The following is a 55912-nucleotide window of genomic DNA, read 5'->3' as shown; positions in this document are numbered from 1 at the left end:
GAGCCGCATGAAGCATCATTTAAATCGAATGGGCATCAGCACGATCGGCGGGCTCGCGGCTTTTCCGCTCGATCTTTTAAAAAAGAAATGGGGCATTAACGGCCACGTGCTGTGGATGACGGCAAACGGAATCGACTATTCCCCTGTGTCAACTTCGTCTCTGGACGGGCAAAAGGCGATAGGCCATGGAATGACTCTCCCGAGAGACTACGAACACTTTGACAAAGAAATCAAGGTCGTATTGCTTGAGCTGAGTGAAGAAGTGTGCAGGCGAAGCCGAAACGCCGGGGTCATGGGGCAGACGGTGTCAGTGAGCTGCCGGGGTGCTGATTTTGATTGGCCGACGGGCTTCAACCGGCAAGTGAAGCTGGCAGAGCCGACTAATTCTACGCAGGATGTATATGAGGCTGTACGCCGGCTGTTTCTTACATTTTGGGACGGGAAACCTGTCCGCCGTCTCGGTGTCAATCTGTCTCAGCTCTCATCTGATGACATATGGCAGCTCAATTTATTTCAGGATTATGCAAAGAAAATGAGCCTAGGCTATGTGATGGACGGCATTAAAAATCGATTCGGCGACACAGCAATCATCAGGGCGGCGTCACTGACAGCGGCAGGCCAGGCATTTGAACGTGCGGCTAAAATAGGGGGGCATTATAAATGAACGATCATTTAAAAAGGGGCAACCTGCTGTGGGAAGGGAGCAGGATGTTTCTGCCGGAACATAAGCAAAGCCTGCTGGAGAGAAAGCGACTTAAACAGAAGCTGCAAAAGCCGATCCTTGACCCCGATAAGCTGGAAGAGATGAATCAAACGCTTTGCGCCGCGATGGAGTTCGCTCAGGATATCACTGTCAGCTGCTTTCAGGACGGTGAGATTGTCCGCTGCACCGGGAAGATCTGCCGGTATGAAGAGTTTGAAAAAGCAGTATGGATAAAAGGAGACGAGGATCAGCTTTATAAGCTGAGACTTGATCAAGTGCTTGATATTGTGCTGTAAAGTCTCTCCTCCTGCTTGGGGGAGAAATAGGCTAAAATGATGAAACATTGTTCCCTCGGCAGTCTGGAAACGTATGATAAAGGAAAGAAGGCATTTACAATTCCAGCCAGGCAAAATATAATTTTTATATTGTGAGAAAAAGAGCTGACATTCGTTTTGCCAGACGGAGGGAGATCAAATCGTAATGGATATTCGAACAATCACGTCTTCAGATTATGAAATGGTAACGTCTGTACTGAATGAATGGTGGGGCGGCAGACAGCTGAAAGAAAAATTGCCGAGACTATTTTTTGAGCATTTTCAGGACACAAGCTTTATTACATCCGAACATAACAGCATGACGGGATTTTTAATCGGATTTCAATCGCAATCGGATTCTGAAACGGCGTACATTCATTTTTCCGGTGTGCATCCAGATTTCAGAAAAATGCAAATTGGGAAACAATTGTATGATGTATTTATCGAAACAGTAAAACAAAGAGGCTGCACCCGGGTAAAGTGCGTCACTTCACCTGTGAATAAGGTATCAATCGCATATCACACAAAATTGGGGTTTGATATTGAAAAGGGCACCAAGACGGTAAATGGCATCTCAGTGTTTGCAAACTATGATGGCCCAGGCCAAGACAGGGTACTGTTTGTCAAAAACATATGAGGGGGAAATATGATGAATTTTTTATCAAAAACACCTGAGCCTCCTTACTATGCAGTCATTTTTTCTTCTGTCAAAAGCGAAAATGACACAGGATATGGAGAAACAGCGGAGCGGATGGTATCGCTTGCGGCGGATCAGCCTGGATTTTTAGGCGTGGAAAGCGTACGTGAAGCGGATGGAAGGGGCATCACAGTTTCCTATTGGGACAGTATGGACGCAATTAACCATTGGAGGCATCACACTGAACATCAAGCAGCAAAAGAAAAAGGAAAAAGCGTTTGGTACGAGTCGTATGCAGTCCGCGTCGCAAAAGTCGACAGACAGCGGCTGTTTCAGGAGAACACGAATGATTGAATTTCTCCAGCATAAGGAAGATACGATAGCGCGTGAGATTTTAGCCGTACAGATCCCCGCCTACATAAAGGAAACAGAGATTATCGGTTTTGACGGTATTCCCGCTTTACAAGAGAAGGTGAAGGATATTCAAGCATCCCATGAACGGTTTGCGGGATATCGGAAAAACGGCAAGCTGATCGGTGTCATTTCATATGAGAAAAACATGCATCATCTCACCATTTGCAGGCTTGTTGTGCATCCTGACGGTTTCAGAAAAGGAATTGGACGAGCACTTCTGCAATTTGTCATTGATTATAATGAAGACACTGAGAAAATCGAAGTAGTCACAGCCGAGAACAATACCCCGGCCGTGTCACTCTATACACAGGCTGGATTCCAAAAGGCAGAAACCGTCAAAGCAGCGCAGGGTCTATTGCTGTCGGTCTTTCATTTGTATCCGAAAAGAAAAGTTGAGGTCATTCTCTACAACGAAAAATGGGCAGAATGTTTCGATGAAGAAAAAGAACGGCTGAAACTTGTGTTCGGGCCGGAGATTATCGCTGTTCATCACATCGGAAGCACATCAATACCGAACATGGCAGCGAAGCCAATCATTGATATGTTAATTGAAGTCAGAAGCATTGAAGCCGTGAGCCAATTTGATGAACAAATGAAGGCTAACGGCTATACACCAAAAGGTGAGAACGGCATAGCGGGCAGGCGTTATTTCCAAAAGGGCGGAAATAAACGCACTCATCATGTCCATATGTACGAACAGGGAAACCCTGCTATTGAAAGGCATCTGTTATTCAGAGATTATCTCAGAGCTCATCCAAACATAGCGAAAGAATACGCCGTTCTCAAAAAACGGCTGGCGGCCCAGCATCCTGACAGCATCAATCAGTACATACAAGGGAAAGATGAGTGGATCAAGACTGCAGAAGAAAATGCGAAGCGGTGGAAAAAAGGCAGAAACAATGCGAATGGCAGTGTTGTATGCTACAATAGCGAAAATGATGAAAACGGGGGTTTCACCTTATGAACATACATGTGACAGATGTAGCAAAACAGGCACTGCAGCAGGCGTTTGACGCCAACCCGGGGAAAAAAGCCCAGCTTCGTTACGATGCAGAAGGATGCGGCTGCGCGGTAAGCGGTGTCCCGACAATCTGGCTGGCAGAAGAATTAACGGGACAGTGCGAGCAGCTGGAAACGAACGGCATTCCGCTGTATATCCAATCGTCACAAAAAGTGTTTTTTGACGATCAAATGACGATCGATTACAATGAAAAAGCCAAAACATTGGCGCTGAAAAGCCCGGCTGAAATGCTCAGCCCCAGAATGAGCATATTAGTAAAGTAGGAGACGCGAAACGTGGAACAAAAGCTGAAGGCAATGAAGAACACAGCACAAAATAAAACGTGGGTATCCTTCCTGAATCAAAACCATCCCTATACCTTGCTTCACTGGTCAATTGGAGGAGCAGAGTCCATCAAGAAAGATGTCTGGCTATTGCAGGATGAAATGACCTTCGAGACGCAGGAGTTTACAACGATAGATCTTGCGATTGAATGGATCAGAGAAAATATGGATGGCATTACCGACGTTCTGTAACATAAAAAAGCGAAAGAGCCGAAGAGGCCTTTCGCTTTTTTATTCTGTTGAATCATTCATGTTGTCTAAAAACTCCTGCACTGTTTTTCGGTACGTATCCCGATTTTTGGTATATGACATGGCGTGTTCACCGTTCTCGGCAATGTACAGCGCTTTCGGCCCGCGTTTCTTTTCATAAAGCCGCTTGGTTGAAGAAACAGGAATGTAGTCATCATCCTTACTGTGAATAAAGAGGACCGGCTTTTCGATTTTATCAATGACAGCAAGCGGAGATACTTCACGTGCGCGATAGCCGCCTCTCAGCTTCAAAAAGAAGTCGGCGATAGGAAGCAGGGGCCAAGACGGGAGCCTGTATTCCGCTCTCAGCCGGTAGGCAAGCTGTTCATCAAAACATGCGAACGGACAATCGGCAATATAAAAATCAGCGCCATCGCTGCAGTGTGCACCAGCATAAAGCAGGGCGGTCACAGCTCCCATCGACTCACCGTGAATTCCGATCAATCCGCGATGATTTGTTTTGTTTTTGAGCCAGCTGACAACCTTATTGAGATCATCCTTTTCGTAAAACCCGTAGCTGGTCGTCTTTCCGCCGCTTTGGCCATGCCGGCGATGGTCATAAATGAGCACATTCCAGCCGAGACCAAGAAATAAATGCATATACTTAAGAGAATTCAGCACATTCATGGTTACCCCGTGGCAGATGATGATGGTATTTGGTGTGTCATGCGGTGCGACATGGTATCCTTTTATGTCGTACCCGTAAGCGGATGGTATCACAAAAGCGGTTTTCTCCATTTGTTCAAATGATTCAAACACATCATGTCCGTCGTCTGTCTCTCTTTTGATAATGTCTTCATCCGTTTTTTTCTTGATGTATAGAATCATATTCGAAAAAACAATTCCGATTGCGATGACAGCTGTTACGAGAGCGCCAATGGCCAAAAAGATTTTCTTCAACAAGTCACAGCACCTTTCAACTAAATATAGGTAATTCGTGTTTAAAATCATTATACCTAAACACTGCTTCGCTGAGAAAGTAATCAGAAGAGAGTCTGCTTGTTCAGTGTATATGCTCCGTGATAAACTGTCTTCAAAACAAAACATGGGGGAAGTCTGAATGAAAAAACAAAAATCCGCTGACAAACACCAGCTAAAAGACGGCCTTCAATCCGATATCAAAGCAAAGCTTATGGAGATGAAGAGCCAATTGAAGGAAGAGGATGAAAAGAGGCAGGAAAGAGAAAAAGCAGAACAGATCAGAAAGAAAAAAGAGATCGAAAAAAATAAGAGCTTTGAAGAACTCCTAAATGAAAGCCAAATGGATTGGCATCAATATAAATAAACCAGCACCCGTACAGGTGCTGGTTTTTCTGCTATGAGCGATGAGCTTTGTAAATGTCTTGTTTCGTATGAGATTGGAGCGCTTTGATTTCCTCTTCGGTTAAACGCCGTGCATTTGCTGCCTGAATATTTTCCCGTAACTGCTCAATCTTACTGGCGCCTGTAATCACTGAAGCGACAGCCGGCTGTGCTAGCAGATACTGCAGCGACTTTTCTGTCATGGAAAGATCGGGAGCCACTTCCTCCATTGCCTTGCGGGCATTTGTCAGTTCCTCGAATGAATAGGACAAGTACCCGTTTTGTTTCATACTGTCTGAAGCTTGATCAAGCGGTTTTTCAGTTAAGAGCCCTTTGGCAACAGGACCTCTGGCGACTACGCTGATTTGATGTTCCTCTAAAAGCGGGAGCCATTCCTCAGGGCGTCTGTCAAACAGGCTGAATTGCATCATAATGCTGACGATGTTTGATTTTTTTACATATTCTTTCATCACATTCGGGCGGATGGAAGAAATGCCGTAGTAGCGGATGACACCTTCTTGTTTTAATTCCTCAAACGCTTCAATCGTTTCATCAATGTTGTCCTCTATCGTGCCGCCGTGAAGCTGATAAAGGTCGATATAATCTGTTTTCAGCCGTGTAAGGCTCTTTTTTACCGCCTCTTTTATGTAAGCTTTTGAAGGGTCCCAATACCAGCCCTCGCTTCCGTCATCCCAACGGTTTCCCGCTTTTGTTGCCAGAATAATATCCTGGCGTCTGTTTTGGATCGCATCACCGACAATTTCTTCATTGCGTCCTCGGTCATACAAATCCGCTGTGTCCAAATAGTTGATGCCAAGCTCGATCGCTTCATCCAAAATGGACAATGCTTTGTTTTTTTCAGTTCCAAGAGACATACAGCCGAGTCCGACTTCACTAATGTCTAAATCAGATGTACCCAATTTGCGCTTTTTCATGTGCACACTCCTTTTTTAGGCTTTGTATTGACCGTAATATAAAGGAGCTAAAGTTTCAACTTTTATGGCTTTGAGATCCAATCTTTCACATATTGAAATGTGCGTCCATACTCTTTTAACTTCGCCCGAATTTCCCATGCTTTTCCGACTAAGACAACACCTTTTGGCATGCGGTGCACTTTCACGAAGAAGCCCCCTTTTGCTCTAGTATGATAAAATGTATGGGGCATCATATAGAGACAGAACGGGAGATGAAGAAATGAAATCATTAGAAGAAAAAACAATTGCCAAAGAACAGATCTTTTCGGGTAAAGTCATTGATCTTTATGTCGAGGATGTAGAGCTGCCAAACGGCAGAGCCAGTAAACGTGAAATTGTGAAACACCCTGGAGCTGTAGCGGTACTAGCCGTTACAGATGAAGGGAAAATCATCATGGTCAAACAATTCCGTAAGCCGCTTGAGCGGACGATCGTTGAAATTCCGGCCGGTAAGCTTGAAAAAGGTGAGGAGCCGGAGTATACGGCACTTCGGGAACTTGAAGAGGAAACCGGTTATACAGCAAAAAGACTGACAAAAATAACTGCGTTTTATACATCACCCGGATTTGCAGATGAAATTGTTCACGTTTTTCTTGCTGAGGAGCTTTCTGTGCTTGAAGAAAAACGGGAGCTTGATGAGGACGAGTTTGTTGAAGTGATGGAGGTGACGCTTGAAGATGCGCTAAAGCTGGTTGAATCGCGTGAAGTATACGATGCTAAAACAGCCTACGCGATTCAGTATCTTCAGCTGAAAGAAGCGCTCCAAGCACAAAAATGAAAAAGATTTACGCGGATTTGCACATTCATATCGGCCGGACCTTTACAGGAAGGGCTGTCAAAATAACAGGCGCCAAAACATTAACGCTGGACAGAATTTTGGTTGAAGCCAGTGAACATAAAGGAATTGAACTCCTCGGCATTATCGACTGTCATTCTCCGGAAGTCATTCTAGAGCTTGAGGAAGGCATTTCATCTGGAAAATATCGCGAGCTTGACGGGGGAGGAATCCGTTATCGCAGCACGACTCTTTTATTGGGGAGTGAGCTGGAGATTTATGATGAAGCCTGCAGCGGACCGATCCATGTGCTCGTATTTATGCCGACGCTGGCTGATATGAAACAGTTTTCAAACTGGCTGTCAGCCCGGCTGAAAAATATTCATTTAAGCTCGCAGCGGATTTATGAAACGGGCTTAAACCTGCAAAAAAAAGTGCAGGGAATGGGCGGCCTGTTTATCCCCGCCCATATCTTTACGCCGCATAAAAGCTTATATGGAAAAGGGGTTAAATCAAGCTTAACTGAGGTTTTTGATCCATCTATGATAGACGCGGTGGAGCTTGGATTAAGCTGTGATACAGACATGGCATCACACGTTTCTGAATTGAATCCGTATCCTTTTTTAACAAATTCTGATGCGCATTCGTTGGGGAAAATCGGCAGAGAATATAATGAACTATATGTGCAGTCAGCTGATTTTACTGAATTTGCTCTTGCATTAAAGGGACAAGATGACAGGAAAATTATCGCAAATTACGGCTTGGACCCGTTATTGGGGAAATATTATCAGACGGCTTGCGAAGCGTGCGGAGAGCCTGCTGTGAGCGGGGAAACAGCGTGCGCGAATTGCGGAAATGCCAGATTTACCAAGGGAGTCAGCGAAAGATTGCATGAATTGAGTGATCAGTTTGGAGTTCGCGTCCCGCGTCCGCGATATGTACATCAGATCCCGCTGCAATTTGTTCCGGGTGTAGGCCCGAAAACGCTGGACAAACTAAAAAAAGCCTTCGGAACAGAAATGGCTGTTCTTCACGAGGCTGCAGAAGAAGATTTGGCTCGCGTTGTCCCGCCGAAAACCGCGGCGCTTATCGTAAAAGCGAGATCCGGAAAACTGGAATTGAAAGCCGGAGGAGGAGGAACCTACGGTAAAATTAAACCGTGAGCTAATGATTAACTCAGTTCCTCCTGTACTTTTCTTTTTGTGCGTATAAAGGTAATCAGCTGGATGATTTCATCTTCACTCAGCGGCTGGCCATCAACAGAAATGGTAAAGTCAAGGCTGCTCCACGTGGCCAATTCTATGGCCTGAGGAGCAGTCTGCTTTTGTTTCTCGCGGCCTAAAAGTTCATCGCAGGTTGTGTCAAAGAGGTCAGCCAGCATGGCAAGCGCTTCAAGTGAAGGCCGTCGGTAGCCTGACTCGTAGCCGGCATATGTGCTTTTTGCGATACCGAGAAGGTCAGCTGTATATTGAAGCGACCAATTTTTCTTTTTTCTCAATTCAGTTAAACGATCTAGATTCATGAACTTCCGCTCCTTTTTCACCTTGAGCTGATTATATCATATAGGTATTAGGAAGTGTACGCGAATTGAATAATAATGTCTTGCGTATTTTATTTTCCGTGTCTATAATTGCATTAAAAGTATGCGAAAAGCGAATACCTTCTCGCAACCCATCTTTAGATACAGTGAAGAGGTGCATGGTATGAAAAAATTATTGATGTTGACAACTGGGGGAACGATTGCTTCAGTTGAAGGGGAAAATGGGCTGGCTTCCGGAGTCAAGGCTGATGAATTATTAAGTTACGTATCAAAACTTGATAACGATTACACAATGGAAACTCAGTCGCTTATGAATATAGACAGCACCAATATGCAGCCTGAATACTGGGTGGAAATAGCGGAAGCCGTTAAGGAAAATTATGATGCCTATGACGGGTTTGTTATTACTCACGGTACAGATACAATGGCCTATACATCTGCCGCACTATCGTATATGCTGCAGCATGCCAAAAAGCCGATTGTCATCACCGGCTCGCAGATTCCGATCACGTTCCAAAAAACCGATGCTAAAAAAAATATTACAGATGCCATTCGATTTGCCTGTGAAGGCGTGGGCGGCGTTTATGTTGTATTTGACGGCAGAGTCATTCAGGGAACGCGTGCGATCAAATTAAGAACGAAAAGCTACGACGCATTTGAAAGCATCAATTACCCATATATCGCTTTTATCAATGAAGACGGGATCGAATACAACAAACAAGTAACGGAACCTGAGAACGACACCTTCACAGTTGACACTTCACTATGCACAGATGTATGTCTGCTGAAGCTGCATCCAGGCTTAAAGCCCGAAATGTTTGATGCCCTTAAAAGCTTGTATAAAGGGATTGTCATTGAGAGTTATGGCAGCGGAGGGGTGCCGTTTGAAGGCAGGGACATTTTGTCAAAAGTAAATGAGCTGATCGAAAGCGGCATTGTCGTCGTCATTACGACTCAATGTCTTGAAGAAGGCGAAGACATGAGCATTTACGAAGTTGGCCGCAGAGTCAACCAAGACTTAATTATCCGATCAAGAAATATGAACACAGAAGCAATTGTGCCAAAATTGATGTGGGCGCTAGGTCAGTCTTCGGATCTTCCTGTCGTCAAGAGAATTATGGAAACGCCGATAGCTGATGACGTTGTCCTGTAAAATGTAAAAACGATAACCAGCAAAGAGAAAGAAGGTTAAAGATTATGTTAAACGGCCAAAAAGAATATCGCGTGGAAAAAGACTTCCTTGGGGAAAAACAAATTGAGGCAGATGTTTATTACGGAATTCAGACGCTCCGTGCTTCTGAAAATTTCCCGATCACAGGATACAAAATCCATGAGGAAATGATTAACGCACTGGCGATTGTGAAAAAAGCCGCGGCTCTTGCCAACATGGACGTGAAACGGCTGTATGAAGGAATTGGCCAAGCTATCGTACAAGCCGCTGACGAGATTCTGGAAGGCAAGTGGCACGATCAGTTTATCGTCGATCCGATTCAGGGCGGTGCCGGAACTTCTATGAACATGAACGCGAATGAGGTTATCGGAAACCGGGCGCTTGAAATCATGGGACATAAAAAGGGAGATTATATCCATTTAAGTCCAAACACACATGTGAACATGTCACAGTCTACGAACGACGTGTTCCCGACTGCTATTCATATTTCAACATTGAAGCTCTTAGAAAAACTGCTGAAAACAATGGAAGATATGTATAGTGTGTTTAAGCAAAAAGCACAGGAGTTTGACTCTGTTATTAAAATGGGCCGGACACACCTTCAAGATGCGGTTCCGATCCGTCTTGGCCAGGAATTCGAAGCTTACAGCCGTGTTCTCGAGCGTGATATCAAACGAATCAAGCAATCGCGCCAGCACCTGTATGAAGTCAACATGGGCGCAACTGCTGTTGGTACAGGGCTGAACGCTGATCCTGAATATATCAAACAGGTAGTAAAGCACCTTGCTGATATTAGCGGGCTTCCTCTTGTCGGCGCTGATCATCTTGTTGATGCGACACAAAATACAGATGCCTATACAGAGGTATCAGCTTCATTAAAAGTCTGCATGATGAACATGTCGAAGATCGCAAACGACCTGCGCTTAATGGCGTCGGGACCGCGCGCCGGACTTGCGGAAATTTCTCTGCCTGCACGTCAGCCGGGTTCATCTATTATGCCGGGGAAAGTCAATCCGGTTATGGCGGAGCTGATCAACCAAATTGCGTTCCAGGTTATCGGAAACGACAATACAATCTGCCTTGCTTCAGAAGCCGGCCAGCTTGAGTTGAACGTCATGGAGCCTGTGCTTGTCTTTAATTTGCTTCAATCCATCAGCATCATGAACAACGGCTTCCGTTCGTTCACTGATCATTGCTTAAAAGGCATCGAAGCCAATGAAAAGCGGTTGAAGCAATATGTAGAAAAAAGCGCTGGAGTGATCACTGCAGTCAATCCGCATCTTGGGTATGAAGCGGCAGCTAGAATTGCCAGGGAAGCAATTATGACAGGGCAATCTGTCCGGGATCTTTGTCTGCAGCATGATGTGCTGACTGAAGAAGAATTGGATATTATTTTAAACCCATATGAGATGACCAAACCAGGTATCGCAGGGAAAGAACTATTAGAAAAATAAAATTTGTGCAAAATGCAGCTTATTCATCTCCGAATAGTCGGATGAATAAGCTGTTTACAACATAGGGATGAGGAAGTATAGTATACGTGTTGCACTATATATTGAAAGCGTTTTAGCTTTTACATGAAGGGGGACTTCTTTTGAAGGATGTAAGATTGCCAACACTATTTGAAATTATTATTGTACTAGGAGTATTTTTAGCACTTGTTCTATCGTTTACAGTCTTTCTCGACTTGCCGATACAGCTGGCGCTTTTTGTTTCATGGTTTATTGCAATGCTTTTAGGTATAAGACTCGGTTATTCTTATAAAGATTTGCAAAATGCGATTGTACATGGGATATCAAATGGCCTTGAAGCCGTACTGATTCTCGTTTCAGTTGGTGCGCTCATCGGAACATGGATTGCCGGAGGCGTTGTGCCGACTTTGATTTATTACGGACTGGAATTTATTCACCCAAGTATCTTTTTACTGGCAACGTTAATTATTTGTTCCATTATGTCTGTGGCAACAGGAACGTCATGGGGAACAGTCGGAACTGCCGGCATTGCCATGATCGCAATTGGAGAGGGTTTAGGCATTCCGCTTCCTCTTGTAGCGGGAGCTATTCTTTCAGGTGCTTATTTCGGGGACAAGCTGTCTCCGCTGTCTGACAGTACAGTTCTAGCTTCTTCACTATCAAAAGTCGATGTATTGGCTCACGTGAGAGCAATGCTTTATTTATCAATACCTGCTTATGTCATTACAGCTATACTCTTTACAGTTGTTGGATTTATGTACGGCGGGAAAAATATCGATCTTGATAAAGTTGAATTCTTAAAATCATCTTTGCAAAACACGTTTGACATTCATATTTGGATGCTGATCCCGGCAGTTGTCGTCATAGTCTTATTGGCGATGAAAAAGCCATCTATGCCGGTTATCGTAATTGGCGCTTTACTCGGTGCAATCTGGGCTGTCGTTTTCCAAGGAATGGATATTGCCCATGCGATTGCAACTGCGTACAACGGCTTCTCTATTAAAACTGATGTTGAATTTTTGAACGGCTTGTTAAACCGCGGTGGAATTGTCGGTATGCTTGATTCTCTTGTCGTCATTATCTTTGGCCTTGGTTTTGGCGGTCTGCTTGAGAAACTCGGCGTGTTAAAAGTCATTGTTTCAACGTTTGAAAAGAAATTAACTTCAGCCGGCAATGTCACATTATCTACGCTGATCGTAGCGTTTTTAGCAAACATCTTCGGCTGTGCGATGTATGTATCCCTTATTTTGACTCCGAAAATTATGGAAGACAGCTATGATCGCTTACATCTGGACAGAAGAGTGTTATCACGTAACTCAGAGGTCGGGGGAACATTGACTTCGGGGATGGTTCCTTGGTCTGATAATGGGATTTACATGGCTGGTATTTTAGGTGTTTCTACCTTCTCTTATCTGCCGTTTATGTGGCTCAGTTTTGTAGCAATAGGTCTTGCAATTATCTATGGTTATACAGGAAAATTTATATGGTATACGAAAAACAATACAGTTAAAGCCGAAAAACTAGGCTAATAGGGGAGGATCACTGAATGATAGCGAAACACATGATTCGGACACTGATGATCGAAACGCCTTCGGTTCCCGGAAATCTTGGAAGGGTGGCTACGGCAATCGGCCTTCTGGGCGGAGATATTGGTGAAGTGGAGACGGTAAAAGTCGGACCCAATTACACAATGCGGAATATTACCGTTCAAGTGGAGAATGAAGAACAGCTTCAGGAAGTGATCGCGGCTGTACAGGCACTCGGAGAAGGGATCAGGCTTCACACCGTATCTGATGAAGTCCTGTCCGCACATGAAGGCGGAAAAATTCAAATGAAAAGCAAAATGCCGATCCGTTCACTGGCAGAGCTGGGACGTGTCTATACACCAGGTGTTGCAGACGTGTGCCGACTGATCGAAAAAGAACCTGAAAAAGCTTCTATTTATACAACGATCAGCAATTCTGTTGCAATTGTAACAGATGGAACCGCAATTTTAGGCCTTGGAAATATCGGCTCTGTGGCTGGCATGCCTGTCATGGAAGGAAAGGCTGCTTTGTTTGATCAGCTGGCGGGTATTAGCGGCATTCCGATACTGCTTGATACGAGTGATCCTGAAGTAATCATCAAAACAGTAAAACATATTTCTCCGGGCTTTAGCGGCATCCTTCTTGAGGATATCGGTTCGCCGCATTGTTTTGAAATCGAGGATCGCCTAAAAGAGGAGCTGAACATTCCTGTTATGCACGATGACCAGCATGGTACAGCTGTAGTGACGCTGGCAGCTGCCATTTCGGCATGCAGGAGTGCGGGGGTTGACCTGAAGGAAGCGAAAGTGGGGCAAATCGGCCTTGGCGCAGCAGGCGTGGCCATCTGCCGGATGTTCATGGCTTATGGTGTGAATGCTGTGTACGGAACAGACAAATCAGAGTCAGCAATGAACCGTCTCGAACAATACGGCGGACAGGCAGTTTCCAGTATTGAGGAGCTCATGGAAACATGTGATATTGTCATTGCTACAACGGGCGTTCCGGGTTTAATAAAACCGGCATTTGTACGTTCTGGCCAAGTGATTTTGGCTTTATCGAATCCGAAGCCGGAAATTGAGCCGGAGGCCGCACTGCAGGCTGGCGCCGCATATGCAGCTGACGGGCGTTCTGTTAATAATGTACTCGGTTTTCCGGGGATTTTTAGAGGAGCGCTTAACGCAAAAAGCACGGAGATTAATCATGATATGCTTGTCGCAGCAGCAGAGGCCATCGCAGCTTGCACTAAACAAGGTGATGTGGTCCCTCAGCCGCTTGATTCAAAAGTCCATCATGCGGTAGCAGCAGCTGTCGAGCATGCAGCTCTTACAGCAGTGAAATAAATGTAGCTAAACAGCACCTGTCATAGCAGGTGCTGTTTTTTTCTTATCAGTGTTCAATTTTGTTATCATTACTATGAAAATAAAAAAGGGAGTGATCACATGGCAAAAAGCCAAGCGAAAAAGAAGCGGGAGCATCGATTGAGAAACGGCGGACGTGACGTCTTATTATCAAGAGGCAGCACACCATCTTTTAGCGCACATGAAAGAATGACCAAAAGCAAAAAAGAGATTTTGAATAAACGGAAGCATAAGAATCCTTATGATCATACAGCAGTTGATGATAAGGATTTTTTTGTGCCCCAAAAAGCCGCCTAGCATTCGTCTCTATCGTTTCTTTTTGAAAAAGGGCATGTTTTTCTGTTTCTTTCATACAATCTATTAAATCAAATCACTAGAGCGGGCGGGAGGAAACGGTATGCGAAAAATCTCTTATAAGGACATGTTTCTCAGGCATGTCAAAGATCATCTCTCTCTTTATATATTTGTGTCAGTGCTATTTTTCATGGGTGTCATCTTTGGGGCGATTATTGTCAACAGTATGACCATCAGCCAGAAAGAAGATTTATACTACTACTTAAGTCAATTTTTTGGACAGCTTTCGGATGGAAAACAGGCAAGTTCAGCTGATATGTTTGGGCAAAGTATCTTTCATAATGCAAAGTATTTAGGCCTGATGTGGATACTGGGAATTTCCGTCATTGGGATGCCGATTATTTTTATTATGATCTTTCTGAAAGGGATCGTCGTCGGCTTTACTGTCGGGTTCCTAGTCAATCAGATGGGAGTAAGCGGGTTTTTCCTATCATTTGTCTCCGTTTTGCCGCAAAATGTGCTGCTGATTCCGGCTTATCTCATTATGGGCACATGTGCAATTGCGTTTTCTTTAAAGTTAATCAGACAGCTGTTCGTGAAACGAAGCCTGCATGACGCGCCAATTCAATGGTTCGGGCGGTATGCCTTTGTGCTGCTGGTCATTCTGTTTTTAGCGCTGATCTCATCTCTCTTTGAAGCATACTTATCTCCTGTTTTAATGGAAAAGCTTACATCTAGACTTTTTTAAAATTATTATTAAAAGAAAACCGTTTTATTTATCAGTTTATAATAATTATAGTTGGAACTCTGCGCGTATTTTGTTATAATGAGTCATGGAATGCGGCGTAGGAGGGAAAGACATGGAAAACCGTATTGATCGAATTAAGAAACAACTGCACTCATCCAGCTATAAACTTACGCCACAGCGTGAAGCGACAGTAAGAGTGCTGCTTGAAAACGAAGAAGACCATTTAAGCGCAGAAGATGTATACCTCCTCGTAAAAGAGAAATCTCCTGAGATCGGTCTCGCTACAGTATACCGTACGCTTGAATTATTAACTGAATTAAAAGTCGTAGATAAAATTAACTTTGGAGACGGTGTGTCCCGTTACGACCTTCGGAAAGAGGGCGCAGCTCACTTTCATCACCACTTGGTGTGCATGGAGTGCGGAGCCGTTGATGAAATTGAAGAAGATTTGCTTGAAGACGTGGAAGAAATCATTGAACGTGATTGGAAATTTAAGATTAAAGATCATAGATTGACGTTTCACGGCATTTGCCACCGCTGTAACGGAAAAGAAACTGAATAGACGGTGCCGAGCGCGAACCTTTTCTCATGGGGAAAGGGTTTTTTGCTGTTTCTATGTATAAAACCTTTCTGATTTGGCATATGGTTTATATAACTGGAACCATAGGAAAGGATCGATTAGGACATGGGAAGATTCCTGAAAACAGCTGTCGATGCATTGAAAGTTTTCATCCTGTTTACCGGTTTTACCGCTTTGTTCTATTATGCTATGATATGGGTGAATCAAGAGTATGAAAACTATCATCGGTATGATAAACCGGAAGGCTCCGCTGTAAAAGTTGTTGAAATGGATCAGGATGAAAAAGGCGGATGGTTCGACCGGTTGATCTTTTTTTACCAAAACGGGGAGTAGATCAAGAGTGAAAGATCAAATAAAGGATTTCATCCACTACGTCATGGTAGAGAGAGGGCTCTCTCAAAATACGATCGTATCCTATGAACGTGACTTGAAAAGCTATTCTCTCTACTTAACAGAAACCCTTCATGTTACGGATTGGAATCACGTTAACCGCATACATATTATCCAATACTTAAAGCATTTGAAGGACTCGGGGAAATCCGGCAAGACATCGGCGCGGCATTTGGCATCCATTCGCTCTTTTCATCAATTTCTGCTCAGGGAAAAAGCAACGGATAAGGACCCTTCCGTTCATATCGAAACACAAAAGACGGAACGGGCGCTTCCAAAGGTGCTTGCACTCAATGAAGTCGAGCGATTATTGGACACGCCTAAGCTGACGAGCCCATTCGGCTATCGGGATAAAGCAATGCTGGAGCTGCTTTATGCGACAGGCATACGAGTCAGTGAAATGATTGAGTTGAAAACGGCAGATGTTCATTTATCTATGGGGTTTATCCGATGCTTCGGCAAAGGAAGAAAAGAACGGATTGTGCCAATTGGTGAAGCCGCCGCTTCCGCCATTGAGGAATATATGACAAAAGCCAGGGGAAAACTGTTAAAGAACAATGTATCTGACGCCCTCTTTTTAAATCATCACGGCAAACAGATCAGCCGCCAGGGATTTTGGAAGAACCTGAAAAAAATCGCGTTGGAAGCCGGCATTAAGAAAGAGCTGACTCCGCATACGCTCAGGCATTCCTTTGCGACGCATCTGCTTGAGAACGGGGCAGATTTAAGAGCGGTGCAGGAAATGCTCGGTCATGCGGATATATCCACGACGCAAATTTATACGCATGTGACGAAAACAAGGCTGAAGGATGTGTACAAGCAGTTTCATCCGCGAGCATAGCCGCAGGTGGCTGCGGCTTTTTTGTTTAGATCGACAGAAAATATTGAAGTTTCTCATTATTTTCAAATACATTGTCAACGGGAATGAAAACGGTTTATACTTGAGTTGTCAGACCTCTTAGCGATACAATAGACGTATAGAAAAAAAGGAGGCTTTCAAGATGCCTGCATACAAATATAATCGTGTGTTTTTAATTGTGATGGACTCAGTCGGAATCGGCGAAGCGCCGGATGCTGCTGACTTTAATGACGAAGGCGCTAATACGCTCGGTCATATTGCCGAGCATATGAACGGATTACATATGCCGAATATGGCAAAGCTCGGCCTTGGTCTTATCGAAGATATCAAAGGTGTAGAAAAAACAGAACATCCGCTTGCGTATTATGGAAAAATGCAAGAAGCGTCAAACGGCAAAGATACGATGACCGGCCATTGGGAGATTATGGGTTTATACATCGATAAACCGTTTAAAGTGTTCCCGGAAGGCTTTCCTGATGAATTGCTTCAAGAGCTGGAAAAGAGATCTGGCCGCAAAATTATTGGAAACAAGCCGGCTTCCGGCACAGCGATTTTGGATGAGCTTGGCCAGGAGCACATGGAGACAGGGGCTTTAATTGTTTACACGTCTGCTGACTCTGTTCTTCAAATTGCCGCTCACGAAGAGGTTGTGCCGCTTGAGGAGCTGTATCGCATTTGCGAAACGGCGAGAGAGCTGACGCTTGATCCGAAATATATGGTTGGCCGCATTATTGCACGGCCGTTCGTCGGAGAGCCGGGTCAATTCAAACGGACGCCAAACCGCCATGATTATGCGCTGAAGCCGTTTGACCGTACTGTCATGAATGAATTGAAAGACAGCGGCTTAGATGTGATTTCAATCGGTAAAATCTCTGATATTTACGACGGAGAAGGCATTACTTCTTCACGCAGAACGGTTTCTAATATGGACGGAATGGACAAGGTGATCGATACGCTGGGAGAAGACTTTACGGGTCTGAGCTTTGCGAACCTTGTTGATTTTGACGCGTTATTCGGACACCGCCGTGACCCTGAAGGCTACGGACGCGCGCTTGAAGAATTTGATGCGCGGCTTCCGGAAGTGTTTGAAAAAATGAGAGAAGACGATCTGTTAATTATTACAGCCGACCACGGCAATGATCCGATTCATCATGGGACTGACCATACACGCGAGTATGTGCCGATTCTCGCCTACAGCAAAAAACATAAGAAAGCGCAAATGCTGCCGCTTGCTGATACATTTGCTGATATCGGCGCAACGATCGCTGATAATTTCCAAACGAATAAACCGAAATACGGGAAAAGCTTTTTATCTTTATTACAATAGGGGGACTGTTTCTTGAAGGACAGAATTGAACGAGCAGCCGCTTTTATTAAACAAAACCTGCCGGAATCTCCGAAGATCGGCCTTATTTTAGGCTCAGGTCTTGGCATTTTGGCGGACGAAATCGAAAATCCGGTCAAGCTGAAATATGAAGACATACCTGAATTCCCGGTATCTACTGTTGAAGGGCATGCCGGACAGCTTGTGCTTGGCACTCTTGAAGGAGTTTCCGTCATTGCAATGCAGGGCCGCTTTCATTTTTATGAAGGCTATTCAATGGAGAAAGTCACATTCCCTGTACGCGTGATGAAAGCGCTCGGTGTGGAAGCGTTGATCGTGACAAATGCCGCAGGCGGTGTCAACACTGAATTCCGTGCGGGAGACTTAATGATTATTACCGATCATATCAACTTTATGGGAACAAACCCGTTAATCGGGCCAAACGAAGCTGATTTCGGCGCCAGATTTCCAGATATGTCTTCAGCCTATGACAAAGATCTATCCAGCCTGGCTGAAAAGATTGCGAAAGACCTTAATATCCCAATTCAAAAAGGCGTGTACACTGCTGTGACAGGACCTTCTTACGAAACACCGGCAGAAGTCCGTTTCTTAAGAACGATGGGCTCTGATGCTGTCGGCATGTCTACTGTTCCGGAAGTCATTGTGGCGAATCATGCGGGAATGCGGGTTCTTGGCATTTCCTGCATCTCTAACGCGGCAGCCGGAATTCTGGATCAGCCTTTAAGTCACGATGAAGTTATGGAAGTGACCGAAAAAGTAAAAGCTGGATTCTTGAAGCTTGTTAAAGCGATCGTCGCTCAGTACGAATAAATATGAATCAATGCAGGATCAAAAGACAGCTGTGTCTGATATCACACAGCTGTCTTTTTTTATGCCTAAAATTCGAAACATTTTCCATCAGTGGCGTATAAAACCATCCCGCTTGGAAAAAATAAAAAGGATTATGAAATGGAGGGCTTTTGAGATGAAACGTCTTTTATCCACTTTGTTGATTGGTATAATGCTGCTTACATTTGCACCGTCTGCATTTGCAAAACAAGACGGAAAACGTACATCGGAGCTTGCTCATGAAGCGAAGTCTGCGGTGCTGATAGAACGTGACACGGGAAAAGTGCTTTACAACAAGAACAGCAATGAGAGACTGGCGCCTGCAAGCATGACGAAAATTATGACGATGCTTTTGATTATGGAAGCTTTAGATAAAGGCAAAATCAAAATGAGTGATAAGGTCCGTACAAGCGAGCATGCGGCGTCAATGGGCGGCTCACAGATATTCCTTGAGCCCGGCGAAGAAATGACTGTCAAAGAAATGCTGAAAGGCATCGCAATCGCTTCGGGAAATGACGCTTCCGTCGCCATGGCTGAATTTATTTCCGGCTCTGAAGAAGAATTTGTGAAGAAAATGAACAAAAAAGCAAAAGAGCTGGGATTGAAAAATACATCCTTTAAAAACCCAACAGGACTGACCGAGGAAGGACACTACAGCTCTGCTTATGATATGGCAATCATGGCTAAGGAGTTATTGAAATACGAATCAATTACGAAGTTTACCGGCACGTACGAAGATTATCTGCGTGAAAATACAGATAAAAAGTTTTGGCTTGTGAATACAAATCGCCTTATCAAATTTTATCCTGGTGTAGACGGCGTAAAAACAGGCTATACAGGCGAAGCGAAATATTGTCTGACTGCTTCGGCTAAAAAAGGAAACATGCGGGCCATAGCGGTTGTATTCGGAGCGAGCACGCCTAAAGAAAGAAACGCGCAAGTGACAAAAATGCTTGACTTCGCCTTTAGCCAGTATGAAACGCATCCTTTATATAAACGAAATGAAACAGTAGCAAAAGTAAAGGTCAAAAAAGGGAAACAAAAATTGATCGAACTCACTACATCTGAGCCGATTTCAATATTGACGAAAAAAGGCGAGGATATGAACGATGTGAAAAAAGAAATCAAGATGAAGGACAATATTAGTGCTCCGATTCAAAAAGGCCAAGAGCTTGGCACTCTTGTTCTGAAAAAGGATGGAGAAGTACTCGCTGAAAGTCCTGTTGCTGCAAAAGAAGATATGAAGAAAGCCGGGTTTATCACATTCTTGAAGCGGACGATGGGAGACTGGACAAAATTTAAGTAATTATGCCGAATGACCACTAGTTTTGTCACGGTGAAGGAATTCATTCCGTCGAAATCGAAACACTCATTATCCGATCATATCAAGGAGGAATGAGCATGAGCCTTGGAATTGACATGAATGTCAAAGAATCTGTGCTTTGTATTCGATTAACAGGCGAACTCGATCACCATACGGCTGAAACCCTGAAGCAAAAAGTGACTCAATCATTGGAGAAGGATGATATTCGCCATATCGTGCTGAACTTGGAGGACCTTTCCTTTATGGACAGCTCGGGGCTTGGCGTTATTTTAGGAAGATACAAGCAAATTAAGCAAATTGGCGGGGAAATGGTCGTTTGCGCTATCTCTCCTGCGGTGAAGCGATTGTTTGATATGTCGGGTCTGTTTAAAATTATCCGATTTGAACAATCTGAACAGCAGGCGCTCCTGACACTGGGGGTGGCATCATGAAAAATGAAATGCACATTGAGTTTTCTGCCCTCAGTCAGAATGAATCGTTCGCCCGTGTGACAGTTGCTTCATTTATAGCTCAGCTGGACCCGACAATGGATGAACTGACTGAAATCAAAACAGTCGTGTCAGAGGCTGTCACGAATGCGATTATCCATGGATATGAAGAGAACTGTGAAGGGAAAGTTTACATTTCAGTGACGCTGGAAGATCATGTCGTATATATGACTATTCGTGATGAAGGCTTAGGCATTACAGATCTTGAAGAAGCCCGTCAGCCTCTATTTACGACTAAGCCTGAGCTTGAGCGCTCTGGAATGGGCTTTACCATTATGGAAAATTTCATGGATGATGTCAGTATCGATTCATCGCCTGAAATGGGAACAACGATTCGCTTAACAAAGCACTTATCAAAAAGCAAAGCGCTTTGTAATTAAGGAGATTTGTTATGGATGTGGAGGTTAAGAAAAACGGCAAAAACGCTCAGCTGAAGGATCATGTAGTAAAGGAATTAATCAAACAAAGCCAAAATGGCGACCAGCAGGCAAGAGACCTCCTCATAGAAAAAAACATGCGTCTTGTTTGGTCTGTCGTACAGCGGTTTTTAAACAGAGGATATGAGCCTGACGATCTCTTCCAGATCGGCTGCATCGGGCTGTTAAAATCTGTTGACAAATTTGATTTAACCTATGATGTGCGTTTTTCAACGTATGCAGTGCCGATGATTATCGGAGAAATCCAGCGGTTTATCCGTGATGACGGAACCGTAAAAGTATCAAGGTCATTAAAAGAGCTCGGAAACAAAATCCGGCGGGCGAAGGATGAGCTTTCGAAAACACTGGGCAGAGTGCCGACGGTGCAGGAGATCGCTGACCATTTGGAGATTGAAGCTGAGGATGTTGTACTGGCCCAAGAGGCGGTAAGGGCTCCATCTTCGATTCACGAAACCGTTTATGAAAATGACGGAGATCCGATTACCCTGCTTGATCAAATCGCTGACAACTCAGAAGAAAAATGGTTTGACAAAATTGCGCTGAAAGAAGCAATCAGCGATTTGGAGGAAAGGGAAAAACTAATCGTCTATCTCAGATATTATAAAGACCAGACACAGTCCGAGGTGGCTGAGCGGCTCGGGATCTCTCAGGTTCAGGTTTCCAGGCTTGAAAAGAAAATATTAAAACAGATCAAGGTTCAAATGGATCATACGGATGGCTAGTCTGCAGTGCAGGCTAGCTTTTTTGTGTGCAAAAGCGTGGTAATTTATGGTCTTTTCGAGCGGATGAATGAGAACAAAATCGAACCACATACTACATATATAACCACCGAAAGATGGTGATCAATGATGGAACGACGAATATTTATCCGGCTTCGCCACCGGGTGCTGGCACATCCAGGGGATATTATTACCGTTGGAGATGCCGCACAAATAGAAGGGCAGCTTCAGCTGAAAAAGAAACTTTCGGCTATGCCGCTTTATCAGGTGAGCGAAAAAGATAAAAATATCGTAATTCTGGATATCATACAAGTCCTCAGAGCCATTCATTTACAAGATCCGACACTTGATGTTCAAACCGTAGGCGGAGCAGAAACCATTGTTGAAATTCAGTATCGAAAGCGAAATTTATCAACGGTTCTATTTATCGGTGTCTGGCTGCTTCTGTTTATTGGATCGTGTCTTGCCATCATGAACTTTCATGAGGATGTAAGCATGAGAGATGTTCATATCGCACTATATGAAATCATAACCGGAGAGAGGAATGACTATCCATATTTGCTTCAAATCCCATACAGCATCGGTTTGGGATTGGGGATGATTGTGTTTTTTAACCACATATTTAAAAAGCGCCTAAATGAAGAGCCCAGCCCGCTGGAGGTTGAGATGTTTAACTATCAGCTTGATCTCGATCAATATGTGGCCATGCATGAGAATCAAGAAACCATAAAGGATCTGCATGATCGTTAGTGTATTGTTCATTATTTTTGTCGGGCTCGGCGGAGGCATAACGGTGGGGGCGGGTTTCGTTGCTTTTTTAACTGTAATGGGAATCATTCCGAGGCTGATGCAGCTCACCAAAACAATGAGATTTGTTCAGGCTTATGAAGCGGCTGTTATTCTTGGCGCGGTTTGCGGGGGATGGGAGACGCTTCATATGAATCATCTTTATCTAACAAAATGGATAGCTGTGCCGGTCGGGCTTCTGGCAGGTTTGTTCGTCGGGATGCTAGCGGCTGCTCTTACAGAGGTTTTAAATGTCCTGCCGATTTTGGCGAAACGAATCGGGCTCAGAAGTAAAATCATTATTTTATTAATGGCCATCGTGATTGGGAAAATCGCGGGATCTTTATTTCACTGGCTGTACTTTATTGACCATTCATAAGGAGGTTTCAAGATGACAAACATAAAAGAAAATTACAAATCAAAAGTGAAAACATATCAGCCTAAGCCGCCTTACGTCTGGAACTGTGTAAAAGCCTTTTTAGTGGGCGGGCTGATTTGTGCAATTGGGCAAGGTCTGCAAAATTTTTATATCCATTTTTTTGATTTCAATGAAAAAACTGCGGGGAATCCAACAGCTGCAACGCTGATACTAATTTCTGCCCTGCTTACAGGGTTCGGCATCTATGACAGAATCGGACAATTCGCAGGAGCAGGTTCAGCCGTACCTGTCACAGGTTTTGCCAACAGTATGGCAAGCGCGGCTCTTGAATATAAAAGCGAAGGATTAGTGCTTGGAGTAGCGACAAATATGTTTAAACTGGCAGGAAATGTTATTGTTTTCGGAGTTGTAGCTGCATACATCGTTGGAATGATTCGGTTTGCTTTTGAGAAACTGATGTCATAGGAGGAGAAGAAAATGAAATTAACAGGAAAGCAAACCTGGGTATTTGAACATCCCATATTTGTCAACTCAGCGGGAACGGCAGCAGGACCAAAGGAAAAAGACGGACCGCTCGGCTCTTTATTTGATAAAACCTATGACGAAATGCATTGTAATCAAAAAAGCTGGGAAATGGCGGAACGGCAGCTGATGGAAGACGCTGTTAATGTTGCGCTTCAAAAAAACAATCTGACAAAAGATGATATTGACCTATTGCTGGCAGGCGACTTGCTGAACCAAAACGTGACGGCTAACTATGTGGCAAGACACTTGAAAATTCCATTTCTTTGTATGTTTGGCGCCTGTTCAACATCAATGGAAACAGTGGCTGTCGCATCAGCCTTAGTTGATGGCGGGTTTGCCAAAAGGGCACTCGCTGCCACTAGCAGTCACAATGCAACTGCGGAAAGACAGTTTCGCTATCCGACAGAATACGGAGGGCAAAAACCGGACACTGCTACCTCCACTGTAACCGGAAGCGGTGCAGTTGTCATCAGTCAGACACCGGGTGATATCCAAATCACAAGTGCGACTGTCGGAAAGGTTTCTGATTTAGGAATTACAGATCCTTTTGATATGGGATCGGCTATGGCTCCGGCTGCAGCTGATACGATTAAGCAGCACTTTAAAGATCTCAACCGGACAGCGGATGACTATGATCTAATCCTGACAGGTGACCTGTCAGGCGTCGGTTCTCCAATCGTAAAAGACATTTTAAAAGAAGATGGATATCCAGTCGGCACAAAGCATGATGATTGCGGGCTTCTGATTTACACTCCGGATCAGCAGGTCTTTGCCGGGGGGAGCGGCTGTGCTTGTTCAGCGGTTGTCACCTACTCTCATATTTTTAAGCAGCTGAGAGAAGGAAAATTAAACCGTGTATTTGTCGTGGCGACCGGGGCGCTATTAAGCCCGACGATGATCCAGCAAAAAGAAACCATCCCGACTATCGCCCACGGGGTTGTATTTGAGCGTGCAGGAGGTGCATCTTAACATGGACTACCTTTTGGCTTTTGTCTGCGGCGGGGCCATTTGTATCGTCGGCCAGCTGCTCTTGGATATTTTTAAATTGACGCCAGCTCATGTCATGACATCATTTGTTGTAATCGGCGCAATATTAGATGGTTTCGGCATTTACGATAAATTTATTGAATTTGCCGGAGGAGGCGCCACCGTTCCGATCGTCAGCTTCGGTCACAGTCTTCTGCACGGTGCCATGCATCAGGCGCATATACACGGATTTATCGGAATCGGCATGGGGATTTTTGAGCTGACCTCGGCCGGTATCTCAGCCGCTATTCTCTTCGCCTTTATCGTAGCTGTTATTTTCAAACCGAAAGGATAATGCCGACATGACGACAAAACGCAAGGTCATACTGGTAACAGACGGGGATGTTTATGCCGCTAAAACAATTGAATACGCCGCAAGCAAAGTGGGAGGTCGATGTATTTCACAATCAAAAGGGAATCCTTCCACCCGCAGCGGCGCCGAGCTTGTCAAGCTGATCGCCTCAGCACCGTATGATCCTGTATTTGTCATGTTTGACGACTCCGGCCTTCAAGGAGAGGGTCCGGGAGAAGCCGCTCTAACCTATGTCGCAACCCATCCGTCTATTGAAGTGCTCGGTGTGATTGCGGTCGCGTCAAAAACACATCAGGCTGAATGGACCAGGGTCGATGTAAGCATTGACCGCAATGGAGAAATAACTGAATACGGCGTCGATAAAGTCGGGGAAAGAGAATTTGATGACCACAGAATGAGTGGAGATACAGTCTATTGCCTTGATAAACTTGATCTCCCGCTTATTGTCGGTATCGGGGATATCGGCAAAATGGGCAGAAAAGACGATATCTCAAAAGGGTCGCCAATCACCATGAAAGCGGTCGAGTTTATTTTAGAAAGGAGCGGGTATCATGCCGGACCACAAGGAAGAGAAAATTCGGGTTTATCGGAATCCAGCTAAAAATGAAGAGTATTTCAAAAACCGTGTCGGGATGGGGACGAGCTATGATGTAGGTGTTCGCAAGCTCACGATTTTAGATAAAGAGATCCAGCTTTACTATCTAAATGGATTATGCGATACAGCCTATATTATTCATTTAATGAGAGAGCTTGTTGCCATTAACAATCGGAAAGAAGACCCTGATGAGCTGGTCGACATCGTCGAAAACAGGCTGCTTAACGCCCAGGTCGAAAAAGTAAAAACCTTGGATGAAACCACCGACCAAGTGCTGTCCGGGCTCGTCGCGGTCATTGTTGAAGGTGCAGGCTTCGCATTTATAATTGACGTCAGAAGCTATCCGGGCAGAAACCCGGAAGAACCTGATACGGAAAAGGTAGTCAGGGGAGCCAGAGACGGATTTGTTGAAAATATCGTCGTCAATACGGCCCTTCTCAGAAGGCGGATCAGAGACGAACGCCTTCGAGTCAAGATGACTAAAGTTGGTGAGCGGTCAAAGACGGATTTAAGCATTTGTTATATAGAAGATATAGCTGATCCGGATCTGGTTGAGATCGTAGAAAAAGAAATTGCATCCATTGATGTCGATGGATTAACAATGGCAGACAAAACTGTCGAGGAATTCATTGTGAATCAAAGCTATAATCCTTTTCCGCTCGTGCGCTATACAGAAAGACCGGATGTGGCCGCAAATCATGTTCTAGAAGGCCATGTTATCATTATAGTGGACACATCGCCGAGTGTAATCATTACCCCGACGACTTTATTTCACCATGTACAGCATGCTGAAGAATATAGGCAGGCGCCTTCAGTCGGGACCTTTTTAAGATGGGTAAGATTTTTCGGTATTCTTGCTTCTACTTTATTTCTTCCGATCTGGTTTCTCTTTGTGCTTCAGCCTGATCTGCTCCCGGACAACATGAAATTTATTGGTTTAAATAAAGATACGCATATCCCGATCATCCTGCAGATATTTTTAGCTGACTTAGGAATCGAGTTTCTCAGAATGGCTGCCATTCACACCCCGACGGCTTTATCGACAGCAATGGGTTTAATTGCCGCTGTTCTGATCGGGCAGATTGCGATTGAAGTCGGCCTTTTTTCTCCTGAGGTGATTCTGTACGTCTCACTTGCGGCGATTGGAACCTTTACGACGCCTAGTTATGAATTAAGCTTGGCAAACAAAATGAGCCGTCTTGTCCTCATGATACTCGTTGCCTTATTTCATATAAAAGGGCTCGTCATCGGGTTTACAGTGCTAATTATTGCCATGGCAAGCATCAAATCCCTTCAGACACCGTACTTATGGCCATTGATTCCTTTTAACGGAAAGGCGCTGTGGCAGGTTCTTGTCCGCACAGCGAAACCTGGCGCAAAAGTAAGACCCAGTATCGTTCACCCCAAAAATCGCTTAAGGCAGCCTACCAATTCATAATCGCATTGAAACTGACTGAAGAGTATGATAATGTATGTCTTAATTATGAAGGGACAGTCCATAAAACTGTCCTTTCATCCATAAGCGGAGAAAGAGGGAATGACATTGTTCTTACACGGCACAAGCAGACAAAATCAACATGGTCATTTAGAAATCGGAGGTGTGGATGCTCTCTATTTAGCGGAGAAATATGGTACACCTCTTTACGTATATGATGTGGCTTTAATACGTGAGCGTGCTAAAAGCTTTAAGCAGGCGTTTATTTCTGCAGGGCTAAAAGCACAGGTGGCATATGCGAGCAAAGCATTCTCATCAGTCGCAATGATTCAGCTCGCTGAGGAAGAGGGACTTTCTTTAGATGTCGTATCCGGAGGAGAGCTATATACGGCTGTTGCGGCAGGCTTTCCGGCGGAACGCATTCACTTTCATGGGAACAATAAGAGCAGGGAAGAACTGCGCATGGCGCTTGAGCACCGCATCGGCTGCATTGTGGTGGATAATTTCTATGAAATTGCGCTTCTTGAAGACCTATGTAAAGAAACGGGTCACTCCATCGATGTTCTTCTTCGGATCACGCCCGGAGTAGAAGCGCATACGCATGACTACATTACAACGGGCCAGGAAGATTCAAAGTTTGGTTTCGATCTTCATAACGGACAAACTGAACGGGCCATTGAACAAGTATTACAATCGAAACACATTCAGCTGCTGGGTGTCCATTGCCATATCGGCTCGCAAATTTTTGATACGGCCGGTTTTGTGTTAGCGGCGGAAAAAATCTTCAAAAAACTAGACGAGTGGAGAGATTCATATTCATTTGTATCCAAGGTGTTGAATCTTGGAGGAGGTTTCGGCATTCGTTATACGGAAGATGATGAACCGCTTCATGCCACTGAATACGTTGAAAAAATTATCGAAGCTGTGAAAGAAAATGCTTCCCGTTACGGTTTTGACATCCCGGAAATTTGGATCGAACCGGGCCGTTCTCTCGTGGGAGACGCAGGCACAACTCTTTATACGGTTGGCTCTCAAAAAGAAGTGCCGGGTGTCCGCCAATATGTGGCTGTAGACGGAGGCATGAACGACAATATTCGACCTGCGCTTTACCAAGCTAAATATGAAGCTGCGGCAGCCAACAGGATCGGAGAAGCGCATGACAAAACGGTATCAATTGCCGGAAAGTGCTGTGAAAGCGGAGATATGCTGATTTGGGATATTGATCTGCCGGAAGTAAAAGAAGGCGATCTTCTTGCCGTTTTTTGTACAGGCGCTTATGGATACAGCATGGCCAACAATTATAACCGTATTCCGAGACCCGCCGTTGTATTTGTCGAAAACGGTGAGGCTCATTTAGTCGTGAAGCGAGAAACATACGAAGATATTGTAAAACTTGATCTGCCATTTAAAACGGGTGTAAAGCAATAAAAGAAAGCGCCGATTTTTCGGCGCTTTTCCTATTTGAATATAGATACAATCGCATTCCAGATAGATACGAAGAAATCAATGACTTTCTGGATGAAGTTTTTGCCTTCATCTGATTCTATGAATTTCGTAATCTTATCTTTCGCTTTATCTAGCTGGTCACTGACCTGTCCCCAGTCAATGTCAGCGTTTTTCATCTTATTGAATAGGGAGACAAGCTGATTCTTTTGGCTGTCTGTAAGTGTGACGTTTAAATCAGAAGCTGCGTCGTCAACTTGTTTTTCGATGTCAGCTTTATTATCAGGCACCCCGTTTTTAGCAAACTCTTCTTTGATTTTTGCAATCAGGGCTGCCGCATTTTCGTTACCGATTTTGTCTCCAAGCTCTGATGTCGTGACAAGCTCTTGGTTGGCGACCTGCTTAACATCCTCCGAGATCGCTTCGTCAGAAGAAACTTCATACGCCTTTATCAATCCAGTTAAAGCCGCAGTCCCGGATACTTCAAACGGTGCTGTAACATACACCTTCGCATCTTTAACACCGGCTGTCATCAGTGCATTCAGGTACATTTCATCCGTGATGCCGCTGATATTATGGGTCTCAACATTCAATCCGGAGCCTTTTTTGGCAATGGTGATTGAGGATGAAGAAATCGCTCTCGATCCGATTTGTGCGTTCGATATATATTTTCCTAAATATTCATGTTCTTCCTTATTGGTCACGGTTACCGTTGTGGCATTATCAGGGACATTCATTTCATCAAGCACTTTTTGTTTGTCGGATTCTGACAAATCAGCACCAAGTGTTACAATGACATCTCCAACTGCGGCATCCGCGAGACTGACCTTCGGAACCGTCAGCAGCAAAACGGCCGCTGCCAGCATTCCAATCCAAATTTTCTTCAAAGCAGTTTGACCTCCTTCAATTTCACAAGCAGCTGGATAGTGCTGCTTTGTGAGGACCTGAATCATGAAAAATACAGTTCCGTTAGGTTAGACGGAGATAAAGAGATTCAGGTTTCATTTTTATTTTTTAGTAAAGCCGGGAGATTCGTTTTCCCCCGAAAGGTGTGGTATAATAGCCGCGACAAGGAGAGACAGGCTATAACCTATCATACATAATCTCCTTTGAAAATTAAAATAAAGAAAGTAGGCATACAATTGAAAACAGGTTACTTTTTATTAGAAGACGGGAACAAAATTGAATTTGAACTTTATCCTGAAGCTGCACCTGGAACTGTTGCAAACTTTGAAAAGCTTGCGAACGAAGGCTTTTATGACGGGCTTACATTCCACCGAGTGATCCCTGGCTTCGTCAGCCAAGGCGGATGCCCGCACGGAACTGGTACTGGCGGCCCGGGATACACAATCAAATGTGAAACAGAAGGAAACCCGCATACACATGAGGCGGGCGCACTTTCTATGGCACATGCCGGAAAAGACACTGGCGGCAGCCAATTTTTCATCGTTCATGAGCCACAGCCTCATTTGAACGGGGTTCACACTGTATTCGGTAAAGTAACAAGCGGATTAGAATTCGCGAAAAACATGTCTAACGGCGATGTCATGAAAGAAGTTCGCGTAGAAGGCTAATCGGCAGGCAAAAGGCTTCCTCTTAAAGAGGAAGCTTTTTTTATTGGCCAAAAATGTTCAATAAAAAACCGCCGAATGCTGATGGCGGTTGGTAAACCGGGTTTTTAAGGAAGGAGATTTCTCAATCCCCAAATAAATACATTAAAAAGTTTTGGTGACGTTTTGATCAGTAAATTGATGATTAATCATTTTAGCCTTGCTTACAAAGTTATTTTCAAAGACAATTCCTGTGTTTAAACCTCCGGAGCCAAACACAGATTTGGACAAAGTTAAAGGCCTGATCATAAAAGCGCCGCCTACGTTAATTACACTGTTCCCGGAAACGTTGTTTATATTAATAGGATAATCAATCATACTATCAAGTCTCCTTTCATATCATTCTATTTTTTATATGTATTAGTGCTAGAGTTGATTAGCGTAAACTTAATGGCAAAAATATTTAGGAGATGCCTGTTCATTGGGGTTGGTATTTTGTGGTAAAATAAATCAAATAAACGTGATGTAATGAAAAGGAGATCGCGATATGGACAACAAAGGCTGTATAAAATGCGGCAGTACTGAAGCCGGACAAAAAGAAATAGCCACAACCGGTACGGGATTATCAAAGCTGTTTGACGTGCAGCATAACCGATTTCTAGTGGTTTACTGTAAGAACTGCAGATATTCAGAGTTTTATAATAAAGAGTCTTCAACTGCCGGGAATATATTGGATTTATTTTTTGGAGGCTGATCCATGTTTTCGAGCTTGAATGATTTTAAACATATTATGAAAGCAAAAAACGGGGTGCGATTATCACCTGTGAAATAGGTTGCCGCAAACATTCCAGTAACCTTCATGACGTGAATTGTTTTGTCAAGTGCCATGGGTATCATGGACTGGGAGATCAATGGAATGCAGTAAATGAACAAACTGTTCGTAACCTCATGCCTTATATACGATCTAAAGATTTAGCATATGAGAACTCTCTTTCTTCTGAGTCCATCGCTTCTGAATTATGCGATTCATTTCCTTCAATATTTGCAGGCCTGGTTATGATCGACAAGAAAAAAATAGGCATGATGTGGGAAGAAGATGAAGATTAACAGTTTGTAAAATCACTTCAATGGTCCTAATGGGATTTTTTTTTGATTCGTGATAACATAAATTGAAGACCGTTGTTTATTGGAGGAAATCAGTTGAAATCAGAAAATGTTTCGAAGAAAAAAACAATATTAGAATGGGCAAAAGCAATTGTGATTGCTGTCGTTCTTGCTTTGCTCATTCGCAACTTTATTTTTGCGCCGTATGTCGTTGATGGTGACTCTATGTATCCTACACTTCACAACCGTGAAAGGGTCTTTGTTAATATGACAGTCAAATACATCGGCGAGTTTGATAGAGGAGACATCGTCGTGTTAAACGGAGATGATGTTCACTATGTCAAACGTATTATTGGCCTTCCCGGCGATACGGTTGAGATGAAAAATGACCAGCTCTATATCAACGGGAAAAAGGTGGACGAACCTTATTTGGCGGCTAATAAAAAGAGAGCGAAACAGGACGGTTTTGACCATTTGACCGATGATTTCGGTCCGGTTAAAGTGCCTGATAACAAGTATTTTGTGATGGGTGACAACCGTCGGAATTCCATGGACAGCCGTAACGGACTTGGCCTCTTCACGAAAAAACAAATTGCGGGTACGTCAAAGTTTGTTTTCTACCCGTTTAACGAAATGCGCAAAACAAATTAGGATCAAGCAGTTTCCCATTGGGGCTGCTTTTTTTATATCTTTTTTACGGTCATCCCCTAAAAACAGAACATAAATTCGTATATCTATAGAAAAGAAATTTTTGCAGAAATGTGAAACATATTCCCGTTATGCATCGTTATATTAATAATTTACGAGAATTTACGGTTTTTTATTCATGAAAAAAAGGAATAACTCATATGAATGAATAGATTCATATTGGCTGGAGGTTTAGAAATGGGAAGAATAAAAACCAAGATTACCATTCTGTTAGTGCTTTTGCTTTTACTTGCAGGCGGTTATATGTACATAAATGATGTTGAGCTGAAGGATGTTCCGACAGCAATTGGACAAACCTTGTCCTCGGAAGAAGAGGAATACACCATCCAGGAATATAAAGTGACGAAAATTGACGGCTCAGAGTATCATGGAGTAGCAGAAAACGGAACGAAAATCATCTTCAACGGAAAAAAATTAAATCAGGATTTATCTGATATAAAAGAAGGTGACAAGATTAAGGCATACTTCAGCAAATCAAAGCGGATCGACGGATTAATCAAGGTTGCAAAAGTGAATGATTAACAAAACATCACCTTTCGGATCGAAGGGTGATGTTTTGTTTTTCTCAAATTGTAAGTTTATTTCATTGCGTACTTTAAAAAGGATCGCTATAATAGCCAATAAGGACAAATGAATAAAGATTGTATCCTTCGGGGCAGGGTGGAAATCCCGACCGGCGGTAGTAAAGCACATTTGCTTTAGAGCCCGTGACCCGTGTGCATAAGCACGCGGTGGATTCAGTTTAAGCTGAAGCCGACAGTGAAAGTCTGGATGGGAGAAGGATGATGAACCGCTATGCAAATGGTTCAAAAATGCATAGTGTTATTTCCTATTGCGTAAAATACCTAAAGCCCCGAATTTTTTATAAATTCGGGGCTTTTTTGACGGTAAATAACAAAAGAGGGGAGGAACCAAATGGAAGAGTATTATATGAAGCTGGCATTAGATCTTGCGAAGCAGGGCGAAGGACAGACCGAATCCAATCCGCTCGTCGGTGCTGTTGTCGTAAAGGACGGACAAATTGTCGGAATGGGCGCCCATTTAAAATATGGTGAAGCTCATGCAGAAGTTCATGCCATCCATATGGCTGGAGCACATGCAGAGGGTGCCGACATTTACGTTACACTCGAACCGTGCAGCCATTACGGAAAAACACCGCCATGTGCAGAATTGATTATCAACTCTGGCATCAAAAGAGTGTTCGTGGCGATGAGAGATCCTAATCCGCTTGTGGCTGGAAGAGGGATCAGCATGATGAAAGAAGCCGGCATTGAGGTAAGGGAAGGCATCCTGGCAGACCAGGCGGAGAGGCTGAATGAAAAATTTCTGCACTTTATGAGGACAGGCCTTCCGTACGTCACGCTAAAAGCGGCTGCCAGCCTTGACGGCAAGATAGCTACCAGCACGGGTGACAGCAAATGGATCACGTCAGAGGCTGCAAGACAGGATGCTCAGCAATACAGGAAAACACATCAATGCATTTTAGTCGGAGTTGGCACAGTGAAAGCCGACAATCCGAGCTTAACCTGCAGACTGCCGAATGTAACAAAACAGCCGGTTCGGGTCATACTTGATACCGTACTCTCGATTCCTGAGGACGCTAAAGTGATTTGCGATCAAATAGCGCCGACATGGATTTTTACTACGGCACGCGCAGACGAGGAAAAGAAAAAACGGCTTTCAGCTTTCGGAGTGAACATATTTACACTTGAAACCGAGCGCATTCAAATTCCCGATGTTTTGAAGATCCTAGCGGAAGAAGGCATCATGTCGGTGTATGTGGAAGGCGGTTCAGCTGTTCACGGAAGCTTTGTCAAAGAAGGCTGTTTTCAAGAAATCATCTTCTATTTTGCCCCTAAACTAATCGGAGGAACGCATGCTCCCAGCTTAATCTCCGGTGAAGGTTTTCAATCAATGAAAGATGTCCCCTTATTACAATTCACTGATATAACCCAAATCGGCCGTGATATCAAACTGACGGCAAAACCGACAAAGGAATAGGATGGTGACCATGTTTACAGGAATTATCGAAGAAACAGGCACAATCGAATCCATGAAAAAAGCAGGGCATTCAATGGCCTTAACAATTAAATGCTCAAAGATTTTAGAGGATGTTCATCTTGGCGACAGCATTGCAGTGAACGGCATTTGTCTAACTGTCACTGATTTTACAAAAAATCAATTCACAGTGGATGTTATGCCTGAAACAGTCAAAGCTACGTCTCTGAATGATTTAACAAAAGGAAGCAAAGTAAATCTGGAAAGAGCGATGGCGGCAAACGGCCGTTTCGGAGGCCATTTCGTCTCAGGCCATGTCGACGGAACTGCGGAAATCACACGAATTGAAGAGAAAAGCAACGCAGTTTACTATGATTTAAAAATGGACCCGTCATTAACAAAAACATTGGTTTTAAAGGGATCAATTACTGTGGATGGCGTGAGCTTAACCATATTCGGCCTGACAGATGATACTGTGACGATTTCTTTAATCCCGCACACCATCAGCGAAACAATTTTTTCCGAAAAAACGATCGGCTCTAAAGTGAATATCGAATGCGATATGATCGGAAAATATATGTATCGATTTTTGCATAAAGCCAATGAAAATAAGACCCAACAAACCATAACAAAAGCCTTCTTAAGCGAAAACGGCTTTTAGAGAGGAAGATTTGCATGTTTCATCCGATAGAAGAAGCACTGGACGCTTTAAAAAAAGGCGAAGTCATCATCGTTGTAGATGATGAAGACAGAGAAAATGAAGGAGACTTTGTGGCTCTTGCCGAGCATGCAACGCCGGAAGTCATTAACTTTATGGCGACACATGGGAGAGGACTGATCTGCACGCCGCTCAGTGAGGAAATCGCAGACAGGCTTGATCTTCACCCTATGGTTGAGCATAATACAGATTCTCACCACACTGCATTTACCGTAAGCATAGACCATCGTGAAACGAAAACAGGTATCAGCGCTCAAGAAAGATCTTTTACCGTTCAAGCATTGCTGGACAGCACATCCGTGCCATCTGATTTTCAGCGTCCGGGGCACATTTTTCCGCTGATTGCGAAAAAAGGAGGTGTCCTGAAAAGAGCGGGCCATACAGAAGCTGCTGTTGATCTTGCTGAAGCCTGCGGATCTCCAGGAGCCGGCGTCATTTGTGAAATTATGAATGAAGACGGAACGATGGCGAGAGTGCCTGAGCTCATTGAAATTGCGAAAAAGCATCAATTAAAAATGATCACCATTAAGGATTTGATTCAATACCGTTACAATCTGACAACACTTGTCGAGCGTGAAGTTGACATTACGCTGCCTACTGATTTTGGGACATTTAAGGTTTATGGATACACAAATGAGGTAGATGGAAAAGAGCATGTCGCATTTGTGATGGGAGAGGTGCCGTTCGGAGAAGAACCGGTATTGGTCCGGGTGCATTCAGAATGTCTCACAGGTGACGTGTTTGGCTCTCATCGCTGTGACTGCGGACCGCAGCTGCACGCCGCGCTGAACCAAATTGCCGCAGAAGGCCGTGGAGTTCTCCTTTACTTGCGCCAAGAAGGACGAGGCATCGGTTTAATCAATAAATTAAAAGCTTATAAGCTTCAGGAACAAGGTTATGACACCGTAGAAGCCAATGAGGCGCTTGGATTCTTGCCGGATCTTCGCAACTATGGCATCGGAGCACAAATTTTACGCGATCTCGGTGTCCGGAATATGAAGCTTTTGACGAATAATCCGCGAAAAATCGCAGGCCTTGAAGGCTACGGACTCAGTATTTCAGAAAGAGTGCCGCTTCAAATGGAGGCGAAAGAACACAATAAAAAATACTTGCAAACCAAAATGAACAAGCTAGGTCATTTACTTCATTTCTAATCACAAATATCACAAAAAAGGATGGGAATCATATGAATATCATACAAGGAAATTTAGTTGGTACAGGTCTTAAAATCGGAATTGTAGTAGGAAGATTTAATGATTTTATTACGAGCAAGCTGCTGAGCGGAGCAGAAGATGCGCTGCTCAGACATGGCGTAGACACAAATGATATTGATGTGGCTTGGGTTCCAGGCGCATTTGAAATACCGTTTGCTGCGAAAAAAATGGCGGAAACAAAAAAATATGATGCTATTATCACATTGGGCACTGTCATCAGAGGCGCGACGACACATTACGATTATGTCTGCAATGAAGCTGCAAAAGGCATCGCGCAAGCAGCAAATACTACTGGTGTACCTGTCATCTTTGGAATTGTAACAACTGAAAACATCGAACAGGCTATCGAGCGTGCCGGCACAAAAGCGGGCAACAAAGGTGTAGATTGTGCTGTTTCTGCCATTGAAATGGCAAATTTAAACCGCTCATTTGAATAATTTGCTGAAAACAGTTTAAAAATATGGCGAAAATGATATAATGTGAGAAAACGGATCACCTATTCGTATCCGTTAATAGCAGACTGGACATTTTGGATATAGAGGGGTTTTTATGTTAATTCGTTATAAAAAATCGTTTGAAAAGATTGCGATGGGGCTTCTTTCGTTTATGCCGAATGAAAAAGACCTTAAGCAGCTTCAGCAGACAATTAAGGACTACGAAACGGATACAGACCGCCAGCTCTTTCTTTGGAAAGAGGACGAGGATATCGTCGGAGCAATCGGAGTCGAAAAAAAGGATTCTGAGGTTGAGATCCGGCATATCAGTGTGAATCCTTCTCATCGCCATCAAGGAATCGGAAAACAGATGATGGATGCTTTAAAGCATTTATTCAAAACGCAAGTACTGGTTCCAAATGAATTAACGCAGAGCTTTTTCGAACGTTGTCAAGGTCAGCAGGATCAAGACATTTCATACAATAATTAAGCAGAGGCTGTGATCAGTCTCTGCTTTTTTTTCTGCGTTCTATTTCTTTTTCACGTTCACGGATGACGTCAGTCCGATCCCGTAAACGGTGTTTGTCGATAAGAAATATGTTGCTGAGTGCACTGGGCTGCCCCCATGTATACTTTTTTTTTCCTGCATTCGATCCTGCATGCTTCCTCCAGTTTCTCATCTTTGATTGGCAGCATAATGCTTTTATAGGCAGAGCCCGTTTCGATTTGTTCGTAAACCGATTGCATAAGTTCGAGCAAACGGCCATGATCGAGCCCTAAGTCTTCGACTGCCCGGTGTTCTGCTTGAAGAATCCGGATGCTGTTCGCCATCAGTCTTTTTGCCCCAGCTGTATTCTGTCTTCTGTGATGATATAAAGCAACTGCAAGCTGAATAAAGCCCACCCAATAGCGTTTTCGTTTCTTTGGCGGATCTTCCTTCCAAAATTCTTCTAATATTTCATGGCATTCAAAATAATCTCGTGTCGCGTGAAACTCAACGAGATAATCTATATAAGCTTTCGGATACAAGGTGTTTCCTCCTTTAATGTGCTTTTAGTGTACCATAGAAGGGATAAAAGGAAAAAAGAACGCACGGCCTCTATTGCTTCTTAGAAAGGAAAACCAGAAGCTAAGGCTTTTTCTCCCGCTTCTGCGCTCCGAGCAAACACCTCTCGTGTTTTGAATATTCTGTACCAACTTGTTCAAAACAGGAAATGAAATAGTATTGGACGAGAGCTTTTTGGTGGCTTATACTATAGGGTAGCCAGTTTTTCCGGCAATGAGAGTGATACTTGAAAATGGTGAGATGATGGAAGAATATCAAGTGAAAATTGATACGTTTGAGGGCCCATTGGACCTGCTGCTTCATTTAATCAATCGTCTTGAAATTGACATATATGATATACCTGTGGCGAAGATCACTGAACAATATTTATTATATGTACATACGATGCGTGTGCTTGAGCTCGATATTGCCAGCGAGTATTTGGTTATGGCTGCCACGCTGCTCAGCATTAAAAGCAGAATGCTGCTCCCGAAGCAAGAGGAGGAGCTTTTTGAAGATGAATTACTTGAAGAAGAAGATCCGCGGGAGGAACTGATTGAAAAGCTGATTGAGTATCGAAAATATAAAGATGCGGCGAAGGATTTAAAAGAACGGGAAGAAGAAAGACAAAAATCGTTCACGAAACCGCCGAGTGATTTGAGTGAATATGCAAAAGAAGTAAAACAGTCTAAGCAAAAGCTCTCTGTCACGGTCTATGATATGATCGGAGCTTTTCAAAAAGTGCTGAAACGCAAAAAAATTAACAGGCCGATGGAAACAACAATTACAAGACAGGACATACCAATCGAAGCCAGAATGAACGAAATCGTGCACAGCTTGAAATCTAGAGGAACGAGAATCAACTTTATGGATCTGTTTCCATATGAGCAAAAAGAACATTTAGTAGTGACCTTTCTAGCTGTTCTCGAGCTGATGAAAAATCAGCTGGTCCTCATTGAACAGGAGCACAATTTTTCAGATATTTACATTACGGGGAGTGAATCCATTCATGGGGCTTGATATCGTGAATTGGAAAGCTATTGTGGAAGCCCTTCTTTATGCGGCAGGCGATGAAGGGCTTACAAAAAAGCAGCTGTTAACAGTGCTTGAAATCGAAGAGCCTGAACTGAACACGATCATGGCGGATGTGGCGGACGAATACCGCGGAGATACACGAGGGATTGAACTTATTGAGTATGCAGATACGTACATGCTCTCTACCAAAAAAGACTTTGCGCCTTACTTGAAAAAACTGATTGAAGTGCCGTCAAAGGGCCTTTCTCAAGCATCTTTAGAAGTACTGGCCATTGTTTCATACAAACAGCCAATTACGAGAGCAGAAATTGAAGAAATCAGAGGAGTAAAATCAGAGCGGATTTTACACAGTCTTGTCGCGAAGGCGCTATTGTGTGAAGTAGGGCGTGCCGATGGTCCGGGGCGGGCCATTTTATACGGTACTACGCCGACTTTTCTTGAACAATTCGGTCTGAAAACGCTGGACGAGCTTCCGCCGCTGCCTGAAAATGCGGAAGAAGACGTTCTTCAAGAAGAAGCAGATTTATTTTTTGAAAACTTTAACCAAACCTTCGAAGATATAAAATAGAAGTTTAATGAATCGCGCTTTTTCATCATCATAAGATATAAGGAAGAAGCTATCATGAAAGAAGCAAAATGTGAGAGACAAAGACATGAGGGGAAGATACCAAACGAAATGGGACATTCGATTGTGCGAGCGCAGACTCAAAAAACAGGCGAATTCTTATCAATGGTTGTCAATACCGTGAACGATTACCTAAATCAAACGACGCTTGAGTCCTTACAGGCTGAATTGCCTATTGAAAAAGGATACTGCTGTGATGTGCTGAGCACTCTGAGAAGAATGGCAGTATTTTGTGAAGGAGGCGCAGAAGCGTGCCGCCGTCTCCTGATGCAGGAGCCTTTTCAGGAAGCCAGAGCGGAAAAAACACTTTATAATGTGTATCACCAATGCATTGAAGAGTTCTTTATGCCGAAAAAAGACACGTGGTGTGAAAATAGCCGGGCGTCTTATACAGGGGTCAGCGCAATTGAGTTTTATCATGCTGTTCCTGCGTCGCTTGAGCAATTATTATTGCCGTTGAGCGCTGCCTTTCTGAAAATGAGGGAAGAGCTGGCTCATTACGAAGCGTCCGGATCAAGCATGGCGCCAATCAGATAACGTTTACTCTCCCTTTTTCAGGGAGAGTTTTTTTATGTTTGCTTCCAGAAATATAATTGTTATTCATAACTGATGGACATGCGCATAAACTTGTACAAACCACCACAAGGACGTGAGCAAACATGCGCATTTTCAAAAAAGCAGTATTCGTGATCATGATTTCTTTTCTTATTGCAACCGTAAATGTGAATACAGCACATGCTGCTATAGATGTCAGTGCAAAAAGCGCGATCATTATTGACGGTGCGTCAGGCAGAGTGTTATATGCCAAGGATGAGCATCAAAAAAGGCGGATCGCGAGCATCACAAAAATTATGACCGCCGTCCTCGCCATCGAATCCGGCAAAATGGATCAAACGGTGACGGTTTCGGCAAATGCTGTCAGAACAGAAGGCTCCGCCATTTATTTAACAGAAGGTCAAAAAGTGAAGCTAAAAGATCTTGTGTATGGCCTGATGCTAAGATCAGGAAACGACGCCGCTGTCGCGATTGCTGAGCATGTCGGTGGGAGCCTCGATGGGTTTGTTTATATGATGAATCAAAAAGCCGAGCAGCTTGGTATGAAAAACACCTGTTTTCAAAACCCGCACGGATTGGACGACCATGAAAATCATTATTCAACAGCCTATGACATGGCCATTTTAACTAAGTATGCTATGAAGCTGAAAGACTATCAAAAGATTTCAGGCACAAAAATATACAAAGCGGAAACGATGGAAAGCGTATGGAAAAACAAAAATAAACTGCTGACCATGCTTTATCCGTACAGCACAGGAGGAAAAACAGGCTATACAAAACTTGCAAAACGGACACTGGTCTCTACGGCTTCAAAGGACGGCATTGACCTGATAGCCGTCACCATTAATGACCCTAATGATTGGGATGACCATATGAAGATGTTTAACTATGTGTTTGAGCATTATCAAACCTATTTAGTTGCAAAAAAAGGGGATATTCCAAAGCTGAAAGGCACATTTTATGAATCGAAGGCTTTTATCAAACGTGATATCACCTATTTGCTGACCGAAGAGGAAAAAGAAGATGTGAAAATTAATACCACACTGCTCAAGCCGAAAAAAGCATGGGAAAAAGATGCCTCGAAAATCCCTGACATCGTAGGGCACATGGAGATCATGTTCAACGATGCAACCATCGCAAAAGTGCCGATCTATTATGAAAATGAGCGGCATCAAAAACCGAAGAAACAATTTTTTGAAACGTTTAAATCAATCTTTCTGAATGCGGCAGGCGGAGCAAAATGGTCAATATAATTTGGGTCAGTTTAACCGTGATCGGACTCGTTTTTGCGATGTGCAACGGAACTCTGCAAGATGTAAATGAAGCCGTGTTTAAGGGTGCGAAAGAAGCGATTACGATCTCATTTGGATTGATGAGCGTGCTTGTTTTCTGGCTTGGCTTAATGAAAATCGCCGAGCAGTCAGGGCTTTTGGATATTTTCAGCCGGATGTGCAGGCCTTTTATATCTAAACTGTTTCCTGATATACCGCCGGATCACCCGGCGATGGGCTATATTTTATCTAATCTTATGGCGAATTTCTTCGGCCTCGGAAATGCAGCAACTCCGCTTGGCATTAAAGCAATGGAACAAATGAAAAAGCTGAACGGAAACCGATCGGAAGCAAGCCGGTCGATGATTACTTTTTTAGCTGTTAATACGTCCTGCATCACACTCATCCCGACAACGGTGATCGCTGTCCGAATGGCTTATTCCTCCAAAACGCCGACAGATATCGTCGGGCCAAGCATTTTGGCAACGCTTATTTCCGGAATCGGTGCCATTATCATTGATCGGTATTTTTATTACCGCCGCAAAAAGAAGGGAAGGTGAGCGGATGGAAATCATCAACTGGCTGTCTTTAGCCATGATTCCAATCATTATTGCCGGAATTCTTCTTTATGGAACGATCAAAAGGGTTCCGACATATGAATCGTTTGTCGAAGGCGGAAAAGAGGGGATAGAAATCGCCTTTTCCATTATCCCCTATTTAGTCGGAATGCTTGTCGCTATAACTGTTTTCAGATCATCAGGCGCGCTTGATTTTATAATGGATCTTTTAAAACCGGCTTTCTCCGCTATCGGCATCCCTGCTGAAGTAGTGCCGCTTGCTCTGATCCGCCCGATCTCCGGTACGGCCGCACTCGGAATGACGACCGATTTAATTGCAGTATACGGGCCCGATTCCTTTATCGGCAGGCTGGCTTCCGTCATGCAGGGATCTACAGATACAACGCTTTACGTACTGACTGTGTATTTCGGAGCAGTCGGCATTAAAAAAATGGGTGATGCATTAAAGGTGGGACTTCTTGCAGATTTAATCGGCGTAGTTGCATCTATCATCATCGTTACGTTATTATTTGGGAGCGCCTGAAAACGGCGTTTTTTTTAGATTTGGCATAGGAATTTGAAAAAGCTTGTTTGTTAAGGTTGAAAAAAGTAAGATAATACTTGAGGTGAAAGACATGGAAAGACTGCAAAAAGTGATTGCTCATGCCGGAGTTGCGTCGCGCAGAAAGGCAGAAGAGCTGATTAAAGAAGGAAAAGTAAAGGTGAATGGCAAAGTAGTAACAGAGCTAGGTGTTAAAGTCACCGGTTCTGATCAGATTGAGGTAAACGGGTTAAAGGTTGAACGCGAAGAGCCGGTTTACTTTCTCTTATATAAACCAAGAGGCGTTATTTCCGCAGCGCAAGATGATAAAGGACGCAAAGTGGTGACGGACTTTTTTAAAAATATTCCGCAGCGCATATATCCGATTGGGCGTCTGGACTATGATACGAGTGGTCTTTTGCTTTTAACCAATGATGGCGAATTCGCCAATAAGCTGATGCACCCTAAGTATGAAATAGACAAAACATACGTGGCGAAGGTGAAAGGAATCCCGCCTAAAGAGCTGCTCAGAAAGCTGGAGCGCGGAATTAGGCTGGAAGAAGGCAAAACAGCGCCTGCTAAAGCGAAGCTGCTGTCTTTGGATAAGAAAAAGCAGACAAGCATTATTCAGCTGACGATCCATGAGGGACGCAACAGACAGGTGCGCCGCATGTTTGAAGCGATCGGACATGAGGTAATCAAGCTGAAGCGTGAGGAATACGCGTTTTTAAACCTGCGAGGCCTGCACACGGGCGATGCCAGAGAGCTTACGCCTCACGAAGTAAAAAGGCTCAGAGCACTGGCGGATCACGGTAAAAACGCTTTCTAAATTTCACATAACCTTCAAAAAGTAAGAAATGTGAAATGAACGTGCAATGATATAATTGAATGGATCTGCAATAGGGGGAAGGGGGCAGTGGACAATGAAGAAAAAAAGGCGTTTATTCATTCGGACCGGCATCCTTCTCGTTTTAATCTGCGCACTCGGCTATACCATTTACAACGCTGTATTTGCCGGCAAAGAGAGTATATCCGAAGGGTCCGACGCACCGAATTTTGTCCTTGAGGATACGAATGGGAAACGTATCGAGCTCAGTGACTTAAAAGGGAAAGGTGTTTTTTTGAATTTCTGGGGTACATGGTGTGAACCGTGCAAAAAAGAATTTCCTTATATGGCAAACCAATATAAGCATTTTAAAAGCCAAGGTGTTGAAATTGTCGCTGTAAATGTTGGGGAGTCAAAGATAGCAGTACATAATTTTATGAAATCCTACGGAGTCAATTTCCCGGTTGTTCTGGATACAGATCGCCAAGTGCTTGATGCCTATGACGTATCTCCGCTTCCGACAACCTTTTTGATCAATCCGGAAGGAAAAGTTGTCAAGGTGGTGACCGGCACTATGACAGAAAGCATGATACACGATTATATGAATCTCATAAAACCCGGAGAGACTTCGGGATGAAGCAAGTCAAATGTGAATGCGGACATATAAACCCGGTTGGAACCGTTTTATGCGAATCGTGCGGAAGAGCTCTTCAGGAAACTCAACCTCCGCTCGCTGATATGAGATATGACGGAAGCGCAAGACGTTCGCAAACCTATAACAAAACGATCATCGACAAAATTTGGAATTTCTTTTCCTCGGTTAAGGTGGGAATATGGCTTATCGTCATAACCCTTGCCGCATCAGCGTTCGGCACCATTTTTCCCCAGGAAGCCTATCTGCCTCCGGGCGCACAGGCTGATACTTATTACAAGGAGCAGTACGGCACGTTCGGCCAGCTTTATTATTTGCTCGGGTTTCATCATTTATATGGTTCTTGGTGGTATTTGCTGCTCATTGCCTCGATCGGCATTTCACTCGTGATTTGCAGCCTTGATCGGGTCATTCCGTTGTACAGAGCGTTAAAAAACCAAGGCGTCAGAAGGAGCCCGGCTTTTTTAAGAAGGCAGCGCTTGTTCAGTGAAACGGTTACTGTACTGAACGGGGAATCGAAAGAAAAGATAGTTGCTCTATTAAAGAAAAAACATTATAGAATCAGAGAAAAAGAGGGAAGCATTCTTGCTGAAAAAGGACGCTTTTCCCGCTGGGGCCCGTATGTCAACCATATTGGATTGATCATCTTTCTGATTGGTGCGATGCTGAGATTTGTGCCTGGCATGTACGTCGATGAGACGCTTTGGGTCAGAGAAGGCGAAACCGCAGCAATTCCGGGTACAGACGGAAAATATTATTTGAAAAACAATCAATTCAGCGTAGAGACCTATAACAGCAAAACGGAAAAAAAGGTATTTGCAGATGCCATTGACAGAGTCGGGGACGGTAGAGTGGCAAAGAACTTTCAAACCGATGCCGTACTCTACAAGAGAGAAGGAAAAATTGTTTATGGCGAGAAGCCGAAGCTGAAAAAAGTAACAGAAGAAGACATCCGTGTCAATCAGCCGCTGCGTTTTGATTCTTTTTCCGTTTACCAAGTGGATTACAAAGAGAATCAGCTTGACCAAATGGTGTTCCAGCTGATTGATAAAAAAACAAAAAAATCCTTTGGGAGCCTGAAGATCAACCTTCTGGATCCAGATTCGGTCTATGATCTTGGCAACGGTTACAAGGTGGAAATCGCCAGCTACCTGCCAGACTTCTATTTTAATCAGGACGGAGAGCCGAGCACAAAAACAAAGATCCCTAACAATCCGGCTTTTGTCTTTAATATCATAACGCCGGACAAACCGAAAGGCGAAAAGAGCTTTGTCGCCATCCAAGAAACCATCGAAGGATCAGGCAATAATAAATACAAGCTGAAATTTGACCATGTCGAAACGAAAAACATTACTGGACTTACAGTCAGAAAGGATCTGACACTCTGGGTGCTTGCTGTCGGCGGAGCCATTTTTATGATCGGTGTCATTCAAGGTATGTACTGGCAGCATCGAAGAATTTGGCTGCACTCACAGGACGGCGCAGTTATGGTAGCGGGGCATACCAATAAAAACTGGTTTGGCCTGAAGAAGGATTTAGCATTTATATTGGCTGATTCCGGACTGACTGAACCGGCGGACCAAAAAGAATTAATCAAAACACAGAAATAGGCGAAAAGGGAGTGATGTCATGGCAGAGCTGAGCGGAAATTTTCTTTATGCGGCCTTTCTTGTGTATTTAATCGCTGTCCCGATTTTCGGCGGGGCCATACGCGGGAATAAAGATAAAAAGGGCAGGCCAAACAGATGGGCCACCATTGGAATCACCCTTTCTATTGTCGGTTTTTTCTGCCACCTTGGATATTTCATCACAAGGTGGGCTGCCAGCGGCCATGCGCCGGTCAGCAATATGTTTGAATTCACCACCGCTTTTGGTATGATGCTTGTTTTGGCGTTTATCATTCTTTATTTTCTCTATAGATTGCCTTCATTAGGCCTGTTTACGCTGTCAATTGCTTTATTGCTGATTGCCTACGCCAGCATGTTTCCGACAGATATCTCGCCTTTAATTCCTTCGCTCCAAAGCAACTGGCTGTATATTCATGTAACAACGGCCGCGCTTGGGCAAGCTATACTTGCCATCAGCTTTGTCGCTGGTGTCATCTTTCTTTTGAAGCATGTAGACCAGACAAAGCCAAGCAAAAAGACCTTCTGGCTTGAAGCGATTATGTTTATCCTGGTCACAACCGTCGCCTTTATTGCAATCACATCAGCATTTCGTCTTGCAGGCTATGAAGCGGAGTTTAACTGGGTGGACAAAAGTAAAGAAAAAAGCGTGATGGTGTACGAAATGCCCGCGCTTGTCGGTCCACATCAGGGAGAGCTTTTGACCGAAGGAAGAATGGAACCGCTTGTTGATCTTCCCGCGCTTTTCTCAGGCAGAAAAGTGAACACTGTCATTTGGTCATTTGGAGCAGGTCTTGTGTTGTATGGGGCTCTCCGTCTGATCATCAGAAAAAGAATCAGCGCTCTATTACATCCGCTGGTGAAAAACGTCAATCTTGATCTGGTGGATGAGGTTGGGTACAGGGCCGTATCAATCGGATTTCCGATCTTTACACTCGGCGCGCTGATCTTTGCAATGATTTGGGCTCAGCTGGCGTGGACCAGATTTTGGGGCTGGGACCCTAAGGAAGTATGGGCGCTGATCACATTTTTGTTCTATGCCGCTTATTTGCATTTAAGACTGTCAAGAGGCTGGCACGGTGAGAAGTCAGCATGGCTGGCCGTAATCGGTTTTGCTATTATTATGTTTAATTTAATATTCGTAAATCTTGTGCTTGCCGGACTTCATTCTTATGCATAGTCCTTTGAAAGCGACACAGTTCTCAAACTTTCTCACGATTTGATAAAATGAAAGTAACAGAAGGAAAGCAGGGGGAAAACATGGACCAAACGAACGAAACAAAAATATTAGTAGTTGATGACGAAGCCAGAATTCGCCGCCTTTTAAGAATGTATCTTGAACGTGAAAATTATGCTATAGATGAAGCTGAAAATGGTGATGAAGCCATTGCCAAAGGGCTAGAAGCCAATTATGACTTAATTTTGCTTGATCTGATGATGCCGGGGACTGATGGAATTGAAGTGTGCCGGCAAATTCGCGAAAAAAAAGCGACACCCATTATCATGCTGACCGCAAAAGGAGAAGAAGCAAACCGGGTGCAGGGGTTTGAAGCGGGAACAGATGATTATATTGTTAAGCCGTTCAGCCCGAGAGAAGTCGTGCTGCGTGTAAAGGCCCTTTTGAGAAGAGCATCCCAAACCTCTTATTTCAATGCCAATACACCGACGAAAAATGTGCTCGTGTTTTCACATCTGTCCATAGACCATGATGCTCACCGCGTAACAGCTGATGGAACAGAAGTGAGCCTGACGCCAAAAGAGTATGAGCTTCTATATTTCTTAGCGAAAACGCCTGACAAGGTGTATGATCGGGAAAAGCTTCTGAAAGAAGTGTGGCAATATGAGTTTTTTGGTGATTTACGGACAGTGGACACTCACGTCAAACGCTTGAGAGAGAAGCTGAACAAGGTATCTCCGGAAGCTGCGAAAAAAATTGTCACCGTATGGGGTGTAGGTTATAAATTTGAGGTCGGCGCTGAATGAAATTTTGGAAAAGCGTAGTAGGTAAGCTGTGGTTTACGATCCTTTCACTCGTCTTGATCGTATTGTTCATTTTAACGGTTCTTTTGCTGGAGTTTATTGAAAACTACCATGTGGAAGAAGCCGAGAATGATTTAACACAGCTTGCGAATAAAGTTGCTGTCATCCTAGAAAATCACGAGGACCAGGCACTGGCAAGGTCAATCACTTGGGAGCTCGCTGATAACTTAACAAGCATTGCCATCATTCAGGATGAGAAGAACCACTGGTATTCCCCGAATGATAAAAATCGCCTGTCGTCTATTACGGTTGAGCAAATACAGCATGACAAAGACTTAAATAAAGCTCTCCAAGACCATAAAAAAGTAAGCAAACGGACGGGACTGAGCGATACAGACACGGATAATGAACGCCTGATTGTAGGTGTCCCGTATGAAAAAGACGGAAAGAAAGGCATGGTCTTTTTATCCCAGTCTTTGCTTGCCGTTAAAGATACAACAAAACATACGACCCGCTATATTTTTCTTGCCGCTGGGATTGCAATTGTGCTGACCACATTTTTCGCATTCTTTTTATCAAGCAGGGTCACGTACCCTCTCCGCAAAATGAGAGAAGGCGCGCAGGATTTGGCGAAGGGCAAGTTCGATACAAAAATTCCGATTTTAACTCAGGATGAAATCGGTGAACTGGCGACCGCTTTTAATCAAATGGGCCGGCAGCTTAACTTTCATATCAATGCGCTCAATCAAGAAAAAGAGCAGCTTTCTAACATTTTGAGCAGTATGGCTGACGGGGTTATTACCATTAATATTGACGGTACGATTCTTGTGACCAATCCGCCAGCTGAACGTTTTCTTCAGGCTTGGTATTATGAACAGAACATGAATATCAAAGAAGGCGACAACCTTCCGCCTGAAGCAAAAGAGCTGTTTCAAAACGCTGTCAGCACTGAAAAAGAACAAATGATTGAGATGACGCTTCAAGGCAGATCATGGGTGCTTTTGATGTCGCCGCTTTATGCGGAATCGCACGTCAGAGGAGCGGTTGCCGTACTGCGTGACATGACAGAAGAACGCCGCCTTGATAAGCTGCGGGAGGACTTTATCGCAAATGTCAGTCATGAGCTGAGAACACCGATCTCCATGCTTCAGGGATACAGTGAAGCAATTGTCGATGACATTGCAAGCTCTGAAGAAGACCGGAAAGAAATTGCCCAAATCATTTATGATGAATCACTCCGAATGGGCCGCTTAGTTAATGATTTGCTTGATTTAGCCCGAATGGAATCAGGCCATACAGGCTTACATTATGAAAAAATCAATGTGAATGAGTTTTTAGAAAAGATCATTCGGAAGTTTTCCGGTGTTGCGAAAGAAAAAAATATTGCTTTACAAAATGACATTTCTCTCACAGAAGAGGAATTTATGTTTGATGAAGACAAGATGGAGCAGGTATTTACCAATTTGATTGATAACGCGCTGCGGCATACTTCAGCCGGTGGCAGTGTTTCCATTTCAGTCCATTCTGTGAAGGATGGATTGAAAATTGATATCAAAGACTCCGGGTCTGGTATACCGGAAGAAGATCTGCCATTTATCTTTGAGCGGTTTTATAAGGCAGATAAAGCGCGGACAAGGGGCAGATCAGGAACCGGGTTAGGGCTGGCTATCGTTAAAAATATCGTGGAAGCCCACAACGGATCAATCACTGTGCACAGCCGAATAGATAAAGGAACAACATTTACTTTTTATATTCCGACAAAACGGTAAAATCGAGTCTGAATTTGCCGAAGAATCTTGTTCCATAAGAAACACCCGCTGACTGAGCGGGTGTTTTTTTAATAGCCAACATTAATAAAATTTAAGGATATGTTAATATAAATTCCCTTCCAAATTCCAGTTACTCGTAATATAGTTGTAATGTAACTTTTCAAGCTATTCATACGACAAAAAAGTGAACGGAGGGGTTTCAAATGGAAGAAACCTTTCAATTATTATATGATACATATCATCAAGATTTGTACCAATTTTTATTTTATATGGTAAAGGATAAAAACCAGACAGAAGACCTTCTTCAAGAGGTTTATATCCGGGTATTAAATTCTTATCATACGTTTGAAGGAAGAAGCAGTGAAAAAACATGGCTTTTGTCTATCGCACGCCATGTTGCGATAGACTGGTTCCGTAAACAGCAAACAATCAGACAGCGTATACTCGGTACATTTGACTGGGATACACAGGATGTCAGGGATCAGCAATTGCTGCCGGACGAACTTGCGGTTCAACATGAAAATGTCCGGGAAATTTATGCTGCGCTTGATCAATGTACAATCGATCAAAGAGCTGTGATTATCTTGCGGTTTATTCAGGGATATTCAATACAGGAAACAGCCAAGGCTCTGCGCTTCTCGGAAAGCAAAGTAAAAACGACCCAACACAGAGGGCTCAAAGTACTTCGGAAACATATGGAGCTTTTGAGGGAGGAGCTAATGGATGATGAAGTCAGAATGGAACGAAGAACAGATAAAGGAGTTGTTAAGTCAACTTCCGGCAGTTAAAGACCATCGTTCGCCTCAGGATATTTACAAGCGGCTGACGATGGCAAAGCGTAAAAATAAGCCCGCTGTCAGGTGGATTGGCCCCGCGTGTGCCGCTGCAATTGCGGTTTATATCGCCTTCATTATTTCTCCTCATTTCTTTGATCAGGCACAGCCTCAACAAAAAGAAGCGTCCCAAGAGAACGCAGTAACAAAAACTGAGACAGAAGACAGCCCAAAAGCTGCATCATCCCTGGATCATACATCGTTTGTTGTACCTGAAAAGGAACAAGACAATTACATCACTGTAGCAGTTGCTGATGCCGATACATCCGCAATCATACCCGTCAGCATTCAAAAAACAAATGCATACCAAACGATCCAGGACATGCTGACTGTAAGTGGTGAATTGGATATCTTGGATCATGCCATTACAATTCCATCCTTCATAGATGAAGTAGAAATAAAAGAAAAACCAAAGCAGAAGGAATTAAGTATACGAGTCCATCAGCCAGCTACGGCATTTTCTGTAAAAGATGATACACTGTTAAAAAAATTGCTTAAAGAATCCTTAAAATGGAGTCCTTATGAAAAAGTCAAATTTTTATCGGATCAAAATGAGACTGGGGTTCGGATTGGCTCATATGGCACTTTTACGGAAATTTCGATTCCCAAACAGTCAAAACGATCCTACTACTTGTACCAAAATAAACAAGGACAAGACTTTCTCGTTCCGTCAAATAATTCTTTTGATACAGTAAAAGAAGCGATTAAGGAAATGGAATCGAGCAGCCAAGAAGATACGACACCTCTTATTCAAGCGGGTGCTGTCCAATCTGTAACGAAGAAACAGAAACACTTATATATCCGCTTTTCAAAGGACTCAGAAGTTGATGATTCTATTGCCGGTATTTTAATGATTGAGGGACTACTTTTAACCGCAAAAGAGTTTGGCTTCACAGAAGTGACCTTTACGGAAACCAGAACGAAAAAAATTGGCAAATATGACGTATCAGATGCAATTCCGGTACCGGCTGCTCCAAATCCGATTTTCTTAAACTAAAATGGGCCCTTTGAGGCTCTTTTTTAGTTGCTATTCATATAATAGAAATTTTCAAAAAAAAGTTGTACGTGTATAATAAAACAAGGTAACGATTGAAAGGATTTGAGATGAGTGAACGTGTTAACAATTAAAGGAGTTTCCATCGGGGAAGGAATGCCGAAAATCATCGTTCCGCTGATGGGAAAGACGGAAAAACAAATTCTGAATGAAGCAGAGGCAGTAAAATTACTGAATCCGGACATTGTTGAATGGAGAGTCGACGTATTTGAAAAAGCGAATGACAGAGAAGCGGTCACAAAGCTCATTTCTAAGCTTCGTAATTCTTTAGAAGACAAGCTATTTCTATTTACATTCAGAACCCACAAAGAGGGCGGGAGCATGGAGATGGACGAAAGCTCCTATCTTGCTTTGCTGGAATCGGCAATCCAAACAAAAGACATCGATCTGATAGACATCGAATTATTTTCAGGTGATGCAAATGTAAAAGCGTTAGTATCGATGGCGGAAGAAAACAACGTCTATGTGGTGATGTCAAATCACGACTTTGAAAAAACGCCTGTAAAAGATGAGATTCTTTCCAGACTTCGAAAAATGCAGGACTTAGGCGCGCATATTCCAAAAATGGCTGTCATGCCGAATGATACTGGAGATCTCCTAACACTGCTTGATGCGACGTATACAATGAAAACAAAATATGCAGACCGCCCCATTATTACAATGTCAATGGCTGCAACAGGGCTCATCAGCAGGCTGAGCGGTGAGGTTTTTGGATCGGCTTGTACTTTTGGAGCTGGAGAAGAGGCGTCCGCACCAGGTCAAATACCTGTTTCTGAGCTAAGGAGTGTCTTAGATATTTTGCATAAAAACACACGGGGATAGAACAATAAAAAAACTCAAGCTATATAGCTTGAGTTTTTTTGATTATGGCAGATCAATGAGCTTCACAGACACAATATCAGGGACATTTGTTAGTTCTTTCACAATTTTATCTTCCAGATGTCTGTCAAAGGAAAGCATCATGATGGCTTCTCCGCCTTTTTCCTTACGGCCAACCTGCATGGTTGCAATGTTAATATCATTATCTCCGAGAATACGTCCTACTCGGCCGATGACACCTGTTGTATCTTGATGCTGGATATACACCAAGTGACCTGTCGGATAAAAATCAATATTAAATCCATTGATCTCGACAATTCGTTCTCCGAAATGAGGAATATACGTAGCCGTTACAGTAAAGGTGCTGCGGTCTCCTGTCACTTTTACGCTGATGCAGTTATCGTATCCAGATTCAGAAGAGGAAATTTTTTCACTGAAGCTGATGCCGCGTTCTTTTGCGACACCCCCGGCATTGACCTCGTTAACAGTAGAGTCAACGCGCGGTTTTAAAAAGCCTGACAGAAGGGCTTTTGTAATGAACGATGTTTCAAGTTTAGCAATTGTGCCTTCATATTGAATGGCAACATCCTGTACTGGTTCTTTCATGCACTGTGATACAAGGCTGCCAATTTTTCCTGCAATTTGATGGTAAGGCTTAATTTTAGCAAATTCATCTTTTGTCATGGCAGGCAGGTTGATAGCTGACATGACAGGCAGGCCTTTTGCGAACTGCAGAACTTCTTCTGACACTTGGGCGGCGACATTGAGCTGTGCTTCTTTCGTTGATGCTCCCAAGTGAGGAGTGGCAATGACTAATGGGTGATCAACAAGTTTGTTGTCAACTGGCGGTTCAACTTCGAAAACGTCAAGAGCTGCTCCCGCAACATGCCCGTTTTCCAAAGCTTCGAGAAGTGCTGCCTCATCGATAATTCCGCCTCGCGCACAGTTAATTAAGCGAACGCCTTTTTTCGTTTTTGCAATCGTTTCTTTATTCAATAAGCCTTTTGTTTCTTTTGTTAAAGGCGTGTGAACGGTAATGATATCCGCACTTTCAAGCACTTCTTCAAATGTACGGCTGTTTACGCCGATTTTTTTCGCTCTTTCTTCCGTTAAGAAAGGATCAAAAACGTGCACAGTCATACCGAACGCTCTCGCACGCTGTGCAATTTCACTTCCGATTCGGCCTAATCCTACAATACCAAGCGTTTTTCCATAAAGCTCTGAACCGACATAAGCTGTGCGGTTCCACTCTCTGGATTTCACTGAGATATTAGCCTGCGGAATGTGTCTCATTAAAGAAGAGATCATTGCAAATGTATGCTCAGCTGTCGAAATGGTGTTGCCGTTCGGAGCATTGATCACGATTACCCCGTGTTTCGTAGCTTCATCAATATCGATATTATCGACACCGACACCGGCCCTTCCGACAATTTTTAAAGAAGTCATTTTGTTGAAAAGGTCTTCTGTTACTTTTGTCGCGCTTCGCACCAAAAGAGCATCAAAAGTATGTAATTCATCTTCTGCATCTGCTACGTTTTTTTGAACGATTTCAATAAAGTCTGATTCAATAAGTGGCTGTAAACCGTCGTTGCTCATTTTGTCTGAGACCAATACTCGAAACATCGTTAGATTTCCTCCTAAATTGACAAACTAAATATCTGATAATTTAACATATTCTCAAAAGAGTGTCAACGTGTATTGACGCAGTAAAGGATAAAAGTAAAGCCTAATAAATCAATGATCTGACAGCTTGCAGGTAATATATATATAATTTGAAGCAATTCTCTATACAGCCAACCAGTTATCGTTTATAATGTAATTAAATTTCATATGATCAATCTTCGGGGCAGGGTGAAATTCCCTACCGGCGGTGATGAGCCAATGGCTCTAAGCCCGCGAGCTGTCTTACAGCAGGATTCGGTGAGATTCCGGAGCCGACAGTACAGTCTGGATGGGAGAAGATGGAGGTTCATAAGCGTTTTGAAATTGAATTTTTCAAACGTTTCTTTGCCTAGCCTAATTTTCGAAACCCCGCTTTTATATATGAAGCGGTTTTTTTATTGGCTGGAAAAGAACCTTTCCGTTTTCGAGTAAGATGTGATCGAAAAGGAGAGAATGAAGTGAAAGTAAAAAAATTAGTTGTGGTCAGCATGCTGAGCAGCATTGCATTTGTTTTGATGCTGTTAAATTTCCCGTTTCCGGGTCTTCCGGATTATTTGAAAATCGATTTTAGCGACGTTCCCGCTATTATTGCCATTCTGATTTACGGACCTTTGGCGGGTATTGCCGTAGAAGCGATAAAAAATGTTCTTCAGTATATCATTCAGGGAAGCATGGCCGGAGTTCCTGTAGGGCAAGTTGCGAATTTTATTGCAGGAACACTCTTTATATTGCCGACTGCTTTCTTATTTAAAAAACTCAACTCAGCAAAGGGCTTGGCTGTTAGCCTGCTTTTGGGAACTGCAGCGATGACCATTTTAATGAGTATTTTAAATTATGTTCTGATACTTCCGGCATACACGTGGTTTTTACATTCACCGGCATTATCCGACAGCGCGCTAAAAACAGCAGTCGTCGCAGGTATCCTGCCGTTTAACATGATAAAAGGTATTGTAATTACGGTTGTATTCTCACTAATTTTTATCAAGCTTAAGCCATGGATTGAGCAGCAGCGAAGTGCACATATCCATTAAATAAAAAAGCTCCCGTTCGGGAGCTTTTTTTAGTTACTTCTATTCAAATTTAAGCGGGTCGCCTTCAAATGGCTCATCCGCCACTTTGATGGAATCAGTAGGGCATCCTTCAAATGCGTCAATCATATCTTCTTCCAGTACCTCAGGAACTTCGACAACACCTTTGTTTTCATCAAGCGTTACGAACGCGATGCCTTCATCATCGTAATCGTAAATGTCTGGTGCAGCAGCTCCGCAAGCGCCGCATGCAATACATGTATCTTTGTCTACGATTGTGTACTTTGCCATGAATAAAACCTCCCAGATTGTTCTTGGTGGAACAAATGGATCAATCTTTATATTTAATCAATTTAACACCTATTCCTCTTACTTATTGTAATGATGTTGCTGCCACATTTCAACAGAAAAATGATTGAGAATGCTTATCACATAAGGGGTTATCTACATAACATCCCCCTTAATGATGACTTTAAACGTCGATTTCTGTTTGAAATCTGTTAAAATAAAAGGAGCAAATCAACGATTTTTGTCAGGAAGAATGTAGGTGGATAGGTTGTCATTAAATTACTTCGATATTATGGTTCTCGATTGCCTTTGCAAAATAAACGGGGAACGGTCGGGAAGCGCTGTTTTTCACCTATTCAAAGGCAAGAGATCGTCACAAACCATTCAAGATGCCGGCTTATTTCAGACTGCAAAATACTTTGGAATGGCGGCGCAATGTTCGAGAAGCGATGTTTCTGAGTCGCTTGACAAGCTTGAAAAGCATTCATATCTCTCGCCAATGTCTGAAACTGATACATACAAAGTGACAGCCAGCGGCGCAGCAGTTTTAAGGCATGCCCTTAGCGAGCGGCCTTGGCCCGTTCATTGTCACGGCGTTCATTATCAGCAGGCTGCCGGTGTGCTTTGGAAAAGGCTTTCGCTGCTTGTGCAGGTCCTATCCCATAAACAGCAAGGGAGCAGGCAGTATATCCCTGTCACTAAGGATCATAAGACACTTCACTGGGTAAAGAAATACCTGTCCCGGCATACGGATCATATAGAGATGGCAAAAAGCCTTTTTGCCATGCTTGAGGCGCATTTAAAAAAGATTGAAAACAAAGCAGCGCAAATTTTTGTCTACTCCTTAACCTCGCACCATCGGATCGGTTATACGAGCAGGCAGCTTGCTGATACGCTGAAAGAAGATGAATGGTATGTCTATATCATGTTTTGGGCTTCGGTACATTATTTTATTCATTCTCTTCCGGAGTGTGAAGATGCTTTGTTAAAGGATCTCCTTTCTGATGTGCATTTAGATAATGCCCTGACAGAGTCGACGAGGAAAACATGGCAGATGGTCAAACAAGGGTTTCCGATACAGCGAATTGCTGAAATCAGAAAGCTGAAAACAGCGACGATTGAAGACCACATTGTCGAGATTTCTCTCCATGAGCCTACGTTTATGATTAATGATTATGTATCAGCAGAAGACCAGCTCCGAATCGCAGAGTTTGCCAAACGGATGCGGACGAATAAAATCAAACAAATTCGCGACGGGCTGGAACAGCGGTTCAGCTACTTTCAAATCAGACTGGCATTGACAAAGCAGGTGCAGCAATATGACTAAATTACAGCAAACGTTATATCAGTTTTTTGGTTTTACTTCCTTTAAAAAAGGGCAGCAGGACATTATTGAAAGCATACTCAGCGGGAAGGATACCATTGCAATGCTCCCGACTGGGGGAGGGAAATCGCTTTGCTACCAGCTGCCTGGTTATATGCTTGACGGCATGGTATTAATCGTTTCTCCACTGCTTTCTTTAATGGAGGATCAGGTGCAGCAGCTCAAAGCCCGGGGGGAAAAGCGTGCTGCAGCTTTGAACAGCATGCTTAACAGGCAGGAAAGACAATTTGTTTTAGAACATATTCATCGATATAAATTTTTGTACTTGTCTCCTGAAGCTTTACAGTCTCCATATGTATTGGAAAAATTGAAAAGCGTCCCGATCAGCCTATTTGTTATTGACG

At 43.5% G+C, this 55912-nt stretch carries 69 protein-coding genes, 1 pseudogene and 2 riboswitches (2 of these 72 only partly in view); of the genes and pseudogenes, 60 read left to right on the top strand and 10 right to left on the bottom strand.

What is annotated here, in order from left to right; all coding sequences use genetic code 11:
• The 7 genes from AC0OMA_RS11965 to AC0OMA_RS11935 form a co-directional block, all read left to right on the top strand.
• Positions 1–664: the 3' portion of a DNA polymerase IV gene (locus tag AC0OMA_RS11965; RefSeq protein ID WP_080030675.1), read on the top strand. Its footprint begins 575 nt before the window's first position; 664 of the gene's 1239 nt are visible here — the last part of the coding sequence; its start codon lies off the left edge, out of view; it ends in the stop codon at positions 662–664.
• Positions 661–999 carry a YolD-like family protein gene (locus AC0OMA_RS11960; RefSeq protein WP_003230403.1) on the top strand — a complete coding sequence of 113 codons (339 nt, stop codon included), beginning with the start codon at positions 661–663 and terminating at the stop codon, positions 997–999. Before AC0OMA_RS11965 ends, AC0OMA_RS11960 begins: the two co-directional genes overlap by 4 nt.
• Positions 1000–1183: 184 nt before the next feature.
• Complete coding sequence (locus tag AC0OMA_RS11955) at positions 1184–1654, top strand: GNAT family N-acetyltransferase (RefSeq protein ID WP_015384025.1); 471 nt, start codon at positions 1184–1186, stop codon at positions 1652–1654.
• Positions 1655–1663: 9 nt separating this feature from the next.
• On the top strand, positions 1664–2008 hold the full coding sequence (locus tag AC0OMA_RS11950) for an antibiotic biosynthesis monooxygenase family protein (RefSeq protein WP_003230407.1): 345 nt from the start codon (positions 1664–1666) through the stop codon (positions 2006–2008).
• Entirely contained in the window at positions 2001–3032 is a 1032-nt protein-coding gene (locus tag AC0OMA_RS11945) for a bifunctional GNAT family N-acetyltransferase/GrpB family protein (RefSeq protein ID WP_015384024.1), read from the top strand. The genes AC0OMA_RS11950 and AC0OMA_RS11945 overlap by 8 nt, the downstream gene beginning before the upstream one ends.
• Entirely contained in the window at positions 3029–3352 is a 324-nt protein-coding gene (locus AC0OMA_RS11940) for an iron-sulfur cluster biosynthesis family protein (RefSeq protein WP_015384023.1), read from the top strand. The genes AC0OMA_RS11945 and AC0OMA_RS11940 overlap by 4 nt, the downstream gene beginning before the upstream one ends.
• 12 nt (positions 3353–3364) lie before the next feature.
• Positions 3365–3604 carry a YqkC family protein gene (locus tag AC0OMA_RS11935; protein WP_003230411.1) on the top strand — a complete coding sequence of 80 codons (240 nt, stop codon included), beginning with the start codon at positions 3365–3367 and terminating at the stop codon, positions 3602–3604.
• A 39-nt stretch (positions 3605–3643) separates the two neighbouring features.
• On the opposite strand, the gene AC0OMA_RS11930 is transcribed toward AC0OMA_RS11935, so the two are convergent.
• Entirely contained in the window at positions 3644–4561 is a 918-nt protein-coding gene (locus tag AC0OMA_RS11930; RefSeq protein WP_015483406.1) for an alpha/beta hydrolase, read from the bottom strand.
• Positions 4562–4721: 160 nt separating this feature from the next.
• On the opposite strand from AC0OMA_RS11930, the gene AC0OMA_RS11925 reads away from it, so the two are divergent.
• Positions 4722–4946, top strand: coding sequence for a YqkE family protein (locus AC0OMA_RS11925; RefSeq protein ID WP_003230416.1), 225 nt, complete (start codon positions 4722–4724; stop codon positions 4944–4946).
• Between the two features lie 31 nt (positions 4947–4977).
• On the opposite strand, the gene AC0OMA_RS11920 is transcribed toward AC0OMA_RS11925, so the two are convergent.
• Together AC0OMA_RS11920 and mciZ are read right to left on the bottom strand one after the other, a co-directional pair.
• Complete coding sequence (locus tag AC0OMA_RS11920; protein ID WP_015384021.1) at positions 4978–5898, bottom strand: aldo/keto reductase; 921 nt, start codon at positions 5896–5898, stop codon at positions 4978–4980.
• Between the two features lie 62 nt (positions 5899–5960).
• A complete protein-coding gene (gene mciZ, locus AC0OMA_RS11915) occupies positions 5961–6083 on the bottom strand; it encodes a Z-ring formation inhibitor MciZ (protein WP_003230420.1) in 123 nt (40 codons plus the stop codon).
• A 74-nt stretch (positions 6084–6157) separates the two neighbouring features.
• On the opposite strand from mciZ, the gene nudF reads away from it, so the two are divergent.
• Entirely contained in the window at positions 6158–6715 is a 558-nt protein-coding gene (nudF, locus tag AC0OMA_RS11910; protein WP_474222131.1) for an ADP-ribose pyrophosphatase, read from the top strand.
• Positions 6712–7875, top strand: a complete 1164-nt coding sequence (locus AC0OMA_RS11905; RefSeq protein ID WP_251217693.1) for a TIGR00375 family protein — start codon at positions 6712–6714, stop codon at positions 7873–7875. Before nudF ends, AC0OMA_RS11905 begins: the two co-directional genes overlap by 4 nt.
• Positions 7876–7883: 8 nt before the next feature.
• Here AC0OMA_RS11905 and ansR read toward each other — a convergent pair whose 3' ends face one another.
• Complete coding sequence (ansR, locus tag AC0OMA_RS11900; protein WP_004399024.1) at positions 7884–8234, bottom strand: HTH-type transcriptional regulator AnsR; 351 nt, start codon at positions 8232–8234, stop codon at positions 7884–7886.
• Between the two features lie 181 nt (positions 8235–8415).
• Between ansR and ansA the strand changes: the two genes are divergently transcribed.
• The 23 genes from ansA (at position 8416) to lysA (ending at position 28278) form a co-directional block, all read left to right on the top strand.
• Positions 8416–9405 carry an asparaginase gene (gene ansA, locus AC0OMA_RS11895; RefSeq protein ID WP_474222130.1) on the top strand — a complete coding sequence of 330 codons (990 nt, stop codon included), beginning with the start codon at positions 8416–8418 and terminating at the stop codon, positions 9403–9405.
• 44 nt (positions 9406–9449) lie between these two features.
• Positions 9450–10877: an aspartate ammonia-lyase gene (gene aspA / locus AC0OMA_RS11890; RefSeq protein WP_047182834.1), complete on the top strand. Its 1428-nt coding sequence runs from the start codon at positions 9450–9452 to the stop codon at positions 10875–10877.
• Positions 10878–11017: 140 nt separating this feature from the next.
• Positions 11018–12424 carry a malate-H+/Na+-lactate antiporter MleN gene (mleN, locus tag AC0OMA_RS11885; protein WP_014480178.1) on the top strand — a complete coding sequence of 469 codons (1407 nt, stop codon included), beginning with the start codon at positions 11018–11020 and terminating at the stop codon, positions 12422–12424.
• A gap of 17 nt (positions 12425–12441) precedes the next feature.
• Complete coding sequence (locus AC0OMA_RS11880) at positions 12442–13761, top strand: NAD-dependent malic enzyme (protein WP_474222129.1); 1320 nt, start codon at positions 12442–12444, stop codon at positions 13759–13761.
• Positions 13762–13860: 99 nt separating this feature from the next.
• A complete protein-coding gene (locus tag AC0OMA_RS11875) occupies positions 13861–14076 on the top strand; it encodes a hypothetical protein (protein WP_181219698.1) in 216 nt (71 codons plus the stop codon).
• 100 nt (positions 14077–14176) lie between these two features.
• Positions 14177–14821 carry a stage II sporulation protein M gene (gene spoIIM, locus AC0OMA_RS11870; protein ID WP_004398593.1) on the top strand — a complete coding sequence of 215 codons (645 nt, stop codon included), beginning with the start codon at positions 14177–14179 and terminating at the stop codon, positions 14819–14821.
• A gap of 112 nt (positions 14822–14933) precedes the next feature.
• Complete coding sequence (fur, locus tag AC0OMA_RS11865; RefSeq protein WP_003223972.1) at positions 14934–15383, top strand: ferric iron uptake transcriptional regulator; 450 nt, start codon at positions 14934–14936, stop codon at positions 15381–15383.
• A gap of 123 nt (positions 15384–15506) precedes the next feature.
• Positions 15507–15734, top strand: a complete 228-nt coding sequence (locus AC0OMA_RS11860) for a YqzK family protein (protein WP_003230440.1) — start codon at positions 15507–15509, stop codon at positions 15732–15734.
• 7 nt (positions 15735–15741) lie between these two features.
• Positions 15742–16632 carry a site-specific tyrosine recombinase XerD gene (gene xerD, locus AC0OMA_RS11855; RefSeq protein WP_100506328.1) on the top strand — a complete coding sequence of 297 codons (891 nt, stop codon included), beginning with the start codon at positions 15742–15744 and terminating at the stop codon, positions 16630–16632.
• Between the two features lie 160 nt (positions 16633–16792).
• Complete coding sequence (gene deoB, locus AC0OMA_RS11850; protein ID WP_106073527.1) at positions 16793–17977, top strand: phosphopentomutase; 1185 nt, start codon at positions 16793–16795, stop codon at positions 17975–17977.
• Between the two features lie 12 nt (positions 17978–17989).
• Positions 17990–18805 (top strand): purine nucleoside phosphorylase I, inosine and guanosine-specific, encoded by an 816-nt coding sequence (locus AC0OMA_RS11845; protein WP_003230447.1) that lies wholly within the window; start codon positions 17990–17992, stop codon positions 18803–18805.
• A 154-nt stretch (positions 18806–18959) separates the two neighbouring features.
• Positions 18960–20129: a D-alanyl-D-alanine carboxypeptidase DacF gene (gene dacF / locus AC0OMA_RS11840; RefSeq protein WP_038829775.1), complete on the top strand. Its 1170-nt coding sequence runs from the start codon at positions 18960–18962 to the stop codon at positions 20127–20129.
• 95 nt (positions 20130–20224) lie between these two features.
• Complete coding sequence (gene spoIIAA / locus AC0OMA_RS11835; protein ID WP_004398633.1) at positions 20225–20578, top strand: anti-sigma F factor antagonist; 354 nt, start codon at positions 20225–20227, stop codon at positions 20576–20578.
• Positions 20575–21015 (top strand): anti-sigma F factor, encoded by a 441-nt coding sequence (spoIIAB, locus tag AC0OMA_RS11830; RefSeq protein ID WP_014477237.1) that lies wholly within the window; start codon positions 20575–20577, stop codon positions 21013–21015. The genes spoIIAA and spoIIAB overlap by 4 nt, the downstream gene beginning before the upstream one ends.
• Positions 21016–21026: 11 nt before the next feature.
• Entirely contained in the window at positions 21027–21794 is a 768-nt protein-coding gene (gene sigF, locus AC0OMA_RS11825; protein WP_474222128.1) for an RNA polymerase sporulation sigma factor SigF, read from the top strand.
• A 126-nt stretch (positions 21795–21920) separates the two neighbouring features.
• Complete coding sequence (gene spoVAA, locus AC0OMA_RS11820) at positions 21921–22541, top strand: stage V sporulation protein SpoVAA (protein ID WP_015714205.1); 621 nt, start codon at positions 21921–21923, stop codon at positions 22539–22541.
• The gene (gene spoVAB, locus AC0OMA_RS11815; protein WP_003230463.1) at positions 22531–22956 is read left to right on the top strand and encodes a stage V sporulation protein SpoVAB; all 426 of its coding nucleotides are present in this window, start codon (positions 22531–22533) and stop codon (positions 22954–22956) included. The genes spoVAA and spoVAB overlap by 11 nt, the downstream gene beginning before the upstream one ends.
• Positions 22957–22968: 12 nt before the next feature.
• Complete coding sequence (spoVAC, locus tag AC0OMA_RS11810; RefSeq protein ID WP_003223947.1) at positions 22969–23421, top strand: stage V sporulation protein AC; 453 nt, start codon at positions 22969–22971, stop codon at positions 23419–23421.
• 12 nt (positions 23422–23433) lie between these two features.
• Positions 23434–24450: a stage V sporulation protein AD gene (gene spoVAD / locus AC0OMA_RS11805; RefSeq protein ID WP_003230465.1), complete on the top strand. Its 1017-nt coding sequence runs from the start codon at positions 23434–23436 to the stop codon at positions 24448–24450.
• Between the two features lies 1 nt (position 24451).
• Positions 24452–24802, top strand: coding sequence for a stage V sporulation protein AE (gene spoVAE / locus AC0OMA_RS11800; protein ID WP_003230467.1), 351 nt, complete (start codon positions 24452–24454; stop codon positions 24800–24802).
• A gap of 7 nt (positions 24803–24809) precedes the next feature.
• Positions 24810–25421, top strand: coding sequence for a stage V sporulation protein SpoVABEA (spoVAEA, locus tag AC0OMA_RS11795; RefSeq protein ID WP_003230469.1), 612 nt, complete (start codon positions 24810–24812; stop codon positions 25419–25421).
• Positions 25372–26853, top strand: coding sequence for a spore germination protein SpoVAF (gene spoVAF / locus AC0OMA_RS11790; protein ID WP_003230471.1), 1482 nt, complete (start codon positions 25372–25374; stop codon positions 26851–26853). The genes spoVAEA and spoVAF overlap by 50 nt, the downstream gene beginning before the upstream one ends.
• Before the next feature lie 105 nt (positions 26854–26958).
• A complete protein-coding gene (lysA, locus tag AC0OMA_RS11785; RefSeq protein WP_181219923.1) occupies positions 26959–28278 on the top strand; it encodes a diaminopimelate decarboxylase in 1320 nt (439 codons plus the stop codon).
• Positions 28279–28307: 29 nt separating this feature from the next.
• Here lysA and AC0OMA_RS11780 read toward each other — a convergent pair whose 3' ends face one another.
• The gene (locus AC0OMA_RS11780) at positions 28308–29180 is read right to left on the bottom strand and encodes a DUF1002 domain-containing protein (protein ID WP_014480169.1); all 873 of its coding nucleotides are present in this window, start codon (positions 29178–29180) and stop codon (positions 28308–28310) included.
• Between the two features lie 255 nt (positions 29181–29435).
• Here AC0OMA_RS11780 and AC0OMA_RS11775 point away from each other — a divergent pair, with 255 nt between their 5' ends.
• Positions 29436–29867 carry a peptidylprolyl isomerase gene (locus AC0OMA_RS11775; protein WP_003223931.1) on the top strand — a complete coding sequence of 144 codons (432 nt, stop codon included), beginning with the start codon at positions 29436–29438 and terminating at the stop codon, positions 29865–29867.
• Positions 29868–30008: 141 nt separating this feature from the next.
• Here the strand turns inward: AC0OMA_RS11775 and AC0OMA_RS11770 are convergent, their stop codons facing one another.
• Positions 30009–30221: a spore germination protein gene (locus tag AC0OMA_RS11770; RefSeq protein WP_003230479.1), complete on the bottom strand. Its 213-nt coding sequence runs from the start codon at positions 30219–30221 to the stop codon at positions 30009–30011.
• A 169-nt stretch (positions 30222–30390) separates the two neighbouring features.
• On the opposite strand from AC0OMA_RS11770, the gene AC0OMA_RS11765 reads away from it, so the two are divergent.
• Positions 30391–30597: a zinc ribbon domain-containing protein gene (locus tag AC0OMA_RS11765; RefSeq protein WP_015483399.1), complete on the top strand. Its 207-nt coding sequence runs from the start codon at positions 30391–30393 to the stop codon at positions 30595–30597.
• On the opposite strand, the gene AC0OMA_RS11760 is transcribed toward AC0OMA_RS11765, so the two are convergent.
• Positions 30540–30776 carry a hypothetical protein gene (locus tag AC0OMA_RS11760; protein WP_069703885.1) on the bottom strand — a complete coding sequence of 79 codons (237 nt, stop codon included), beginning with the start codon at positions 30774–30776 and terminating at the stop codon, positions 30540–30542. The two genes, AC0OMA_RS11765 and AC0OMA_RS11760, sit on opposite strands and share 58 nt — an antisense overlap.
• A gap of 267 nt (positions 30777–31043) precedes the next feature.
• Here AC0OMA_RS11760 and sipS point away from each other — a divergent pair, with 267 nt between their 5' ends.
• The 7 genes from sipS (at position 31044) to ribT (ending at position 36509) form a co-directional block, all read left to right on the top strand.
• Entirely contained in the window at positions 31044–31598 is a 555-nt protein-coding gene (gene sipS / locus AC0OMA_RS11755; RefSeq protein WP_015483398.1) for a signal peptidase I sipS, read from the top strand.
• A 234-nt stretch (positions 31599–31832) separates the two neighbouring features.
• A complete protein-coding gene (locus AC0OMA_RS11750; RefSeq protein WP_003230488.1) occupies positions 31833–32177 on the top strand; it encodes a hypothetical protein in 345 nt (114 codons plus the stop codon).
• A gap of 120 nt (positions 32178–32297) precedes the next feature.
• Positions 32298–32442, top strand: a riboswitch (FMN riboswitch).
• Between the two features lie 128 nt (positions 32443–32570).
• Complete coding sequence (ribD, locus tag AC0OMA_RS11745; RefSeq protein WP_015384006.1) at positions 32571–33656, top strand: bifunctional diaminohydroxyphosphoribosylaminopyrimidine deaminase/5-amino-6-(5-phosphoribosylamino)uracil reductase RibD; 1086 nt, start codon at positions 32571–32573, stop codon at positions 33654–33656.
• Positions 33657–33666: 10 nt separating this feature from the next.
• Positions 33667–34314 (top strand): riboflavin synthase subunit alpha, encoded by a 648-nt coding sequence (gene ribE / locus AC0OMA_RS11740; protein ID WP_015483397.1) that lies wholly within the window; start codon positions 33667–33669, stop codon positions 34312–34314.
• Between the two features lie 14 nt (positions 34315–34328).
• Complete coding sequence (locus tag AC0OMA_RS11735; protein ID WP_014480160.1) at positions 34329–35525, top strand: bifunctional 3,4-dihydroxy-2-butanone-4-phosphate synthase/GTP cyclohydrolase II; 1197 nt, start codon at positions 34329–34331, stop codon at positions 35523–35525.
• A 32-nt stretch (positions 35526–35557) separates the two neighbouring features.
• Complete coding sequence (gene ribH, locus AC0OMA_RS11730) at positions 35558–36022, top strand: 6,7-dimethyl-8-ribityllumazine synthase (protein ID WP_003223915.1); 465 nt, start codon at positions 35558–35560, stop codon at positions 36020–36022.
• Between the two features lie 112 nt (positions 36023–36134).
• Positions 36135–36509, top strand: coding sequence for a GNAT family N-acetyltransferase RibT (gene ribT / locus AC0OMA_RS11725; protein WP_003223910.1), 375 nt, complete (start codon positions 36135–36137; stop codon positions 36507–36509).
• Positions 36510–36522: 13 nt separating this feature from the next.
• Here the strand turns inward: ribT and AC0OMA_RS11720 are convergent.
• Positions 36523–37048 (bottom strand): annotated as a pseudogene (locus AC0OMA_RS11720) (DUF309 domain-containing protein).
• A gap of 280 nt (positions 37049–37328) precedes the next feature.
• Here AC0OMA_RS11720 and scpA point away from each other — a divergent pair.
• The 15 genes from scpA to aroD all read left to right on the top strand — a co-directional run bounded on the left by scpA (position 37329) and on the right by aroD (position 51209).
• Positions 37329–38084 (top strand): segregation/condensation protein A, encoded by a 756-nt coding sequence (gene scpA / locus AC0OMA_RS11715; protein ID WP_474222434.1) that lies wholly within the window; start codon positions 37329–37331, stop codon positions 38082–38084.
• The gene (gene scpB / locus AC0OMA_RS11710) at positions 38074–38667 is read left to right on the top strand and encodes an SMC-Scp complex subunit ScpB (RefSeq protein ID WP_003223904.1); all 594 of its coding nucleotides are present in this window, start codon (positions 38074–38076) and stop codon (positions 38665–38667) included. The genes scpA and scpB overlap by 11 nt, the downstream gene beginning before the upstream one ends.
• 54 nt (positions 38668–38721) lie before the next feature.
• Complete coding sequence (locus AC0OMA_RS11705; protein WP_014477219.1) at positions 38722–39261, top strand: YpuI family protein; 540 nt, start codon at positions 38722–38724, stop codon at positions 39259–39261.
• Between the two features lie 122 nt (positions 39262–39383).
• Positions 39384–40532 carry a D-alanyl-D-alanine carboxypeptidase DacB gene (gene dacB, locus AC0OMA_RS11700; protein WP_474222127.1) on the top strand — a complete coding sequence of 383 codons (1149 nt, stop codon included), beginning with the start codon at positions 39384–39386 and terminating at the stop codon, positions 40530–40532.
• Positions 40520–41110: a spore maturation protein SpmA gene (gene spmA, locus AC0OMA_RS11695; protein ID WP_004398980.1), complete on the top strand. Its 591-nt coding sequence runs from the start codon at positions 40520–40522 to the stop codon at positions 41108–41110. Before dacB ends, spmA begins: the two co-directional genes overlap by 13 nt.
• A gap of 4 nt (positions 41111–41114) precedes the next feature.
• On the top strand, positions 41115–41651 hold the full coding sequence (gene spmB / locus AC0OMA_RS11690; protein ID WP_327844536.1) for a spore maturation protein SpmB: 537 nt from the start codon (positions 41115–41117) through the stop codon (positions 41649–41651).
• 91 nt (positions 41652–41742) lie between these two features.
• On the top strand, positions 41743–42477 hold the full coding sequence (rluB, locus tag AC0OMA_RS11685; RefSeq protein WP_004398815.1) for a 23S rRNA pseudouridine(2605) synthase RluB: 735 nt from the start codon (positions 41743–41745) through the stop codon (positions 42475–42477).
• A gap of 94 nt (positions 42478–42571) precedes the next feature.
• Positions 42572–43111, top strand: a complete 540-nt coding sequence (gene resA / locus AC0OMA_RS11680) for a thiol-disulfide oxidoreductase ResA (RefSeq protein WP_003230513.1) — start codon at positions 42572–42574, stop codon at positions 43109–43111.
• Positions 43108–44736: a cytochrome c biogenesis protein ResB gene (gene resB, locus AC0OMA_RS11675; protein WP_014477216.1), complete on the top strand. Its 1629-nt coding sequence runs from the start codon at positions 43108–43110 to the stop codon at positions 44734–44736. Before resA ends, resB begins: the two co-directional genes overlap by 4 nt.
• A 19-nt stretch (positions 44737–44755) precedes the next feature.
• On the top strand, positions 44756–45931 hold the full coding sequence (gene resC / locus AC0OMA_RS11670) for a cytochrome c biogenesis protein ResC (RefSeq protein WP_047182822.1): 1176 nt from the start codon (positions 44756–44758) through the stop codon (positions 45929–45931).
• A gap of 80 nt (positions 45932–46011) precedes the next feature.
• Complete coding sequence (resD, locus tag AC0OMA_RS11665) at positions 46012–46734, top strand: DNA-binding response regulator ResD (RefSeq protein WP_003246107.1); 723 nt, start codon at positions 46012–46014, stop codon at positions 46732–46734.
• A complete protein-coding gene (gene resE, locus AC0OMA_RS11660) occupies positions 46731–48500 on the top strand; it encodes a sensor histidine kinase ResE (protein WP_327830737.1) in 1770 nt (589 codons plus the stop codon). The genes resD and resE overlap by 4 nt, the downstream gene beginning before the upstream one ends.
• Before the next feature lie 203 nt (positions 48501–48703).
• Positions 48704–49288, top strand: coding sequence for an RNA polymerase sigma factor SigX (sigX, locus tag AC0OMA_RS11655; protein ID WP_003230521.1), 585 nt, complete (start codon positions 48704–48706; stop codon positions 49286–49288).
• Positions 49224–50330: an anti-sigma-X factor RsiX gene (gene rsiX, locus AC0OMA_RS11650; protein WP_047182821.1), complete on the top strand. Its 1107-nt coding sequence runs from the start codon at positions 49224–49226 to the stop codon at positions 50328–50330. The genes sigX and rsiX overlap by 65 nt, the downstream gene beginning before the upstream one ends.
• Before the next feature lie 111 nt (positions 50331–50441).
• A complete protein-coding gene (gene aroD / locus AC0OMA_RS11645) occupies positions 50442–51209 on the top strand; it encodes a type I 3-dehydroquinate dehydratase (RefSeq protein WP_047182820.1) in 768 nt (255 codons plus the stop codon).
• 42 nt (positions 51210–51251) lie between these two features.
• Here the strand turns inward: aroD and serA are convergent, their stop codons facing one another.
• Positions 51252–52829: a phosphoglycerate dehydrogenase gene (serA, locus tag AC0OMA_RS11640; RefSeq protein WP_004398713.1), complete on the bottom strand. Its 1578-nt coding sequence runs from the start codon at positions 52827–52829 to the stop codon at positions 51252–51254.
• A gap of 210 nt (positions 52830–53039) precedes the next feature.
• Positions 53040–53173, top strand: a riboswitch (FMN riboswitch).
• Between the two features lie 153 nt (positions 53174–53326).
• Between serA and fmnP the strand changes: the two genes are divergently transcribed.
• Positions 53327–53899, top strand: a complete 573-nt coding sequence (gene fmnP / locus AC0OMA_RS11635) for a riboflavin transporter FmnP (RefSeq protein ID WP_004399159.1) — start codon at positions 53327–53329, stop codon at positions 53897–53899.
• A gap of 39 nt (positions 53900–53938) precedes the next feature.
• On the opposite strand, the gene AC0OMA_RS11630 is transcribed toward fmnP, so the two are convergent.
• Positions 53939–54187 carry a ferredoxin gene (locus tag AC0OMA_RS11630; RefSeq protein ID WP_003225461.1) on the bottom strand — a complete coding sequence of 83 codons (249 nt, stop codon included), beginning with the start codon at positions 54185–54187 and terminating at the stop codon, positions 53939–53941.
• Between the two features lie 265 nt (positions 54188–54452).
• Between AC0OMA_RS11630 and AC0OMA_RS11625 the strand changes: the two genes are divergently transcribed.
• Positions 54453–55511, top strand: coding sequence for a YpbB family protein (locus tag AC0OMA_RS11625; protein ID WP_474222433.1), 1059 nt, complete (start codon positions 54453–54455; stop codon positions 55509–55511).
• Positions 55504–55912: the beginning of a RecQ family ATP-dependent DNA helicase gene (locus tag AC0OMA_RS11620; RefSeq protein ID WP_309530256.1), read on the top strand. The gene runs 1082 nt beyond the window's last position; 409 of the gene's 1491 nt are visible here — the first part of the coding sequence; the start codon lies at positions 55504–55506; its stop codon lies beyond the right edge, outside the window. Before AC0OMA_RS11625 ends, AC0OMA_RS11620 begins: the two co-directional genes overlap by 8 nt.

Source organism: Bacillus sp. AMCV2 (assembly GCF_056033925.1).
The sequence above is the reverse complement of the archived record's forward strand: the minus strand, read 5'-3'. Positions and strand labels throughout refer to the sequence as shown.

Bases quoted from the DNA above. Each gene is read 5' to 3' on its own strand.
- sigF (WP_474222128.1), top strand. From the start codon at position 21,027: ATGGATGTGGAGGTTAAGAAAAACGGCAAAAACGCTCAGCTGAAGGAT.
- AC0OMA_RS11750 (WP_003230488.1), top strand. From the start codon at position 31,833: ATGGGAAGAATAAAAACCAAGATTACCATTCTGTTAGTGCTTTTGCTT.
- AC0OMA_RS11770 (WP_003230479.1), bottom strand. From the start codon at position 30,221: ATGATTGATTATCCTATTAATATAAACAACGTTTCCGGGAACAGTGTA.
- AC0OMA_RS11905 (WP_251217693.1), top strand. From the start codon at position 6,712: ATGAAAAAGATTTACGCGGATTTGCACATTCATATCGGCCGGACCTTT.
- AC0OMA_RS11925 (WP_003230416.1), top strand. From the start codon at position 4,722: ATGAAAAAACAAAAATCCGCTGACAAACACCAGCTAAAAGACGGCCTT.
- AC0OMA_RS11960 (WP_003230403.1), top strand. From the start codon at position 661: ATGAACGATCATTTAAAAAGGGGCAACCTGCTGTGGGAAGGGAGCAGG.
- resC (WP_047182822.1), top strand. From the start codon at position 44,756: ATGGCAGAGCTGAGCGGAAATTTTCTTTATGCGGCCTTTCTTGTGTAT.
- spoIIM (WP_004398593.1), top strand. From the start codon at position 14,177: ATGCGAAAAATCTCTTATAAGGACATGTTTCTCAGGCATGTCAAAGAT.
- sigX (WP_003230521.1), top strand. From the start codon at position 48,704: ATGGAAGAAACCTTTCAATTATTATATGATACATATCATCAAGATTTG.
- spmB (WP_327844536.1), top strand. From the start codon at position 41,115: ATGGAAATCATCAACTGGCTGTCTTTAGCCATGATTCCAATCATTATT.
- AC0OMA_RS11880 (WP_474222129.1), top strand. From the start codon at position 12,442: ATGATAGCGAAACACATGATTCGGACACTGATGATCGAAACGCCTTCG.
- spmA (WP_004398980.1), top strand. From the start codon at position 40,520: ATGGTCAATATAATTTGGGTCAGTTTAACCGTGATCGGACTCGTTTTT.
- dacB (WP_474222127.1), top strand. From the start codon at position 39,384: ATGCGCATTTTCAAAAAAGCAGTATTCGTGATCATGATTTCTTTTCTT.
- ansA (WP_474222130.1), top strand. From the start codon at position 8,416: ATGAAAAAATTATTGATGTTGACAACTGGGGGAACGATTGCTTCAGTT.
- AC0OMA_RS11955 (WP_015384025.1), top strand. From the start codon at position 1,184: ATGGATATTCGAACAATCACGTCTTCAGATTATGAAATGGTAACGTCT.
- dacF (WP_038829775.1), top strand. From the start codon at position 18,960: ATGAAACGTCTTTTATCCACTTTGTTGATTGGTATAATGCTGCTTACA.
- spoVAE (WP_003230467.1), top strand. From the start codon at position 24,452: ATGGACTACCTTTTGGCTTTTGTCTGCGGCGGGGCCATTTGTATCGTC.
- scpB (WP_003223904.1), top strand. From the start codon at position 38,074: ATGGGGCTTGATATCGTGAATTGGAAAGCTATTGTGGAAGCCCTTCTT.
- fur (WP_003223972.1), top strand. From the start codon at position 14,934: ATGGAAAACCGTATTGATCGAATTAAGAAACAACTGCACTCATCCAGC.
- serA (WP_004398713.1), bottom strand. From the start codon at position 52,829: ATGTTTCGAGTATTGGTCTCAGACAAAATGAGCAACGACGGTTTACAG.
- spoVAEA (WP_003230469.1), top strand. From the start codon at position 24,810: ATGACGACAAAACGCAAGGTCATACTGGTAACAGACGGGGATGTTTAT.
- spoVAF (WP_003230471.1), top strand. From the start codon at position 25,372: ATGCCGGACCACAAGGAAGAGAAAATTCGGGTTTATCGGAATCCAGCT.
- AC0OMA_RS11940 (WP_015384023.1), top strand. From the start codon at position 3,029: ATGAACATACATGTGACAGATGTAGCAAAACAGGCACTGCAGCAGGCG.
- ribH (WP_003223915.1), top strand. From the start codon at position 35,558: ATGAATATCATACAAGGAAATTTAGTTGGTACAGGTCTTAAAATCGGA.
- deoB (WP_106073527.1), top strand. From the start codon at position 16,793: ATGCCTGCATACAAATATAATCGTGTGTTTTTAATTGTGATGGACTCA.
- ribT (WP_003223910.1), top strand. From the start codon at position 36,135: ATGTTAATTCGTTATAAAAAATCGTTTGAAAAGATTGCGATGGGGCTT.
- scpA (WP_474222434.1), top strand. From the start codon at position 37,329: ATGGAAGAATATCAAGTGAAAATTGATACGTTTGAGGGCCCATTGGAC.
- rsiX (WP_047182821.1), top strand. From the start codon at position 49,224: ATGATGAAGTCAGAATGGAACGAAGAACAGATAAAGGAGTTGTTAAGT.
- nudF (WP_474222131.1), top strand. From the start codon at position 6,158: ATGAAATCATTAGAAGAAAAAACAATTGCCAAAGAACAGATCTTTTCG.
- AC0OMA_RS11920 (WP_015384021.1), bottom strand. From the start codon at position 5,898: ATGAAAAAGCGCAAATTGGGTACATCTGATTTAGACATTAGTGAAGTC.
- spoVAB (WP_003230463.1), top strand. From the start codon at position 22,531: ATGATCGTTAGTGTATTGTTCATTATTTTTGTCGGGCTCGGCGGAGGC.
- AC0OMA_RS11875 (WP_181219698.1), top strand. From the start codon at position 13,861: ATGGCAAAAAGCCAAGCGAAAAAGAAGCGGGAGCATCGATTGAGAAAC.
- spoVAA (WP_015714205.1), top strand. From the start codon at position 21,921: ATGGAACGACGAATATTTATCCGGCTTCGCCACCGGGTGCTGGCACAT.
- AC0OMA_RS11630 (WP_003225461.1), bottom strand. From the start codon at position 54,187: ATGGCAAAGTACACAATCGTAGACAAAGATACATGTATTGCATGCGGC.
- ansR (WP_004399024.1), bottom strand. From the start codon at position 8,234: ATGAATCTAGATCGTTTAACTGAATTGAGAAAAAAGAAAAATTGGTCG.
- ribE (WP_015483397.1), top strand. From the start codon at position 33,667: ATGTTTACAGGAATTATCGAAGAAACAGGCACAATCGAATCCATGAAA.
- AC0OMA_RS11950 (WP_003230407.1), top strand. From the start codon at position 1,664: ATGATGAATTTTTTATCAAAAACACCTGAGCCTCCTTACTATGCAGTC.
- AC0OMA_RS11945 (WP_015384024.1), top strand. From the start codon at position 2,001: ATGATTGAATTTCTCCAGCATAAGGAAGATACGATAGCGCGTGAGATT.
- resE (WP_327830737.1), top strand. From the start codon at position 46,731: ATGAAATTTTGGAAAAGCGTAGTAGGTAAGCTGTGGTTTACGATCCTT.
- resD (WP_003246107.1), top strand. From the start codon at position 46,012: ATGGACCAAACGAACGAAACAAAAATATTAGTAGTTGATGACGAAGCC.
- rluB (WP_004398815.1), top strand. From the start codon at position 41,743: ATGGAAAGACTGCAAAAAGTGATTGCTCATGCCGGAGTTGCGTCGCGC.
- ribD (WP_015384006.1), top strand. From the start codon at position 32,571: ATGGAAGAGTATTATATGAAGCTGGCATTAGATCTTGCGAAGCAGGGC.
- aspA (WP_047182834.1), top strand. From the start codon at position 9,450: ATGTTAAACGGCCAAAAAGAATATCGCGTGGAAAAAGACTTCCTTGGG.
- spoIIAA (WP_004398633.1), top strand. From the start codon at position 20,225: ATGAGCCTTGGAATTGACATGAATGTCAAAGAATCTGTGCTTTGTATT.
- spoVAC (WP_003223947.1), top strand. From the start codon at position 22,969: ATGACAAACATAAAAGAAAATTACAAATCAAAAGTGAAAACATATCAG.
- AC0OMA_RS11735 (WP_014480160.1), top strand. From the start codon at position 34,329: ATGTTTCATCCGATAGAAGAAGCACTGGACGCTTTAAAAAAAGGCGAA.
- spoIIAB (WP_014477237.1), top strand. From the start codon at position 20,575: ATGAAAAATGAAATGCACATTGAGTTTTCTGCCCTCAGTCAGAATGAA.
- AC0OMA_RS11860 (WP_003230440.1), top strand. From the start codon at position 15,507: ATGGGAAGATTCCTGAAAACAGCTGTCGATGCATTGAAAGTTTTCATC.
- resA (WP_003230513.1), top strand. From the start codon at position 42,572: ATGAAGAAAAAAAGGCGTTTATTCATTCGGACCGGCATCCTTCTCGTT.
- resB (WP_014477216.1), top strand. From the start codon at position 43,108: ATGAAGCAAGTCAAATGTGAATGCGGACATATAAACCCGGTTGGAACC.
- AC0OMA_RS11765 (WP_015483399.1), top strand. From the start codon at position 30,391: ATGGACAACAAAGGCTGTATAAAATGCGGCAGTACTGAAGCCGGACAA.
- spoVAD (WP_003230465.1), top strand. From the start codon at position 23,434: ATGAAATTAACAGGAAAGCAAACCTGGGTATTTGAACATCCCATATTT.
- AC0OMA_RS11705 (WP_014477219.1), top strand. From the start codon at position 38,722: ATGAAAGAAGCAAAATGTGAGAGACAAAGACATGAGGGGAAGATACCA.